This is a genomic window from Cellulomonas sp. URHD0024 (genome assembly GCF_000426185.1).
GTDB lineage: Bacteria > Actinomycetota > Actinomycetes > Actinomycetales > Cellulomonadaceae > Cellulomonas.
This window is the reverse complement of record NZ_AUEW01000010.1, coordinates 1-57,671: the sequence shown is the minus strand read 5'-3', so window position 1 is coordinate 57,671 and position 57,671 is coordinate 1. Positions and strand designations below refer to the sequence as shown.

Annotated in this window: 55 protein-coding genes (1 of these 55 running past the window's edge); 47 read left to right on the top strand and 8 right to left on the bottom strand. The window is 72.3% G+C overall.

Annotated elements, in window-relative coordinates; translation table 11 throughout:
• The 15 genes from ftsW to I847_RS0111605 form a co-directional block, all read left to right on the top strand.
• Positions 1-169 carry the 3' end of a putative lipid II flippase FtsW gene (gene ftsW, locus I847_RS0111680; protein WP_081680821.1) on the top strand. Its footprint begins 1,091 nt before the window's first position, so the window shows 169 of its 1,260 coding nt (coding positions 1,092-1,260); the start codon falls outside the window, past its left edge; the stop codon is at positions 167-169.
• Positions 162-2,726, top strand: a complete 2,565-nt coding sequence (murC, locus tag I847_RS27700) for a UDP-N-acetylmuramate--L-alanine ligase (RefSeq protein ID WP_028049828.1) — start codon at positions 162-164, stop codon at positions 2,724-2,726. Before ftsW ends, murC begins: the two co-directional genes overlap by 8 nt.
• A gap of 104 nt (positions 2,727-2,830) precedes the next feature.
• On the top strand, positions 2,831-3,703 hold the full coding sequence (locus I847_RS0111670) for a cell division protein FtsQ/DivIB (RefSeq protein WP_231384198.1): 873 nt from the start codon (positions 2,831-2,833) through the stop codon (positions 3,701-3,703).
• Positions 3,704-3,924: 221 nt separating this feature from the next.
• A complete protein-coding gene (gene ftsZ, locus I847_RS0111665; protein WP_028049826.1) occupies positions 3,925-5,190 on the top strand; it encodes a cell division protein FtsZ in 1,266 nt (421 codons plus the stop codon).
• Positions 5,191-5,195: 5 nt separating this feature from the next.
• Positions 5,196-5,921, top strand: a complete 726-nt coding sequence (pgeF, locus tag I847_RS0111660) for a peptidoglycan editing factor PgeF (RefSeq protein ID WP_028049825.1) — start codon at positions 5,196-5,198, stop codon at positions 5,919-5,921.
• A 153-nt stretch (positions 5,922-6,074) separates the two neighbouring features.
• Positions 6,075-6,563, top strand: a complete 489-nt coding sequence (locus I847_RS0111655; protein WP_028049824.1) for a cell division protein SepF — start codon at positions 6,075-6,077, stop codon at positions 6,561-6,563.
• Positions 6,564-6,566: 3 nt separating this feature from the next.
• On the top strand, positions 6,567-6,842 hold the full coding sequence (locus tag I847_RS0111650) for a YggT family protein (protein ID WP_028049823.1): 276 nt from the start codon (positions 6,567-6,569) through the stop codon (positions 6,840-6,842).
• Between the two features lie 141 nt (positions 6,843-6,983).
• Positions 6,984-7,667, top strand: coding sequence for a DivIVA domain-containing protein (locus I847_RS0111645; RefSeq protein ID WP_028049822.1), 684 nt, complete (start codon positions 6,984-6,986; stop codon positions 7,665-7,667).
• Between the two features lie 189 nt (positions 7,668-7,856).
• On the top strand, positions 7,857-8,318 hold the full coding sequence (locus I847_RS0111640; RefSeq protein ID WP_034610067.1) for a TraR/DksA family transcriptional regulator: 462 nt from the start codon (positions 7,857-7,859) through the stop codon (positions 8,316-8,318).
• Positions 8,319-8,338: 20 nt separating this feature from the next.
• Positions 8,339-9,016, top strand: a complete 678-nt coding sequence (locus I847_RS23405) for a signal peptidase II (protein WP_051274829.1) — start codon at positions 8,339-8,341, stop codon at positions 9,014-9,016.
• Complete coding sequence (locus tag I847_RS0111630; RefSeq protein WP_028049820.1) at positions 9,009-9,947, top strand: RluA family pseudouridine synthase; 939 nt, start codon at positions 9,009-9,011, stop codon at positions 9,945-9,947. The genes I847_RS23405 and I847_RS0111630 overlap by 8 nt, the downstream gene beginning before the upstream one ends.
• Before the next feature lie 100 nt (positions 9,948-10,047).
• Positions 10,048-10,536 carry a GNAT family N-acetyltransferase gene (locus I847_RS23400; RefSeq protein WP_231384197.1) on the top strand — a complete coding sequence of 163 codons (489 nt, stop codon included), beginning with the start codon at positions 10,048-10,050 and terminating at the stop codon, positions 10,534-10,536.
• A gap of 10 nt (positions 10,537-10,546) precedes the next feature.
• Positions 10,547-14,086 carry a DNA polymerase III subunit alpha gene (dnaE, locus tag I847_RS0111615; protein ID WP_028049819.1) on the top strand — a complete coding sequence of 1,180 codons (3,540 nt, stop codon included), beginning with the start codon at positions 10,547-10,549 and terminating at the stop codon, positions 14,084-14,086.
• Between the two features lie 55 nt (positions 14,087-14,141).
• A complete protein-coding gene (locus I847_RS0111610; RefSeq protein WP_231384196.1) occupies positions 14,142-14,486 on the top strand; it encodes a helix-turn-helix transcriptional regulator in 345 nt (114 codons plus the stop codon).
• Complete coding sequence (locus tag I847_RS0111605; RefSeq protein WP_028049817.1) at positions 14,479-14,973, top strand: SRPBCC family protein; 495 nt, start codon at positions 14,479-14,481, stop codon at positions 14,971-14,973. The genes I847_RS0111610 and I847_RS0111605 overlap by 8 nt, the downstream gene beginning before the upstream one ends.
• Positions 14,974-15,232: 259 nt before the next feature.
• Here the strand turns inward: I847_RS0111605 and I847_RS0111600 are convergent, their stop codons facing one another.
• The gene (locus tag I847_RS0111600) at positions 15,233-15,451 is read right to left on the bottom strand and encodes an RNA-binding S4 domain-containing protein (protein WP_028049816.1); all 219 of its coding nucleotides are present in this window, start codon (positions 15,449-15,451) and stop codon (positions 15,233-15,235) included.
• Between the two features lie 80 nt (positions 15,452-15,531).
• On the opposite strand from I847_RS0111600, the gene hisD reads away from it, so the two are divergent.
• The 11 genes from hisD to I847_RS0111545 all read left to right on the top strand — a co-directional run bounded on the left by hisD (position 15,532) and on the right by I847_RS0111545 (position 27,705).
• A complete protein-coding gene (gene hisD, locus I847_RS0111595) occupies positions 15,532-16,854 on the top strand; it encodes a histidinol dehydrogenase (RefSeq protein WP_028049815.1) in 1,323 nt (440 codons plus the stop codon).
• A 67-nt stretch (positions 16,855-16,921) separates the two neighbouring features.
• Complete coding sequence (locus tag I847_RS0111590) at positions 16,922-17,944, top strand: 3-oxoacyl-ACP synthase III (RefSeq protein ID WP_028049814.1); 1,023 nt, start codon at positions 16,922-16,924, stop codon at positions 17,942-17,944.
• Entirely contained in the window at positions 17,941-20,547 is a 2,607-nt protein-coding gene (locus I847_RS0111585; protein WP_369751725.1) for an alpha/beta fold hydrolase, read from the top strand. The genes I847_RS0111590 and I847_RS0111585 overlap by 4 nt, the downstream gene beginning before the upstream one ends.
• Complete coding sequence (locus tag I847_RS0111580; RefSeq protein ID WP_028049812.1) at positions 20,544-21,533, top strand: NAD(P)-dependent oxidoreductase; 990 nt, start codon at positions 20,544-20,546, stop codon at positions 21,531-21,533. Before I847_RS0111585 ends, I847_RS0111580 begins: the two co-directional genes overlap by 4 nt.
• A gap of 9 nt (positions 21,534-21,542) precedes the next feature.
• Positions 21,543-22,673: a histidinol-phosphate transaminase gene (locus tag I847_RS0111575; RefSeq protein WP_028049811.1), complete on the top strand. Its 1,131-nt coding sequence runs from the start codon at positions 21,543-21,545 to the stop codon at positions 22,671-22,673.
• The gene (hisB, locus tag I847_RS0111570; RefSeq protein WP_028049810.1) at positions 22,670-23,293 is read left to right on the top strand and encodes an imidazoleglycerol-phosphate dehydratase HisB; all 624 of its coding nucleotides are present in this window, start codon (positions 22,670-22,672) and stop codon (positions 23,291-23,293) included. The genes I847_RS0111575 and hisB overlap by 4 nt, the downstream gene beginning before the upstream one ends.
• Positions 23,290-23,784, top strand: a complete 495-nt coding sequence (locus I847_RS0111565; RefSeq protein ID WP_028049809.1) for a hypothetical protein — start codon at positions 23,290-23,292, stop codon at positions 23,782-23,784. The genes hisB and I847_RS0111565 overlap by 4 nt, the downstream gene beginning before the upstream one ends.
• Before the next feature lie 8 nt (positions 23,785-23,792).
• Entirely contained in the window at positions 23,793-25,508 is a 1,716-nt protein-coding gene (locus I847_RS0111560) for a sodium:proton antiporter (protein ID WP_028049808.1), read from the top strand.
• Between the two features lie 90 nt (positions 25,509-25,598).
• Positions 25,599-26,231, top strand: coding sequence for a hypothetical protein (locus I847_RS0111555; RefSeq protein WP_028049807.1), 633 nt, complete (start codon positions 25,599-25,601; stop codon positions 26,229-26,231).
• The gene (gene priA / locus I847_RS0111550) at positions 26,228-26,971 is read left to right on the top strand and encodes a bifunctional 1-(5-phosphoribosyl)-5-((5-phosphoribosylamino)methylideneamino)imidazole-4-carboxamide isomerase/phosphoribosylanthranilate isomerase PriA (protein ID WP_028049806.1); all 744 of its coding nucleotides are present in this window, start codon (positions 26,228-26,230) and stop codon (positions 26,969-26,971) included. Before I847_RS0111555 ends, priA begins: the two co-directional genes overlap by 4 nt.
• A complete protein-coding gene (locus tag I847_RS0111545) occupies positions 26,968-27,705 on the top strand; it encodes an SseB family protein (protein WP_369751724.1) in 738 nt (245 codons plus the stop codon). Before priA ends, I847_RS0111545 begins: the two co-directional genes overlap by 4 nt.
• A 15-nt stretch (positions 27,706-27,720) precedes the next feature.
• Here I847_RS0111545 and I847_RS23395 read toward each other — a convergent pair whose 3' ends face one another.
• From I847_RS23395 to I847_RS26765, 3 genes are read right to left on the bottom strand one after another with little or no spacing between them, the layout of a single operon-like run.
• Positions 27,721-28,119 (bottom strand): hypothetical protein, encoded by a 399-nt coding sequence (locus I847_RS23395; protein ID WP_051274827.1) that lies wholly within the window; start codon positions 28,117-28,119, stop codon positions 27,721-27,723.
• An 18-nt stretch (positions 28,120-28,137) separates the two neighbouring features.
• Complete coding sequence (locus I847_RS23390; RefSeq protein ID WP_034610065.1) at positions 28,138-28,869, bottom strand: S1C family serine protease; 732 nt, start codon at positions 28,867-28,869, stop codon at positions 28,138-28,140.
• Positions 28,866-29,513 (bottom strand): hypothetical protein, encoded by a 648-nt coding sequence (locus I847_RS26765; protein ID WP_231384195.1) that lies wholly within the window; start codon positions 29,511-29,513, stop codon positions 28,866-28,868. The genes I847_RS23390 and I847_RS26765 overlap by 4 nt, the downstream gene beginning before the upstream one ends.
• Before the next feature lie 114 nt (positions 29,514-29,627).
• On the opposite strand from I847_RS26765, the gene I847_RS23385 reads away from it, so the two are divergent.
• Positions 29,628-30,968 carry an MFS transporter gene (locus tag I847_RS23385; protein ID WP_081680817.1) on the top strand — a complete coding sequence of 447 codons (1,341 nt, stop codon included), beginning with the start codon at positions 29,628-29,630 and terminating at the stop codon, positions 30,966-30,968.
• Here I847_RS23385 and I847_RS0111520 read toward each other — a convergent pair.
• Positions 30,949-31,308: a DUF1844 domain-containing protein gene (locus tag I847_RS0111520; RefSeq protein WP_028049803.1), complete on the bottom strand. Its 360-nt coding sequence runs from the start codon at positions 31,306-31,308 to the stop codon at positions 30,949-30,951. The genes I847_RS23385 and I847_RS0111520 overlap by 20 nt on opposite strands.
• A gap of 296 nt (positions 31,309-31,604) precedes the next feature.
• Between I847_RS0111520 and infC the strand changes: the two genes are divergently transcribed.
• The 9 genes from infC to I847_RS23370 all read left to right on the top strand — a co-directional run bounded on the left by infC (position 31,605) and on the right by I847_RS23370 (position 43,068).
• Entirely contained in the window at positions 31,605-32,795 is a 1,191-nt protein-coding gene (gene infC / locus I847_RS25690) for a translation initiation factor IF-3 (RefSeq protein WP_231384194.1), read from the top strand.
• 94 nt (positions 32,796-32,889) lie between these two features.
• Entirely contained in the window at positions 32,890-33,084 is a 195-nt protein-coding gene (gene rpmI, locus I847_RS0111510; protein WP_028049802.1) for a 50S ribosomal protein L35, read from the top strand.
• Positions 33,085-33,147: 63 nt separating this feature from the next.
• Positions 33,148-33,531 carry a 50S ribosomal protein L20 gene (gene rplT, locus I847_RS0111505; protein WP_028049801.1) on the top strand — a complete coding sequence of 128 codons (384 nt, stop codon included), beginning with the start codon at positions 33,148-33,150 and terminating at the stop codon, positions 33,529-33,531.
• 170 nt (positions 33,532-33,701) lie between these two features.
• The gene (locus I847_RS23375; protein WP_051274825.1) at positions 33,702-34,343 is read left to right on the top strand and encodes a hypothetical protein; all 642 of its coding nucleotides are present in this window, start codon (positions 33,702-33,704) and stop codon (positions 34,341-34,343) included.
• 194 nt (positions 34,344-34,537) lie between these two features.
• A complete protein-coding gene (locus I847_RS0111490; protein WP_231384193.1) occupies positions 34,538-35,359 on the top strand; it encodes an RNA methyltransferase in 822 nt (273 codons plus the stop codon).
• Positions 35,356-35,997, top strand: coding sequence for an RNA 2',3'-cyclic phosphodiesterase (gene thpR / locus I847_RS0111485; protein ID WP_028049799.1), 642 nt, complete (start codon positions 35,356-35,358; stop codon positions 35,995-35,997). The genes I847_RS0111490 and thpR overlap by 4 nt, the downstream gene beginning before the upstream one ends.
• Before the next feature lie 214 nt (positions 35,998-36,211).
• The gene (locus I847_RS0111480; protein ID WP_028049798.1) at positions 36,212-37,255 is read left to right on the top strand and encodes a phenylalanine--tRNA ligase subunit alpha; all 1,044 of its coding nucleotides are present in this window, start codon (positions 36,212-36,214) and stop codon (positions 37,253-37,255) included.
• Positions 37,255-39,813 carry a phenylalanine--tRNA ligase subunit beta gene (gene pheT, locus I847_RS0111475; protein ID WP_028049797.1) on the top strand — a complete coding sequence of 853 codons (2,559 nt, stop codon included), beginning with the start codon at positions 37,255-37,257 and terminating at the stop codon, positions 39,811-39,813. Before I847_RS0111480 ends, pheT begins: the two co-directional genes overlap by 1 nt.
• 219 nt (positions 39,814-40,032) lie before the next feature.
• A complete protein-coding gene (locus tag I847_RS23370; RefSeq protein ID WP_081680849.1) occupies positions 40,033-43,068 on the top strand; it encodes an ExeM/NucH family extracellular endonuclease in 3,036 nt (1,011 codons plus the stop codon).
• Positions 43,069-43,231: 163 nt separating this feature from the next.
• On the opposite strand, the gene I847_RS0111465 is transcribed toward I847_RS23370, so the two are convergent.
• Genes I847_RS0111465 through I847_RS0111455 form a run of 3 tightly spaced genes read right to left on the bottom strand, consistent with a single transcriptional unit; the run spans position 43,232 to position 45,559 of the window.
• Positions 43,232-43,801, bottom strand: a complete 570-nt coding sequence (locus tag I847_RS0111465; RefSeq protein ID WP_028049796.1) for a dienelactone hydrolase family protein — start codon at positions 43,799-43,801, stop codon at positions 43,232-43,234.
• A 34-nt stretch (positions 43,802-43,835) separates the two neighbouring features.
• The gene (locus I847_RS0111460; protein ID WP_028049795.1) at positions 43,836-44,579 is read right to left on the bottom strand and encodes a DsbA family oxidoreductase; all 744 of its coding nucleotides are present in this window, start codon (positions 44,577-44,579) and stop codon (positions 43,836-43,838) included.
• Entirely contained in the window at positions 44,576-45,559 is a 984-nt protein-coding gene (locus tag I847_RS0111455) for a quinone oxidoreductase (RefSeq protein WP_028049794.1), read from the bottom strand. Before I847_RS0111455 ends, I847_RS0111460 begins: the two co-directional genes overlap by 4 nt.
• A gap of 82 nt (positions 45,560-45,641) precedes the next feature.
• Between I847_RS0111455 and argC the strand changes: the two genes are divergently transcribed.
• The 11 genes from argC (at position 45,642) to tyrS (ending at position 56,984) form a co-directional block, all read left to right on the top strand.
• Positions 45,642-46,706, top strand: coding sequence for an N-acetyl-gamma-glutamyl-phosphate reductase (gene argC / locus I847_RS0111450; protein WP_196804547.1), 1,065 nt, complete (start codon positions 45,642-45,644; stop codon positions 46,704-46,706).
• Complete coding sequence (gene argJ / locus I847_RS0111445; protein WP_028049792.1) at positions 46,703-47,917, top strand: bifunctional glutamate N-acetyltransferase/amino-acid acetyltransferase ArgJ; 1,215 nt, start codon at positions 46,703-46,705, stop codon at positions 47,915-47,917. Before argC ends, argJ begins: the two co-directional genes overlap by 4 nt.
• A complete protein-coding gene (gene argB, locus I847_RS0111440; RefSeq protein WP_028049791.1) occupies positions 47,914-48,888 on the top strand; it encodes an acetylglutamate kinase in 975 nt (324 codons plus the stop codon). The genes argJ and argB overlap by 4 nt, the downstream gene beginning before the upstream one ends.
• The gene (locus I847_RS0111435; RefSeq protein WP_034610063.1) at positions 48,888-50,156 is read left to right on the top strand and encodes an acetylornithine transaminase; all 1,269 of its coding nucleotides are present in this window, start codon (positions 48,888-48,890) and stop codon (positions 50,154-50,156) included. The genes argB and I847_RS0111435 overlap by 1 nt, the downstream gene beginning before the upstream one ends.
• Positions 50,153-51,085, top strand: a complete 933-nt coding sequence (gene argF, locus I847_RS0111430) for an ornithine carbamoyltransferase (RefSeq protein ID WP_028049789.1) — start codon at positions 50,153-50,155, stop codon at positions 51,083-51,085. Before I847_RS0111435 ends, argF begins: the two co-directional genes overlap by 4 nt.
• The gene (locus I847_RS0111425) at positions 51,082-51,633 is read left to right on the top strand and encodes an arginine repressor (protein WP_028049788.1); all 552 of its coding nucleotides are present in this window, start codon (positions 51,082-51,084) and stop codon (positions 51,631-51,633) included. Before argF ends, I847_RS0111425 begins: the two co-directional genes overlap by 4 nt.
• Before the next feature lie 32 nt (positions 51,634-51,665).
• Positions 51,666-52,904, top strand: a complete 1,239-nt coding sequence (locus I847_RS0111420) for an argininosuccinate synthase (RefSeq protein ID WP_028049787.1) — start codon at positions 51,666-51,668, stop codon at positions 52,902-52,904.
• Positions 52,897-54,345 carry an argininosuccinate lyase gene (gene argH, locus I847_RS0111415; RefSeq protein ID WP_028049786.1) on the top strand — a complete coding sequence of 483 codons (1,449 nt, stop codon included), beginning with the start codon at positions 52,897-52,899 and terminating at the stop codon, positions 54,343-54,345. The genes I847_RS0111420 and argH overlap by 8 nt, the downstream gene beginning before the upstream one ends.
• 7 nt (positions 54,346-54,352) lie before the next feature.
• Positions 54,353-54,952, top strand: a complete 600-nt coding sequence (locus I847_RS0111410; protein WP_028049785.1) for a uridine kinase — start codon at positions 54,353-54,355, stop codon at positions 54,950-54,952.
• A gap of 5 nt (positions 54,953-54,957) precedes the next feature.
• The gene (locus I847_RS0111405; protein ID WP_051274846.1) at positions 54,958-55,656 is read left to right on the top strand and encodes a DNA-3-methyladenine glycosylase; all 699 of its coding nucleotides are present in this window, start codon (positions 54,958-54,960) and stop codon (positions 55,654-55,656) included.
• Positions 55,657-55,721: 65 nt separating this feature from the next.
• Complete coding sequence (tyrS, locus tag I847_RS0111400) at positions 55,722-56,984, top strand: tyrosine--tRNA ligase (RefSeq protein ID WP_028049783.1); 1,263 nt, start codon at positions 55,722-55,724, stop codon at positions 56,982-56,984.
• The last annotated feature ends 687 nt before the right edge of the window (positions 56,985-57,671 follow it).

The window sequence follows — 57,671 nt, the reverse complement described above, 5'->3', positions numbered from 1 at the left end:
GCCACTGCCGTTGGTGTCTGCGGGGGGGTCCGCCCTGATCATGACCATGGCAGCGCTCGGCGTGCTGATCTCTTTCGCGCGCTCGGAGCCCGGTGCCGCGGAGGCGCTCGCCGCACGGCCGAGCGTCGTCCGCCGCTCGCTCGCCGTCGTCGGGCGGTCCCGTGGCTGACGACCGCCGGCCTCCGTCGGTCCTCCTTGCCGGCGGCGGGACGGCCGGACACGTCAACCCCCTGCTCGCGGTGGCCGACGAGCTGCGCCGGCGCCACCCGAACGCGCGCCTGACGGTCCTGGGCACAGCCGAGGGCCTCGAGGCGCGACTCGTGCCCGAGCACGGGCTCGACCTCGCCGTCGTCCCGCGGGTACCGCTGCCGCGACGCCCCACCCTCGACTGGTTCCGGCTGCCCGGCCGGCTGCGCGCGGCGATCCGGGCCGCCGGGACGGCGATCGACGAGTCCGGGGCGCAGGTCGTCGTCGGCTTCGGCGGCTACGTCTCGACGCCGGCCTACCTCGCGGCCCGTCGTCGCAGGATCCCCGTCGTGATCCACGAGGCGAACGCGCGTCCGGGGTTGGCCAACCGGCTCGGCGCCCGCTGGGCGACGTCCGTCGCCGTGACGTTCCCCGGTACCGCGCTGCCCGACGCGCAGGTCACGGGTCTTCCGCTGCGCGCGCCCATCGCCCGGCTGCTCGCCGAACGCTCCGCGGACGCGTCCGCCGCGCGAGCCGCCGCCGCCGCCGCTCTGGGCCTCGACCCGAGCCTGCCGACGCTCCTCGTCTCCGGTGGTTCGCTCGGCGCCGTCAGCGTCAACGCGGCGGTCGCCGGTGCCGCGCCCGAGCTCCTGGCGGCAGGCGTGCAGGTCCTGCACCTGACCGGCGCAGGCAAGGCCGACGTCGTGCGGGCCGCGCTCGAGGGCGTGCCGGGTGCCGAGCACTACCAGGTCCGCGAGTACCTGACCGACATGCACCTCGCCCTGGCCGTGGCCGACGTCGTGGTCGGGCGATCCGGCGCCGGCACGGTCTGCGAGCTCGCCGCGCTCGGTATCCCTGCCGTGTACGTCCCGCTGCCCGTGGGCAACGGTGAGCAGCGGCTCAACGCCGCCGGCGTCGTCGCCGCGGGCGGTGGACTGCTCGTCGAGGACGACGACCTCGATCCCGCCTGGTTGCTCGCGCACCTTCCTGTCCTGCTGGTCGGGGACACGGCCGCCGAGACGCGGGCACGCATGGGTCGCGCTGCCGCGAGCGTCGGCGTGCGGGACGCCGCGGCCAGGGTCGCCCGGCTCGTCGAGATCGAGCTCCCCGCGCCGTCCCGGGCGCCCAGGCCGCTCGCAGCCGGAAAGCTCGGGCGGGTGCACCTCGTCGGGGTCGGGGGTGCCGGGATGTCGGCGATCGCTGCGCTGCTCGCCGCGCGCGGTCTGCCCGTGAGCGGCTCCGACGCAGCCGACGGTCCCGCCCTGCCCGCCCTGCGCGAGGCCGGTGTCACGGTTCACGTCGGCCACGACGCGGCGCTCGTCGACGGCATCGACACGCTGGTCGTCTCCTCGGCCGTGCGCGACACGAACCCCGAGCTCGTCCGCGCCCGGGAGCGGGGGATCCGGGTGCTGCACCGCTCGGAGGCGCTCGCCGCGCTCATGGTCGGGAAGGACGCGGTGGCGGTCGCCGGGGCGCACGGCAAGACGACGACGTCGGCGATGGTCGCGACCGCGCTGCTCGACGCCGGGGCCGACCCGTCCTTCGCGATCGGCGGCACCGTCTACACCGCCGACGGATCCCTCGGTGGCAGCCGGGACGGGTCCGGCCGGGCGTTCGTCGCCGAGGCCGACGAGTCCGACGGGTCGTTCCTGGCGTACGCGCCGCTCGTCGCGGTCGTGACGAACGTCGAGCCGGACCATCTCGACCACTACGGTTCCGCGGACGCGTTCGAGGACGCGTTCGTCGCGTTCGCCGAGCGCATCCGGCCCGGCGGCGCGCTCGTCGCGTGCGCCGACGACGCGGGCGCGGTCCGACTCGTGGACCGGGCGCGGGCCCAGCTGGCCGCCCGCGACGTCGAGGTCGTCACGTACGGCACCTCGCCGACCGCGGACGTCGTCGTCGGCGACCTACGCCCGGACGGCTCGGCCTGGAGCGTCGACCTGACGACGCCCGACGGTGTGCTCACCGTCCGGCTCGCGGTACCCGGCGTCCACAACGCGCTGAACGCGGGCGGCGCCTGGGCGGCCGCGCGGCGGCTCGGCACCGATCCGGTCGCCGTTGCCACCGGTCTCGGGGCCTTCCGGGGGACGGGCCGCCGGTTCGAGGACCGGGGGACGGCCGGCGGCGTGCGGGTCGTCGACGACTACGCACACCACCCGACCGAGGTCGCCGCCCTGCTCCGGCAGGCCCGTTCGGTGGCCGGCACCGGGCGGGTGGTCGTCCTCTTCCAGCCACATCTCTTCTCACGCACCCGGACGTTCGCCGCCGAGTTCGGCGCCGCACTCGACCTCGCCGACGTGGTCGTCGTGACGGACGTGTACGCCGCCCGTGAGGACCTCGACCCCCTGGTCACCGGCGCGATGATCGTCGACCGCGTCCCGACCGCGGGCAAGGCGGCGTTCGTTCCGGATCGACTCGATGCTGCACGGGCCGTCGCGCGGGCAGCGCGTCCGGGCGACCTGGTCCTCACGGTCGGCGCCGGTGACGTCACGCTCCTCGCGCCCGTCGTCCTCGACGAGCTCACCGGTGGGGCCGAATGAGCCCGTCGCGACCCCCGGCCCCGCGTGGAGCCGCACCGAGCCGCCCCGCCAGGCCCGTCGCGCGACCGACGCCCGCGGCCGTCGCGGAACCGGTGACGAAGCCCGTGCCGAAGCGCACGGAGCCCACCGCCGTCGCCGAGCAGCTCGGGTCGTCCGGCCCAGGCCCCGGTCGGTCGGTGACCACGTACTCCGCGGGCCGAGCGCGCGCCTACGGCGGCCCCGTCGCGCCCCCCGTCGTCTCGACGAGCTCCATCGCCCGGTTCGCGGAGCGGGCCCGCGCGCGCCGGAACCTCGCGCGCCGGCAACTGATCATCGCGGTCGCGGTCGTCCTGGGGGTCGTCGGGCTCGCTTGGCTGCTCTTCGCCTCGCCCGTGCTCGCGCTCGATCCGGACGGGGTCGTGGTCGAGGGCGCGGGGACGGTCGTCGCGGTCGGGCAGGTCCAGGGCGTCGTGGCGGCGCACGCCGGAACGCCGCTGCCTCGTCTCGACACGGTCGCGCTGCGCGACGAGCTGCTCGACGTGCCCGGCGTCCGCGAGGCGCGCGTGACCCGCGCCTGGCCGACCGGGCTGTCGGTGACGATCGTCGCGCGCGAACCGGTGGCGGCGGTGCCCGACCGGGATTCCGGGGGGAGCTTCGCGCTCCTCGACCAGGACGGTGTCCAGGTCGGCCGCGTCGACGCCGCGCCGGCCGGGCTGCCGGTCGTCGAGGTCCCGGTGGGCGACAAGCGGACGTTGGCGGCGGTGCTCGGTGTGCTGGAACAGCTGCCGGCGGACCTCCTGGCAGAGGTCCGAGGTGTCTCGGCCCACACGCAGGACACCGTGACGATGCGGCTGCGTGACGGCGTCCGGGTCGACTGGGGCAGCGCGCGCGAGACGCCGTTGAAGATGGCCGTGCTCAAGGTGCTGCGCGCGTCGCCGGCTGCGGCGGGTGCGACGGTCATCGACGTGTCCGCCCCCCGGCTCCCCATCACGAAGTAGCGGGCGAGATTCGTCGGCAAGTCACGACACGCGCGGCGCGGTCGTTGATAGTGCCGGATGCGCGACCTAGCGTCACGCCTGTCGACAGAACGTGACATAACTATAACCCTCAACTAGAGGGTGAAGGTTTGAACCTGGCCGGGCGTGTCGCTCGGGCGGACCCCGCGGCCCGTGCCGCACACCGGCACCAGACGCAACGCGCAGAACGAGAGGCACCCACCGTGGCAGCTCCGCAGAACTACCTGGCGGTCATCAAGGTCGTCGGCATCGGCGGCGGCGGCGTCAACGCCGTGAACCGCATGATCGAGGTCGGCCTCAAGGGTGTCGAGTTCATCGCCGTGAACACGGACGCCCAGGCGCTGCTGATGTCGGACGCGGACGTGAAGCTCGACATCGGCCGCGAGCTGACGCGCGGCCTCGGCGCAGGCGCGGACCCCGAGGTCGGCAAGAAGGCCGCCGAGGACCACAAGGACGAGATCGAGGACGTCCTGCGCGGTGCGGACATGGTCTTCGTCACCGCGGGCGAGGGTGGCGGCACCGGCACCGGTGGGGCCCCGGTCGTCGCACGGATCGCACGCTCGCTCGGCGCGCTGACCATCGGTGTCGTCACGCGACCGTTCACCTTCGAGGGTCGCCGCCGCTCGGTCCAGGCAGACTCGGGCATCGAGGCCCTGCGCGCCGAGGTCGACACGCTCATCGTGATCCCGAACGACCGCCTGCTCCAGATCTCGGACCGGTCCGTGTCGGTGCTCGACGCGTTCCACTCGGCGGACCAGGTGCTGCTCTCGGGCGTGCAGGGCATCACGGACCTCATCACGACTCCCGGCCTGATCAACCTCGACTTCGCCGACGTGAAGTCGGTCATGCAGGGTGCGGGTTCCGCGCTCATGGGCATCGGCTTCGCCCGGGGCGACGACCGTGCGGTCCAGGCGGCCGAGATGGCGATCTCGTCGCCGCTGCTCGAGGCCAGCATCGACGGCGCGCACGGCGTCCTGCTGTCCATCCAGGGCGGCTCGGACCTCGGCCTGTTCGAGATCAACGAGGCCGCGCGACTGGTCCAGGAGGCCGCCCACCCCGAGGCCAACATCATCTTCGGCGCGGTCATCGACGACGCTCTCGGCGACGAGGTCCGGGTCACGGTCATCGCGGCCGGGTTCGACAGCGGCTCGCCCACCGTCCGCCGTGACGCGCGTGCGCTCGGCCAGGTCTCGGGCAACTCCGCCGGTGCGGTCCGCACGGCGCCGGCTCCCGCGAGCGTCCCGGCGCAGGTGCCCGCACAGCGGCCGGTCGCCGAGCGCGAGGATGTCCGGGTCCCGGTCGGCGCGTACGCCGGTGCGACGCAGCCCGACGTCCCCGCGTTCCTGTCGACGGAGGCGGAGCCCACGCCGATCACCGGAGCGCTCGAGGTGCCGCGCATCTTCACCGAGGACGCGCCGCGCCGCGACCGTGAGCGCGACGAGCTCGACGTGCCGGACTTCCTCAAGTAGGTCCGGTGCTCGTCGACGGCGTCGATCTCGGGGCCGGGGTGCGCGCGGGCTTCAGCACGCGACGCGGTGGGTCCAGTCTCGCGCCGTACGACTCGCTGAACCTCGGGCTCGCCGTCGGCGACGACCCGGCGACGGTCGCGCGCAACCGCGCGGTGCTCGACGACTGGGTCGGCGTGCCGGTGGTCTACGCCACCCAGGTGCACGGGACCGGTGTGGTGGTCCTGGCCGGCCCGTCAGGCGCGCCGGCGGGCGAGGCTGACGCGCTCGTCGCGACCTCGCCGGACGTGGCGGTCGGGGTGCTGGTGGCGGACTGCGTCCCGGTACTGCTCGCCGACGCGTCGGCTGGTGTCGTCGCCGCGGTGCACGCCGGGCGCCGGGGACTGGTGTCCGGTGTGCTGCAGACCGCGGTGTCCGCCATGGTCCATGCGGGCGCGGGCGTCGACCGCATCCGCGCGGCGACCGGACCGGCGATCTCGGGTCGCTCCTACGAGGTACCCGCCGAGCTGCGCGACGAGGTCGCCGGGGTCGTCCCGGAGACGTTCGCGACCACCTCCTGGGGAACCCCGTCGCTCGACCTGCCAGCCGGCGTAGTTGCGGTGCTGCGAGGACTGGGCGTGCTGGACGTCACGGTCTCCGAGCGGGACACCTTCACAGACGGCGACCTGTTCTCGTTCCGGCGCTCGGCGCGCACGGGCCGATCGGCCGGCGTCGTGAGGCCGCCCGCTGCATGAACGCACCGGTGCGCGGGCGTGTCGCGACGTCGTGCGCGGGCGCCCGTTGCTAGCGTGACCGGCAGAGGGAGCCCATCAGCGTCTTCGTGACCCGGCAGGGTCCGGCGCGGGCTCCGGGGTGGTCCGCAGAAATGCGGGGAGGGAGCCAAGGCGATGGCCGGAGCGCTGCGCAAGACGATGCTGTACCTCGGCCTGGCCGACGACAGGGCCGAGCACGAGGACTACCTCGAGGACTATGACGACGGGGAGGTCGCTGTGCCGACCGAGTACGAGGCCCAGGTCACGCCGCTGCACCGCCCGACCCGTTCGGCCGTGCCGACGCAGGCGGTCCCGGCGCCCGCTCCAGCGGGCGAGCTGCGGCGGATCACGACGATCCACCCGAGGTCGTACAACGACGCCCGCAAGATCGGCGAGGCGTTCCGCGAGGGCACGCCGGTGATCATGAACCTGACGGACATGGACGACGCGGACGCCAAGCGTCTCGTCGACTTCTCCGCGGGCCTGATCTTCGGGCTGCACGGCGCGATCGAGCGCGTGACCAGCAAGGTCTTCCTGCTGTCGCCGGCGCACGTCGAGGTGGCGGGCGAGGCCCCCACCCCGGCCGAGCAGCCGACGCGCGCAGGCTTCTACAACCAGAGCTGACGCGTGCAACTCGTCCTGTCGGTCCTGTACTTCATCGTCCTGGTCTTCTTCCTGATCCTGCTGGTTCGACTCGTTCTGGACTGGGTGCAGTTCTTCGCGCGTGAGTGGCGTCCGTCCGGTGTCGCCCTCGTGATCGCCGAGGTGACCTACTCCGTGACGGACCCGCCGCTGAAGGCCCTGAGGCGGATCCTGCCTCCGGTGAGGATCGGCTCGGTCAGCCTGGATCTGGCATTCACGGTCCTCTTCATCGCGTGCGTGATCCTTCTCCAGGTGCTCTGAGGGCACCGAACCACCCGTCCGTGGGCGTGTCGTAGGGACGTGCACCGAGGACTTTCTCCGATACCGTGGCCCGTGGCGGTCGGTGGACTGCCGCCGGACCGGCTAGCCAGCCGACAAGCTCTACCGACAGAGGTGACGACGATGGCCCTGCTGACCGCAGACGAGGTCCTGAACAAGAAGTTCCAGGCCACGAAGTTCCGCGAGGGATACGACCAGGACGAGGTCGACGACTTCCTCGACGAGGTCGTCAACACCCTCCGCGACCTTCAGGGGGAGAACGACGACCTCAAGACCAAGCTTGCGGCCGCCGAGCGCCGCATCGCCGAGCTGAGCCGCGCGGGAGCCCAGCAGCCGGCCCCGCTCGCCAAGCCCGAGCCTGCCCCCGAGCCCGTTCCGGCACCGGCGCCGGTCGTCGCGGCCCCGATCGCGGCGCCGGCCCCGGTCGTCGCTCCTGTCGCCGATGCGCCCCGCGCCAGCGAGCCTGAGTCGGCCACCGGGATGCTCGCTCTGGCCCAGAAGCTGCACGACGACTACGTGCGCAGCGGCCAGGAGGAGTCGGACCGACTCGTCGGCGAGGCCAAGAGCCAGGCGAACCGCATCGTGCGGGAGGCTGAGGAGACGTCGCAGCGCACGCTCGGACAGCTCGAGCAGGAGCGCTCGCTCCTCGAGCGCAAGATCGACGAGCTCCGGGTGTTCGAGCGGGACTACCGCACGCGCCTCAAGAGCTACCTCGAGAACCTGCTCGGCGACCTGGACAACCGGGGCAACGCGCTGCCGCCGCGTTCCGGACAGCCGCAGACGGTCGGAGACGCGCAGAACCTCTGACGGCCACCCGTCCGGCTCTGCGTCACAGCATCACCACAGGTCAGGTCGGGTTCGTCGCAACACACCACGCCGGGTGCAACCCCGCGTCCGCTCTGAGCGGAGTGCCGGGTTTCACCCGGCGTGTTGTGTTGTGTCCGGTCCGACACCCGCATACAGTCACGTGACTTCGAGGACAGGGGGGCCATCCAAGTGGCCATCAACGATGCACTGAGCGCGATCGACGTCAGCACCGACACCAAGGAGCTGGCCAAGGTCGTTCGCGGGCTGCCCGTCCGTGACGGGGAGAAGGCCTGGACCGCACGCGAGGTCAAGGACATCGCCGAAGAGCTCACGGGCGACATCGACCGCTTGACCAGCGAGCTCGCCGCGGCCGACGCCGAGCTCTCGGACCTGCTGCGCAACTCGGGCGACGGTGCGGGCGACGACCAGGCGGACTCCGGCTCGTCCGCGCTCGAGCGCGAGCAGGAGCTGACGCTCGTCAACAACACACGCGACCTGCTCTCGCAGACGCAGCGTGCTCTCGCACGGATCTCCAACGGCACGTTCGCCGCCTGCGAGTCCTGCGGCCGCGCGATCGGCAAGGCGCGCCTGCAGGCGTTCCCGCGGGCCGGCCTGTGCGTCGAGTGCAAGCAGCGCGAAGAACGTCGCTGACGCGCACGTAGACTCCTGCGGTGCCCATCACCTCGGACGATCCTGCCGTCGCGTCCACGGCGAATCAGCGCCGGCGCCGGCTGCTGGTCCTGTTCTCGTCGATCACGGTCGTCGTGCTGGTCCTCGACCAGCTGACGAAGGTGTGGGCGCTGAACAACCTGACGCCCTACGTCAGGCGTGACCTGGTCGGTGTCCTGCTGGGTCTGGAGCTGGTGCGCAATCCTGGCGCGGCCCTGTCGATCGCCACGGGGATGACCTGGCTGCTGACGCTCGTCGCGGTCGCGGTGATCGTCTTCATCGTCCGGGCCAGCCGCAGGATGGGATCGCGCGGCTGGGCGATCGCCCTCGGGCTCCTGCTCGGCGGCGCGCTCGGGAACCTGGGCGACCGTCTGTTCCGCGTCACCGACACAGGCTTCGCGCGCGGCAAGGTGGTCGACTTCATCGCGTACTGGGACTTCTTCGTCGGCAATGTCGCCGACATCGCGATCGTGGTCGCTGCCCTCATGATCGTGGTTCTCGCCGCCACCGGCGTGCACATCGACGGGTCGCGTGACGTGCGGGCCGGTGACGGGGCCACGAACGAGACCGCGTCCTCGACCGGCCTCGACGACCCGGGCGCGGAGGACGAGTCCGTCGTCCGCACGGCCGAGCCCCAGCCCGCCGACGGCTCGACCGACGCGTCCGAGCAGAATGCCTGAGACCCGCGCGATGCCCGTGCCCGACGGGCTCGTGGGCGAACGCGTCGACGCGGCCCTGTCGCGCCTCTTGGGCCTGTCCCGTACCCGTGCGGCGGAGATCGCGGAGGCCGGCGGCGTGCACGTGGACGGCAAGGAGCTCGGCAAGTCGGACCGGTTGCTCGCGGGCGGCTGGCTCGAGGTCGAGATCCCCGACGTCGTGCCCGCGGCAGGCGTCGAGATCGTCGCCGAGCCCGTTCCGGGCATGACGATCGTGTACGACGACGACGACGTCGTCGTCATCGACAAGCCCGTCGGTGTCGCTGCGCACCCGTCGCCGGGATGGGTCGGTCCGACGGTCGTCGGCGCACTGCTGGCTACCGGCTACCGCATCTCGACCTCGGGGGCGGCGGAGCGACAAGGGATCGTGCACCGGCTCGACGTCGGCACGTCCGGCCTCATGGTGGTCGCGAAGAGCGAGCACGCCTACACGGTGCTCAAGCGGGCGTTCAAGGAGCGCACGGTCGAGAAGGTCTACCACGCGCTGGTGCAGGGTCATCCGGAGCCGACGACCGGAACCATCGACGCACCCATCGGCCGGCACCCCAGCTCGGACTGGAAGTTCGCGGTGGTCGCGGACGGCAAGCCCTCGGTCACGCACTACGAGGTCCTCGAGATGCTTCCGGCGGCGTCGCTGGTGGAGGTGCACCTGGAGACGGGTCGCACGCACCAGATCCGCGTGCACTTCGCGGCGCTGCGGCATCCGTGCGTCGGAGACCTCACCTACGGTGCGGATCCCACGCTGGCGGCGCGGGTGCACCTGACACGGCAGTGGCTGCACGCCAAGCGGCTGGGCTTCCACCACCCGAGCACCGGCGACTGGCTCGAGCTGACGAGCGAGTACCCGCAGGACCTGGCGCGTGCGCTGGCGACCCTGCAGGACGGCTACGCGTGACCCTGGAGCGCCGGACCCGGGGCGCGCGGGCGCCGTGGACCGGCACCGCCGCCGTGCACCTGACGCTGCGGGGCGCGTCCGCGTGATCCGGGTCGTGCCGGTGGACACCGACGAGCTCCGTGCGGCCATGAACGCGATCCGCATGACGGTGTTCGTGAACGAGCAGGGCGTCGACCCGCTCGCGGAGATCGACGCCCGCGACCAGGACCCGAGAACGTTGCACGTCGTGGCGCTCGACGACGACGGCACCGCCCTCGGCACGGCCAGGCTGCTGCCGCCACACCACGCGGGCGAGCCGGCTCACATCGGCAGGGTCGCGGTCGAGGCTGCGGCGCGCGGGAGGGGCGTCGGAGCGCTCCTCATGACCGCGCTGGAGGCGTCGGCGCTCGAGCGCTACGGAGTCGACGGGCGCGTGTCCGTGGAGCTCAGCGCGCAGGAGCAGGCGCTCGGTTTCTACGCCCGGCTGGGCTACGTCGCGCGGCCCGAGCGGTACCTCGACGAGGCCATCTGGCACCGGGATGCGGTGAAGGTGATCACCGGCACCGACACGGCGGACGACGCGCCGGAGGGTGTCGGCCCCGCCACGTAGGATCGCCCGCATGGCATCTGCTGGAGGCTCCGACTTCGTCCACCTCCACGTGCACACCGAGTACTCGATGCTCGACGGAGCGGCGCGGCTGGGCGACCTGTTCGCGGAGGTCGAGCGGCTCGGCCAGACGGCCATCGCGACGACGGACCACGGCTATCTCTTCGGCGCCTTCGACTTCTGGTCCAAGGCGACGGCGGCCGGGATCAAGCCGATCATCGGGGTCGAGGCCTACGTCACCCCGGGCACCAGCCGGTTCGACCAGACGAGGGTGCGGTTCGGTCAGCAGGGCCAGGAGGCGGACGACGTCTCGGCGCGCGGTTCCTACACCCACATGACGTTGCTGGCCCGGAACAACGAGGGTCTGCACAACCTCATGCGCGCCAGCTCGCTGGCCTCGCTCGAGGGGCAGATGGGCAAGTGGCCCCGCATGGACCGTGACCTGCTGCAGCGGTACGGCAGCGGACTGATCGCCACCAGCGGGTGCCCGTCCGGGGAGATCCAGACCCGGCTGCGCCTGGGCCAGTGGGACGAGGCCGTACGCGTGGCCGGGGAGCTGCAGGACATCTTCGGCAAGGAGTACTTCTACGTCGAGCTGATGGACCACGGGATCGACATCGAGACCCGGGTGCTCAAGGACCTGCTGCGGGTCGCGGAGACGATCGGTGCGCCGCTGCTCGCCACCAACGACCTGCACTACGTCAAGCAGGAGGACCGCGGCTCCCAGGACGCGCTGCTCGCGATCAACTCCGGGTCGACGCTCACGGACCCGGACCGGTTCAAGTTCGACGGTGACGGCTTCTACGTGAAGTCGGCCGAGGAGATGCGCCGCATCTGGGCCGAGCTGCCGGAGGCGTGCGACAACACCCTGCGCGTGGCGGAGCAGTGCGAGGTCACGTTCAACACGTCGGCCAACTACATGCCGAACTACCCGGTCCCGCCGGGCGAGGACGAGACCAGCTGGTTCATCAAGGAGGTCGAGACCGGCCTGCACGTGCGCTACCCGGACGGCATCCCCGACGAGGTGCGCACGCAGGCCGAGTTCGAGACCGAGGTCATCACCGGCATGGGCTTCCCGGGGTACTTCCTCGTGGTCGCCGACTTCATCAACTGGGCCAAGAACAACGGCATCCGCGTCGGACCAGGCCGTGGTTCGGGTGCCGGCTCCATGGCGGCGTACGCCATGCGGATCACCGACCTCGACCCCCTCCAGCACGGCCTGATCTTCGAGCGGTTCCTGAACCCGGACCGCGTCTCGATGCCCGACTTCGACGTCGACTTCGACGAGCGTCGTCGCGGCGAGGTCATCCGGTACGTGACGGACAAGTACGGCGAGGACCGCGTCGCGCAGATCGTCACCTACGGCACCATCAAGGCCAAGCAGGCGCTCAAGGACTCCGCGCGGCTGCTCGGCATGCCGTACGCCATGGGGGAGAAGCTCACCAAGGCGATGCCGCCCGCGATCATGGGCAAGGATATCTCGCTCACGGGCATCTTCGACCCGGCCGACAAGCGGTACAACGAGGCCGAGGAGTTCCGGCAGATCCACGCCGCGGACCCCGAGGCGCAGCGCGTGGTCGAGCTGGCCAAGGGCATCGAGGGGCTGAAGCGGCAGTGGGGCGTGCACGCCGCCGGTGTGATCATGTCGAGCGACCCGCTGATCGACATCATCCCGATCATGCGCCGCCCGCAGGACGGCGCCGTCATCACGCAGTTCGACTACCCGACGTCCGAGGGCCTCGGCCTGATCAAGATGGACTTCCTCGGGCTCCGGAACCTGACGATCCTCGACGACGCGCTCGAGAACATCGTGATGAACGGCAAGGACCCGGTGGTCCTGGAGGATCTCGCGCTCGACGACCGGGCGACCTACGAGCTCCTGGGTCGCGGCGACACCCTCGGGGTGTTCCAGCTCGACGGCGGCGGCATGCGGTCGCTGCTGCGGCTCATGCGCCCGGACAACTTCGAGGACATCTCGGCCGTCGGCGCGCTCTACCGGCCGGGGCCGATGGGTGCCAACTCGCACACCAACTACGCGCTGCGCAAGACGGGCGCCCAGCCGGTCACCCCGATCCACCCGGAGCTCGAGGAGCCGCTGGCGGAGATCCTCGGCACCACGTACGGCCTGATCGTGTACCAGGAGCAGGTGATGGCGATCGCCCAGCGCGTCGCCGGGTACTCCCTCGGGCAGGCCGACATCCTGCGCCGCGCGATGGGCAAGAAGAAGAAGTCCGAGCTGGACAAGCAGTTCGAGGGCTTCTCCGCCGGCATGATCGAGCGCGGATTCTCCATGGGCGCGGTCCAGACGCTGTGGGACATCCTGCTGCCGTTCTCGGACTACGCCTTCAACAAGGCGCACTCGGCGGCGTACGGGGTCATCTCCTACTGGACCGCGTACCTGAAGGCGAACTACTCGACGGAGTACATGGCCGCGCTGCTCACCAGCGTGCGGGACGACAAGGACAAGTCGGCCCTGTACCTCGGCGAAGCGCGGCACATGGGGATCACGGTCCTGCCGCCCGACGTCAACTCCTCGTCGGCCAACTTCACCGCCGTCGGCAAGGACATCCGCTTCGGCCTGACGGCCGTCCGTAACGTGGGCGCCAACGTGGTCGACGCCATCGTGCGGTCGCGCGAGGAGAAGGGCGAGTTCACCTCGTTCACCGACTTCCTCGACAAGGTGCCGGCCGTCGTCTGCAACAAGCGGACCATCGAGTCGCTGATCAAGGCGGGGGCGTTCGACTCGCTGGGCCACCCGCGCCGCGCCCTGCTGCTCGTCCACGAGCAGGCCGTCGACTCCGTCATCGGGGTCAAGCGCAAGGAGGCGGAGGGTCAGTTCGACCTCTTCGCCGACCTCATGGGCGGCGACGACGCCACGCAGGGTTTCGCGGTCGTCGTGCCGGACCTGCCGGACTGGGACAAGAAGCAGCGGCTCGCGTTCGAGCGGGAGATGCTCGGGCTCTACGTCTCGGACCACCCGCTGTCGGGCCTCGAGCATGTGCTCGCGGCCGCAGCGGACGTCTCGATCGCCACGCTGCTCGCCGACGAGGCCCGCCCGGACGGCTCGACGGTCGTCGTCGCCGGTCTGATCACGTCGTTGCAGCGCAAGATGTCGAAACAGGGCAACCCGTGGGCGGCGGTCACGATCGAGGACATGGAGGGCTCGGTCGAGATCATGTTCTTCGGCGAGACCTACCTGGCGTACTCCACCGCGCTGGCCGAGGACGCGGTCGTCGTCATCCGCGGCCGCGTGCGGCGTCGCGACGAGACGATGCAGCTCCAGGCCATGGAGGTCTCGCTGCCGGACGTCAGCCAGGCCGCCGACGCCCCGGTGGTCGTCTCGATGTCGGTCGCGCGGTGCACGGCCCCCGTCGTCGAGCGCCTGCGCGAGGTGCTCGCCACGCACCCCGGAGTCACGGAGGTCCACCTCCGGCTCACGAGCCCCGGCCGGGCGACGGTCATGCGCCTCGACCACGGTCTGCGCGTCCAGCGCTCGCCGTCCCTCTTCGGTGACCTGAAGGCGCTGCTCGGACCGAGCTGTCTGGCATCGTGACGATACTTCAGGGTTGCGTTATATAACTGCGAGTGGAAACATCCACTGCGTGCACATGTTGGACGCTCTGGGGGATCCGGTGCGGCGGCGGCTCGTCGAGCTGTTGTCGGGCGGTGAACGGACGGCCGGTGATCTGGCCGCCGCGGTCGGCAGCGAGTTCGGCATCAGCCAGCCCGCCACGTCCCGGCACCTGCGTGTGCTGAGGGAGGCCGGCATCCTCGAGTCGATGCCCCGAGGGCAGCAGCGGCTGTACGCCGTCCGTCCGGAGCCGTTCGACGAGGTCGAGCACTGGGCGCGCAGCGTCCGGCAGTTCTGGGAGGGCCGGCTCCTGGCCCTCGACACGGAGGTCGCGCGTGGCGTCCGAGGACGCCCCGCCGGGGAAGGGGACGACGATGTCTGAGCTGCGCGGCGCGCTGCTGCCGGCGGCCGACGGCACGACCGTGCGGTTCGAGCGCCGGTACGGGACGTCACCGGAAGACCTGTGGTCCGCGGTCACCGAGCCGGGGCGGCTGGCGCGGTGGTTGGGACCGGTCTATGGAGACCTGCGGGAGGGTGGTCGATACGAGCTCCGGATGGGCGAGGACGTGGCTGGCGCCGCCGAGAACGCGACGGGTCGGATCCGCGAGTGCGTACCGCCGCAGCGGTTGGTCATCGAGTGGGAGTTCCCCGGCGAGTCGACGACGCTGGTGGAGGCCGTGATCAGACCGGACGGTGACGGGGCGGTCCTCGTCCTGGAGCACCACCGCCTCGAGGAGTCCAACGCCCGCAGCTATGGCGCCGGGTGGCATGCGTCGCTCGGCCAGCTCGCTGACCACGTCTCAGGCGACCCGGTCCGGGCCTGGGCGGAGCTGTACAGGGTGGCCCTGCCCCTGTACGTCACGGACTGAGCGCTGTGCCGGGCCAGTGCGACGGCGCGGCGTGCACCCGCGAGCGCCGGGGATCTGGTCCCAGCCGTCGGGCACCTCGCCGTCGGCCGCCGGTGCGCGGGTAGGCGTAGATCGCGTGCGCGCGACGGGCAGGGCGGCGAGGTCGACCTGGTGCCCGTCCGTCGGCGGCGGCGACACGGGTGGCAGGTGCACACCGGTCAGGTGGTCGGCCGCCCCGTCGTCGACCGGGACGGGCAGCCGCGTCAGGTCGCGTGCACCCTCAGCCGACCGTCGCTTCCTTGTACCCGGTGGGCAGGTCCACCTCCACCACGTCGCCCTTGACGAGCTGGCGCCCGCGCCGCGTCTCGTCCTCACCGTTCACGGTGACGGCCCCGTCCTCGAGCAGCGCCCGGGCGTGCGCCCCGGAGTCGGCGAGGTCGGCGAGCTTGAGGAACTGGCCGAGCCGGATGGAGTCGTCGGAGATGGGGACGCTGGTCATGGCGACCAGTGTGGCGCAGCGCACGCTCGCCCGTTGCGCGTGGTCAGGCCCCGGATCCGGGACGGTCATAGACTCGGCTCGTGATCACCCGCATCGACCTGCGCGGTCGCACCCTGTCGCGCCGTGAGCTCCTCGACGAGCTTCCCCGTGCCGAGGTCGACGTCGAGCACGCCACCGAGGTCGTCGCCCCCATCCTCGCCGACGTGCGTAAGCGCGGAGCTTCGGAGCTGCGCGACCTGGCCGAGCGGTTCGACGGCGTCCGTCCGGTTCACCTTCGAGTCCCCGCGGGCGTCATCGCGGCTTCGGTCGACGCGCTCGACCCGGACGTCCGGGCAGCGCTCGACGAGACGATCCGTCGGGTCCGCCTCGTGCACGCGGCACAGCGGCCCGCCGACTTCACGGTCGAGCTGGTCCCCGGCGCGCAGGTCCGCCAGCGCTGGGTCCCGGTACGCCGGGTCGGTCTGTACGTCCCCGGCGGACTCGCGGTCTACCCCTCGTCCGTCGTCATGAACGTGGTCGCGGCGCAGGAGGCCGGTGTCGGCTCGCTCGCCGTGGCGTCCCCGCCGCAGAAGGACGAGGGCGGCCTGCCCGACCCGGTGGTGCTGGCGACGTGTGCGCTGCTCGGTGTCGACGAGGTCTACGCCGTCGGGGGCGCGCAGGCGGTCGCGATGTTCGCTTACGGTTCGGACGGGTCCGACGACGTGGACGGTGCGATCCTCTGCGAGCCGGTCGACGTCATCACCGGTCCCGGCAACGTCTACGTGGCGGCTGCCAAGCGGCTGGTCCGCGGCGTCGTAGGGATCGATGCCGAGGCGGGCCCCACCGAGATCGCGATCCTTGCCGACGGTACGGCGGACGCCACGCACGTGGCGGCCGACCTCGTGTCGCAGGCCGAGCACGACCCGCTCGCCGCGGCCGTCCTGGTGACGCCCTCCGTCGAGCTCGCCGGGTCGGTCGAGGCCAAGCTGGTCGACCGGGTGGAGGCGACGAAGCACCGCAGCCGCGTCACGACGGCGCTCAGCGGCAAGCAGTCCGCGATCGTCCTCGTCGACGACCTCGAGCAGGGCCTGGAGGTGGTGAACGCCTACGGCGCGGAGCACCTCGAGATCCAGACGGTCGGTGCGGCGGACCTTGCGGAGCGCGTCACGAGTGCCGGGGCGATCTTCGTCGGCCCGTACTCGCCCGTCTCGCTGGGCGACTACATGGCGGGCTCGAACCACGTCCTGCCGACGGGCGGTTGCGCGCACTTCACCAGTGGCCTGGGCGTGCACTCCTTCCTGCGCGCCGTCCAGGTGATCGAGTACGACGCGGACGCCCTCGCCGAGGTCGCCGACCGCATCGTCGCCCTGGCGGACGCCGAAGGGCTGCCGGCGCACGGCGAGGCGGTGCGAGCCCGATTCTGACGTCCCGACGCCGCGCAGAGCGCGCCCCTGCACGAACTCTGTTCCCCTGCCGAAACGAGGACCGCCTGTGACGGGCAACGCGACGTTCCACCACCGTGACGTCGCGCTCCTGGCCGTCGTCGGCATCGAGGCCCCGGTCGTCGTGCCGTCCAGCACGTTCGACGAGCGCCTGGCGGCGACGCTCAAACGCCTCCACCTGCCCAGGGGCCTGCTGTCCAGGGTTGCGGGGGTGCACGAGCGCCGCTGGTGGGACGGCAAGATGACGTTCGACGACGCCGCCACCGCCGCGGGTGCGAAGGCGCTCGCCGAAGCCGGGATCGACGCCGGGGATGTCGGCCTGCTGATCAACACGTCGGTGACGCGGACCTTCCTCGAGCCCTCGGTCGCGTCCCGCATCCACTCCGGTCTGGGGCTGCCGTCCAGCGCGCTCGGCTTCGACCTGACCAACGCGTGCCTCGGCTTCGTCAACGGCATGACGCTCGCCGCCCAGCTGATCGACTCCGGCCAGGTGCGGTACGCCGTCATCGTCAACGGTGAGGACCCGCGCCCGACGCAGGAGGCCACGATCGAGCGCCTGGCCCGTCCGGACAGCACGCGCGAGCAGTTCCTGGAGGAGTTCGCGACGTTGACTCTGGGTGCAGGCGCCGCGGCCGCGGTCCTGGGCCCGGCGTCGCTGCACCCCGGTGCGCACCGGCTGCTCGGCGGGGTCGCGCGGTCGGCGACTCAGCACCACGAGCTGTGCGTCGGCGGGATCGACGGGATGAAGACCGACCCGGGCGGGCTGCTCGCCGGCGGGATGGAGCTGGTCGTCGACGCCTGGAACGAGGCGCAGGAGGACTGGGACTGGTCCGGTGTCGACCGCGTGGTCACGCACCAGGTGTCGTCGATCCACACGCGGTCGATCATCGAGGCGATCGACCTCGACCCGGAGAAGGTGCCGACGACGTTCCCCCGCTGGGGCAACGTCGGGCCCGCCGCCCTGCCGATGACGCTCGCCGAGCAGGCCGACTCTCTGCGGTCCGGCGACCGGGTGCTCTGCCTGGGCGTCGGGTCCGGCCTGCACACGGCCATGGCCGAGATCGTCTGGTGACGGTCCGGACCATCCCGACGGTCGCGTCCTCGCCTCCCCAGGCACTGCTCGACGCGGGTGGCATCGACGCGCGCTGGTCACGCGTCGTCGAGGTGCCCGCCGGCGGTCCCGGCACGACGACACGCAGCTGGCACCTTCTCGACAACGCCGCCACGCTGACCGGCGAACCCGTGGGCACGCTGCTGTGCGTGCACGGCAACCCGACGTGGTCGTACCTGTGGCGCAGGCTCGTGGCCGCCGGCGCCCGCGAGGACCGGCCCTGGCGTGTGGTCGCCGTCGACCAGCTCGAGATGGGCTTCTCCGAGCGCACGGGCGACACCCACCGGCTCGCCGACCGGGTCCGGGATCTCGGCGCACTCACCGACGTGCTCGGGCTCACCGGTCCGGTCGTCACGGTCGGGCACGACTGGGGTGGGCTGATCAGCCTCGGCTGGGCGATCGACCACCCGGACCAGCTCGCGGGTGTCGTGCTCACCAACACGGCCGTGCACCAGCCCGTCGACGAACGCGTGCCGCCGGTCCTGCGACTCGCGATGGCCCCGGCCGTCCGCCCGCTCGGCACGGTGACGACGTCGGCGTTCCTCGAGACCACCCTCGCGATCGCGCACCCGAGACTGGACCCGCTGACTGCCGACGGCTTCCGAGCGCCCTACCGCTCGGCCGACCGGCGCGGCGGGATCGGCGGGTTCGTCGCCGACATCCCGGCCACGCACGACCACCCGAGCAGGCCGGAGCTGGAGCGGATCGCGGACGGCGCGAGCCGGCTGGACGTGCCTGCCCTGCTCCTCTGGGGACCACGCGACCCGGTGTTCACTGCGCGGTACCTGCGCGACCTTCGCGAACGGCTGCCGCACGCCGACGTGCACCGGTTCGAGGGTGCGGGGCACCTCGTCGTCGAGGACCGCGACGTCGCCGGGGGTGTCCTGCGCTGGCTCGATGCCCGCGACGTCGGCGGTTCTCCGGGGGAGCGGACACCGGCTCCCGCGGACGCCCCGTACCGCCCGCTCGGCGCGGCACTGGACGAGCGGTCCGACGACGAGGGGACGGCGATCGTCGAGCTGGGAGCCGGCGCGCGTCGCGCGAGCTGGCGAACCCTCGCGGCTCGGACCGACGAGCTGGCACGCGGCCTGGCCGCGTACGAGGTCAAGGCCGGCGACCGGGTCGCCCTGCTGGTCCCACCCGGCGTCGACCTGACGTCGATCCTCTACGCGTGCCTGCGTCTGGGCGCCGTCGTCGTCGTCGCGGATGCGGGCCTCGGGGTACAGGGGCTGACCCGTGCGGTGCGTGCCGCCGAGCCGAAGGTCGTGATCGGCATCGAGCGTGCGCTGGTCGCGGCGCGCTGGCTGCGCTGGGCGCCCACCCTGATCAGTGCGGGGCCGCTGCGGCCCGGCGTGCGACGGGCGCTCGGCGTCGCCGCGTCCCTCGACGAGGTTGCCGCGCTCGGCCGGTCCTGGGAGGAGGAGCTTCCCTGGCCGGCGCCCGACGAGGACGCGGCGATCCTGTTCACCTCCGGCTCGACGGGACCGGCCAAGGGCGTCGCGTACACGCACCGGCGGCTCGGAGCGATCCGCGACGTGGTCGCTGCGACCTATGGCATCGGTCCCGGCAGCCCCCTGGTCGCCGCGTTCGCGCCGTTCGTGCTCCTCGGGCCGGCGCTCGGCGCCACGAGCGCGAGCCCGGACATGGACGTCACCGCGCCGGGCACGCTCACGGCCACGGCGCTCGCCGAGGCCGTCCGGGCGATCGACGGGGCGGTCGTGTTCGCCTCGCCCGCCGCCCTGGCGAACGCCGTCCGTACCGCCGACGACCTGGCCGACGCCGACCGAGCGGCGTTGGGGGGCGTCCGGCTGTTCCTGTCGGCCGGGGCACCGGTACAGCCGGACCTGCTGGAGGCCGCCGTCGCACTCATGCCTGCCGCCGACGCGCACACCCCGTACGGGATGACCGAGTCGTTGCTGGTCACGGACGTGTCCCTCGACGAGTTGCGCGCAGCGGGCGCCGGCAACGGCGTCTGTGTCGGTCGGCCCGTCGCGGGTGCCCGGATCGCGATCAGCGCGCTCGCTGCCGACGGTGCGGCCACCGGCGAGCCGGCGACCACACCGGGAGCCACCGGCGAGGTCCTCGTCTCGGCGCCCCACGTGAAGGAGCGCTACGACGGCCTCTGGCTGACGCAGGACGCGTCCGCGCGCGACGCCGGCTGGCATCGGACCGGGGACGTCGGGCACCTCGATGCGGACGGTCGGCTGTGGATCGAGGGTCGCCTCGCGCACGTGCTCGTCACCGATGCCGGCGTGGTGACCCCCGTGGGCCTCGAGCTCCGGGCGCGGGCGGTGCACGGGGTGCGCGCGGCGGCGGTCGTGGGCGTCGGTCCGCGCGGCACGCAGCAGGTCGTGGTCGTCGTCGAGTCGGAGTCGCAGGCGCCACTGGTCGCCGATGCCGTGCTGGCGGCGAACGTCCGGGAGGCCCTGGAACCGGTGTCCGTCGCCGCTGTCCTCGTCGCGACGCGGCTGCCCACGGACGTCCGGCACAACTCGAAGGTCGACCGAATCCGCGTCGCCGCCTGGGCAGAGAAGGTGCTGGCGGGGGAGCGGGCGCGACTGTGACGCGGGTCCTGGTCACGGGCGCCAGCGGGATGTTCGGGCGTGCCGTGGCAGCACGGCTCGTCGCTGACGGTCACGACGTGCGCACCCTGCAGCGTGGCCCGTCGGGTGTGGCGGCCGACGTCCGTGGCTCGGTGGCCGACCCGGCAACCGTCGCCGAGGCGGTCCGCGACCGGGAGGCCGTCATCCACCTCGCGGCGAAGGCCGGGATCGTCGGGTCGTACGACGAGTACGAGGACGTGAACGTCCGCGGCACCGCGAACCTGCTCGCCGCGGCACGTGAGGCCGGTGTCGCGCGGTTCGTGCACGTCTCGTCGCCGTCCGTCGCCCACCTCGGGACCTCGCTGGCGGGTGCGGGTGCGGGTGCGGCCGACCCCGACCGGGCGCGGGGGAACTACGCCCGGACGAAGGCCGCCGCGGAGCTGCTCGCGCTCGCGGCCGACGACGCCGATGGCCTGCGCGTCATCGCCGTGCGTCCGCACGTCGTCTGGGGACCCGGAGACACGCAGCTCGTCGGGCGCGTCCTCGAGCGCGCGCGCAAGGGGCGGCTCCCCGTGCTGGGCGACGGGGCGGCGCTCATCGACACGACCTACGTCGACAACGCGGTCGATGCGCTCGTCGCAGCGCTGGTGGCGGACGAGGCGGCCTACGGGCACGCGTACGTCGTGACCAACGGCGAGCCGCGGCCGGTCCTCGAGCTGCTGCGGGGGATCTGCGCGGCCTGCGGCGTCCCCGCACCGCGCAGGCACGTCCCTGCCGCGGTCGCCCGCAGCGTCGGCGGAGTGCTGGACACCGCCTGGGCCCGGTTGCCGCTGCCGGGGGAGCCGCCGCTGACGCGGTTCGCCGCGGAGCAGCTGTCGACGGCGCACTGGTTCGACCAGCGACGCACGCGCGAGGCGCTCGGCTGGTCGCCGGTGGTGAGCCTCGACGAGGGCCTCGAACGGCTCGCGTCCTGGACCGCTGCGGAACGTGCCCGAACGGTTCCCTAGACTCGGCACGTGACAGCACAAGCCCGTCCCGCGCCGGCCCTCGGCGCCCAGCTCCCGCTGCGCCCCGAGCTCGAGGGGATCGCGCCGTACGGCGCACCGCACCCGGACGTGCCGGTCGTCCTGAACGTCAACGAGAACCCGTACGGTCCGTCGGAGCAGGTCGTCGCGGACATCGCGGCCGCTGTGGCAGAGGCCGCCGCCGGCCTGAACCGCTATCCGGACCGCGACTTCACAGCGTTGCGCGCCGACCTGGCCGACTACCTGCTGGTCGAGTCGGGCGTCGCCGTGGCGCCGGAGCAGATCTGGGCCGCCAACGGCTCCAACGAGGTCATGCTGCACCTCCTGCAGGCGTTCGGGGGGCCGGGGCGGACGGCGCTGTCGTTCGCCCCGACGTACTCGATGTACCCGGAGTACGCCCGCGACACGTCGACCGCCTGGCTGACCGGCCGCCGCGAGGAGGACTTCGGGCTCGACCCGGACGTCGCCGTCGCCGCGATCGCCCAGCACGCGCCGTCGGTCGTCCTTGTCGCCAGCCCGAACAACCCCACGGGCACCGCGCTGCCGGCGAGCACCGTCCTGGCGGTCCTGGACGCCGCGGCCCGCGTGCCGGGCGGCTGCGTCGTCGTCGTCGACGAGGCCTACGGCGAGTTCCGGCGCGCGGGCACGCCGTCGGCGCTCGAGCTCCTCGCCGACAACCCGCACCTCGCCGTCAGCCGGACCATGTCCAAGGCCTTCGGGCTCGCCGGTGCGCGCGTCGGCTACCTCGCCGCCTCGACGACGTTCGTCGACGCGCTCACCGTGGTGCGCCTGCCCTACCACCTGTCCGCGGTGACCCAGGCGACCGCGCGCGCCGCGCTGCGCCACGCCCCCGAGCTGATGGCGCAGGTCGGGTCGCTCCGCGACGAGCGCGACGCGCTCGTGGTGTGGCTGCGGGCGCAGGGGTGGACGGTCGCCGACTCCGACGCGAACTTCGTGCTCTTCGGGGTGTTCGACGACCGGCACGCGATCTGGCAGGGTCTGCTCGACCGAGGCGTCCTGATCCGTGAGGTCGGCCCGGACGGATGGCTGCGGGTGTCGGTCGGCACACCGCAGGAGATGCAGGCGTTCAAGGACGCCCTGGTGGAGGTGGCCTCGCTGTGAGCCCGAGCCCGAAGAACACGTCCTCGCGGACCGCGCGGATCGAGCGCGCGACGAGCGAGTCGAGCGTGCTCGTGGAGCTGGACCTGGACGGCACCGGTCGCACGGACATCTCGACGACCGTGCCGTTCTACGACCACATGCTCACGGCGCTGGGCAAGCACTCGCTCATCGACCTGACCGTCAAGGCGACCGGCGACACGCACATCGACGCGCACCACACGGTCGAGGACGTAGCGATCACCATCGGCCAGGCGCTGCGTCAGGCTCTGGGCGACAAGCGCGGCATCTCGCGGTTCGGCGACGCCACCGTGCCGCTGGACGAAGCGCTGGCACAGGCCGTCGTCGACGTGTCCGGCCGGCCGTACCTCGTGCACACCGGCGAGCCGCCCGGGCAGGAGTTCCACCTGATCGGCGGGCACTTCACCGGGTCCCTGACGCGGCACGTCCTCGAGTCGATCGCGCACCACGCGGCATTCAGCATCCACGTCCGGGTGCTCGCCGGTCGGGACCCGCACCACATCGTGGAGGCCCAGTTCAAGGCGCTCGCGCGCGCCCTCAGGTTCGCGGTCGAGCTGGACCCGCGGGTGGACGGCATCCCGTCGACGAAGGGTGCGCTGTGAGCGACGAGATCCCGGACGACTTCGAGATCCCCGACGACCTGTCGTCGCTGCTCGAGGGCGGGGCCGAGGAGCCGTCGGTGGCGCTCGTGCTGACTCCCGTGGCGCAGGCGGCCCCGCTCGCGGCGACGTGCGTGATCGCCAAGGTCGAGGCCGATGTCGTCCTGTCGGAGGTGGGCGCGATCGCCGTGCTCCGCGAGCCCGGGACGAGCCGGGGGTCGGCGGCGACCGTGTCGCAGCTGCTGCGGCAGGTGCCGATCGTGCTGCTCGAGCGGCGCGAGGGACAGATCACGGCGAGCCGGTGGGTGGGCGGCGCCCAGCAGGGGGACAACCTGCCGCCCGGGCTGGTGCTCTCCGACGCCCCGGCCGTCCTCGAGGACCTGCTGCTGGGCTCCGTGGAGGTCGGCACGCTCGACGGCGTCGTGTCGACCGTCGGCCTGTCGCGCTGGAAGGCCCTGCGCATGATCACGGGAGCGGGCAAGCCCAAGAAGTAGGGGGCCTCATGGAGGGCGCGCCTGTCCTGGTCGTGGCGGTCATCGGCATCGTCGCCGCCACGCGGCTGGCACCGAAGGTCGGCATCGCCGGTCCGTTGCTGCTCGTGGTGCTCGGCGTCCTGGCGAGCTTCGTGCCGGGTGCCCCGACGTTGCACGTCGAGCCCGAGCTGATCCTCGCGGGCGTCCTGCCGCCGCTGCTGTACTCGTCGGCGGTGTCGATGCCGGGCATGGACTTCCGACGGGACTTCGGGGCGATCGGCGGGCTGTCGGTGGTGCTCGTCGTGCTGTCCGCGGTCGTGCTCGGGTGGTTCTTCGCCTGGGCGCTCGACATCCGCGTCGCCTGGGGCATCGCCCTCGGTGCGGTGGTCAGCCCGACGGACGCGGTCGCGACCTCGATCACGAAGCGGCTGGGCGTCTCGTCGCGGCTGGTGACGGTGCTCGAGGGCGAGAGCCTGCTCAACGACGCCTCCGCGCTGGTTCTTCTGCGGTCCGCGATCGCGGCGACCGCGGTGACGGTCTCGTTGTGGAGCGTGCTCGGGCAGTTCGTCTACGCGGTCGTCGTCGCCGCGGTGATCGGGGCGGTCGTCGGCGTGCTCAACCTGCGCGTCCGTTCCGCCCTCCCCGACGCCGCCGCGAGCACTGCGGTCTCGTTCGTCGCACCGTTCGTCGCGTTCCTGCCCGCAGAGCGGCTGCAGGCGTCGGGCCTCGTCGCGGCCGTCGTCGCCGGCCTGGTGACCGGGCAGGGTGCGCCGCGGTTCCTGCGCCCGCAGGACCGGCTCGCGGAGGAGTCGAACTGGCGGACCATCGAGCTGCTGCTCGAGGGTGCGGTGTTCCTGGTCATGGGCTACGAGCTCCAGCAGCTCGTCGCGGCGGCGCGGGACGACGACGGGACGGCTCTGCCCGCGGTCGGGCTCGGGATCGCGGCGATCGCCCTGACGCTCGCGGTGCGTGCCCTCTACGTGTCGCCGCTGGTCTGGTGGCTCTCGAAGCAGGCGGCGGCGAGCGACCGCATGAAGGCGCGCTACGCCCAGGTCACCCAGACCCTCGCCGACGACGAGTCCGAGGGGCCCCGGATCGAACGGCGTCGCGCGAGGTGGACCCAGCGCGTGACTCGGGGGCTCGCCGACATCGACTATCTCGTCGCGAAGCCGCTGGGGGCTCGGGAGGGCACCGTGCTCGTCTGGGCGGGCATGCGGGGTGCGGTGACGCTGGCCGCAGCCCAGACGCTCCCCGAGGACACCCCGCGGCGTTCGCTGCTCATCCTCATCGCCTTCGTCGTCGCGGCGGGCAGCCTGCTGCTGCAGGGCGGGACGCTCCCGTGGGTGGTGCGGACGCTGGGTGTCGGCTCGTCCGGGGCGTCCGACGACGACCCGGAACGGGCCGAGCTGCTGCAGACCCTGTCGCAGGCGGCGGTCGGGCTCCTCGACGACCCGACCCTCGTGCGTCGCGACGGGTCGCGCTACGACCAGCGACTGCTGGACGGCATGAAGTCGGTGTCCCTGCGCCGGGCAGCCGACTTCGCGGCCGACGAGCCCCGCTCCATCACCGACCAGCTGCTCGAGCTGCAGCTGGCCGTCATCGATGCCCAGCGCGAGGCGCTGCTGCAGGCGCGGTCCGACGGCACGTTCAGCTCGGCCGCGCTCAGCAGCGCGCTCGCGATCCTCGACGCGGACCAGATCAGCGCCGAGCTCAAGGGCGGTCCGACCACGACGTCGGAGGACTGAGCCGAAGCGCCGGCTCGGGCCGACGAGTGAACCCGTCTCGCAGACCGGCGCCGGCAAGGATCGTTCGAAGGACGCAGGTACCGTTGCCGGGTGCCCGCTCCCACCGTCGTCGTGCTCGACCACGGCACGGGCGATGCCACCGAGTTCGTCGCCGCGCTGGAACGTGCGGGCGCCTCGGTCGTCGTCACCGCGGACAAACGCGCCGGGTTGGACGCGGACGGGCTGGTCGTCGTCGGCGAGGGTGACCTGGCCGACCTGATGGCCGAGCTGCGCGCGGTCGGCGCCGACCAGGTGATCGACCGCAGGCTCGCGGGCGGCCGTGCGGTCCTGGCGGTCGACGTCGGGCTGCACGCGATGTTCACGGGGCCCGGCGTCTCCGGCCTCGAGGAGTGGCCGGGCACCGTCGACGCGCACGTGCACGACGGCTGGTCGACGGTCGACGTCCCTGAGGGATCGGCGCTCTTCGTCGGCCTGCAGGACGTCCCGTTCCGGTTCGCGCACTCCTACGCCGCCCTCCGGTTCCCGCTGCTCGAGACGTGGCCCGCGGACACCCGGCTGAACGCACCTGTCGTCGTGTGGGCGCAGCACGACGAGCCGTTCGTCGCCGCCGTCGAGAACGGCCCCCTGACCGCCTTGCAGCTGCGCCCCGAGCTCTCGGGTGATGCGGGCGCCACAGTCCTGACCCGTTGGGTCGCGTCCTTGAAGAGGGAGAACCACCCATGACCGAGCGCCGCCTCGAGCTGCTGCCCGCCGTCGACGTCGCCGACGGGCAGGCCGTCCGGCTGACCCAAGGTGCCGCCGGTACCGAGACCGGCTACGGCGACCCGTTGTCGGCCGCCCTCGACTGGTACGCGGGCGGCGCGGAGTGGATCCACCTCGTGGACCTCGACGCCGCGTTCGGCCGGGGGTCCAACGCGGCACTGCTCGCCGAGGTCACCGCCGAGCTGTCCGGCAAGGGCGTCAAGGTCGAGCTGTCCGGCGGGATCCGCGACGAGGCGTCGGTCGAGTGGGCACTGTCCACGGGCGCGACCCGGATGAACCTCGGCACGGCGGCGCTGGAGAACCCGTCGTGGACGGCGCGGATGATCGGGCAGTACGGCGACAAGATCGCGGTCGGCCTGGACGTGCGCGGCACCACGCTGGCGGCCCGCGGCTGGACGCAGGACGGGGGAGACCTCTGGGAGGTGCTCTCCCGCCTCGAGGACGTCGGCTGCGAGCGCTACGTGGTCACCGACGTGACCAAGGACGGCATGCTCAACGGCCCGAACGTCGAGCTCCTCAAGCAGATGTGCGCCAAGACCGACGCGCCCGTCGTGGCCTCCGGCGGTGTCTCGAGCCTCGAGGACATCCGCGTGCTGCGCACCCTCGTGCCGCTCGGTGTCGAGGGCTCGATCGTCGGCAAGGCGCTGTACGCGGGCGCGTTCACGCTTCCTGAGGCCCTGGACGTCGCCGGCAGGCCGTGACCGTGGCCGGCCGTGAGCTGCCGCCGTCGTCGCCGTTCGCCGGCGACGACGGTACGGCCGATGCCGGTGTCGCATCGGCTCTGCGGGCTCTGGAGGAGGGCACGGGTTCGGTGGCGGCGGTGGTCGACGCCCTGCACGGCACGCGCGTGCTGGTCCCGGTGCTCGCCGAGCTCGAGGTCGAGGACGTCGTCGTGCACGACGGCCACGCGCACACCGTCGACAAGGAGGCCTCGGCCGGCATCGTCGCGCTGCAGGCGCCCGACGGTCGTACAGCCCTGCCGGTCTTCACGTCCGTGGCCACCATGACGGCGTGGCGGCCGGACGCCCGGCCGGTTCCGTCCGACGTCGCGCGCGCCGCGCTGTCGGCCGTGACCGAAGGCTGGGAGGTGCTGGTGGTCGACCCGGGCGGTCCGACGACCGTCCTCCTGCCGCGGCCGGCGGTCTGGGCGCTGGCGCAGCAGCAGGCTTGGGAACCGGCCGTCGGCCCGGACGGGGTCGACCCGGCGGTCCGGGTCGCGATCGTCGAGGCGGTGTCCGCGGTGCGTGGGGTGGTCGCCGTCGATGCCGTCGTCGGGACGCGCGCGGAGGTGGCGGTCGTCGTGGACCTGGTGGCCGGACTGGACCGGGCGGGGCTGGACGCCGTGCTCGGCTCCGTCAACCAGGCGCTCGGCACCGTGGAGCTCGTCGCCGCGCGGGTCGACTCGCTCGAGCTGCGGCCCCGCTCGGCGCGTTGACCGGACGCGCCGTGATCAGCGGCGCTTGACCGCCCAGGCGAGTGCGAAGACCGTGAGGACGGCGGCTGCCACGAGCTGACCGCCCAGGATCACCCGGTTCACGTCGAGGGTCGGCTGCCAGTGCGTGCCGCTGTCGTCCACGACGAACACGCCGACCGCCTTGACGTGCGTCGCGTACCCGCCTCCGCCGCCGTGGCCCTCGCTGGCGCTCTTCTCGGCCGCACCCTCCTCGCCATGGTGCGGCAGCCCCATCTCACCGCCGCCGGAGCCGGACCCGGTCGCGCCCCAGACGCGTGCCACCGGGATGACCAGGGCGCCGGCCCGCTCGTAGGCGTCCCCGAACACCCGCCGCACCGCGAAGGACTCGTTCGCGGCGTTCGTCAGTGTCGAGGGGTCGAATCGCGGTGCAGCCATGGTCGTCCTCCGGGTCGGTCAGCTGGTGCAGGGAGTCAGCGGCGCGAACGCCGTGTCGTCGTCCAGCATGGCCCGCAACGTGCTCACAGGCACCACGAAGCTGTGCCCGTTCTGGTCCTTCGCGTAGACCACCCCGACCACGCGGCCGTCGGAGTCCAGCACGGCCGAACCGGAGCTGCCGGGCTCGACGGGGGCATCGGTCATGAGGACCTCGCCGAGGGTCGCGTTCAGGGGGTCCGTCTGTCGCGCGACCACGTGCCCCGGCGTGACGGTCAGGGTCCGTCCCAGGGGATAGCCGACGACGGTCACGGCGTCGCCGAGCTGCGCGTCGGCGTCGGCGAGCTGGGGTGCGGTGGGGAGCGTGTCGCGTGTGCGGACGATCGCGAGGTCGGCCAGCCCGGCCGTGTCCGCCTCCGTCGCCGTCAGGTCGCGCCCGTCGTACGTGCTCACCTCGAGCGTCGACGTGTCCGCCACCACGTGCTTGTTGGTGATGACGGTGTGGTCGTCGATCGCGAAGCCGGACCCGGTCGACAACGCCCCGCACCCGATGTTGCGGATGCGCACGGCGATCCGCTGCGCCGTGTCGAAGCCGTCGGGGGAGAGGTTTCCCGACGAGGTCGGAGCGGGAACCGGCCCGATGCTCGGTTCGAGTCGGGACGGCACGGGGCCGGGCGGCGTGGGCAGCATGCCGCACCCACCGAGAAGGGCCGCGATCCCCACCACGGCGGCCGCGACCCGTCGTCGGATCATCGCTTCAGCTCGGCCTGCAGCGCGGTGTTCGCGTCCGTTGCCTGACCGCACAGCGTCTGGACGTCCTGCCCGAACTGGGTCAGCTGCCCGGCGTCGTACTGGTCCGCCTCCTTGAGGTACCCGATGAGCTGCTGCTGGCTGTCGATGCAGGCGGTCAGCGCGGTCGCCACCTCGCCGGCCGCCGACGAGACCCGGGACTGGTAGTCGGCCAGCTGCTGCTGCGTCGCGCTCGTGTCACCGAGCTGCGCCTTCTCGTTGGCGAGCTCGGTGATGCGCGCCTGCGCCGTGGCGAGCTGCGAGGTCGTCGTGTCGAGCGACGCCTGGGCCGCGGCCAGGTCGCTCTGCGTGGTGGCCAGGTCGGTCGCGGCCTTGTTGGCGAGCCGCTCCCATCCCGCGCTCGAGTCCTCCCACGCCTGCGTCGTCGTGACCATGCGCGCGAGAAGGAGGCCCGCGACCACGAGGACGAGCACGAGGACCGCCGACAGGACCAGGACCGCCACCAGCGGGCGTCGCGACGCGGTGGGAGCCGGCTGCCACACGGGCTCGACCGCCGGCGGCCGGGGTGCCCACGGTTCTGCCGCAGCGGGCTGCGCAGCCGTGAAGGTCGGCTGCTCCTCGCGCGGCGGAGGCTCTTCGGGCGCCATCGGCCCAGGATAGGAGGCCGGGCTGTGTGGGCTTGGCCACAGGGCGCGTGCGGATGTCGGGGTCCTCCCGAAATCACGCCGAGCGCGCAGCGCCCACCCCGCACAATCGTCGTCATGCCCACCACGACGTACGGAGCTGTGCTGCGCCTTCCCGGCGTCGCGCGTCTCTTCGTCGTGTCCTTCGTGGCTCGGATCCCAGCCGCGATGATCGGGGTCGTCCTCACGCTGCACGTGGTCACGGGCCTCGGTCGGGGCTATGCGGAGGCGGGCGCCGTCGTCGGTGCCGCGACCGGCGGCATGGCGCTCGGCGCACCGTGGCGGGGTCGGCTCGTCGACAGGTTCGGCCTGCGGCGCGCGATCGCACCGTCGGTCGTCGTCGAGTCGGCGGTCTGGTTCACTGCCCCGCACCTCTCGTACGAGGCACTGATCGCGGCGGTCTTCCTCGGCGGGCTCTTCCTCGTGCCGGTGTTCTCGGTGTCGCGACAGTCCCTGTCGGTCCTGGTGCCGATCCAGCACCAGCGCCCCGCGTTCGCGCTCGACTCGGTCGCTGTCGAGCTGACCTTCATGCTCTCGCCCGTCGTCGGGGTGCTCTTGGCCACGCAGGCGTCGACGCAGACGGCGCTGACCGTGGTGGGATCGCTGACCGTCCTGGCGGGGCTCCTGCTCATGTGGGCCGACCCGCCGACCAGGTCCGGGGTGAGCCTGCCTGTCGTCGACGACCGCGCGCCGAGCCGCCTGCTGACCCCGGCACTCGTCGTCGTCCTGCTCGCTGGCGTCGCCGCCGCGTTCGTCCTCGTCGGCACCGACGTCTCGCTCGTGGCCACCCTCAACGACGCCGGTCGTCCGCAGGACGTGGGCTGGATGATCGCGCTGTGGGCGGGCGGCTCGGTGATCGGTGGCCTGGTCCACGGGACCGCTCGCCGCTCACCGTCCCCGCTGGTCCTCGTCGCGGTCCTCGCTCTCGCGACGGCGCCTGCCGCGTTCGCGCACGGTCAGGTCTGGCTCGCGGTCGCGGTCGTGGTCGCGGGGCTGCCGTGCGCGCCTGCGCTGTCGTCGATCAACGCCACGCTCGTGCGACTGGTGCCGGAGGGCCGGCGGGGCGAGGTCATGGGCTGGAGCGGCACCATGTCGACCGTCGGCAACGCGCTCGGTGCGCCGCTGTGCGGTGCCGTCATCGACCGCGCTGCGTCCGGTGCAGGGTTCCTGACCGCGGCCGTCGTCGGAGGCGGGATCGCGGTCTCCGGCCTGGTCGTGCTCAGGGCGGGACGTCGGCGCCTGCCGGCCGCACCGCCCGCAGCGGTCGAGGTCCGTCCCACCGAGCCGCCGCCCCTCCCGCGGTCCCTCTCGGCGGACCCTCGTCGGCACTCGGTCCGGCACGGCCTACGCGTCCGGGCGGCCCGTCGACGGACGCGCGACTCGACGCGCGCGATGGCGGTCAGACGACCGGGCCGGTGAACTTCTCGCCGGGCCCGTCGCCGGGCGCGTCGGGGAACGGCGACGCCTCGCGAAACGCGAGCTGGAGCGAGCGCAGGCCGTCCCGCAGCGAGCGGGCGTGCTGGTTGCCGATGTCCGGTGCGGCTGCGGTCACGAGCGCCGCGAGCGCCGTGATGAGCTTGCGGGCCTCGTCGAGGTCCAGGTAGTCGGCACCGGCGCCGGTGGGGCCGTCCTCCGCGAGCCCGCACTTCACGGCCGCTGCGCTCATGAGATGGACTGCGGCCGTGGTGATGACCTCGACCGCGGCCACGTCGGCGATGTCCCGGGTGGCGTCGGCGGTGGGGTCGGTGCTCTGTGACATGGACAGATCGTCTCATCCGGTGTCCGTGCCGACGTGGGCGCGTCGGCCTGATTCGGTCGGAGCGCCGGGCTCTGGTATTCTTGACCGCTGACTGACCTGGGCTGTCGATCGCTGGCTACCCAGGCGCACAAGTGGAGTCCTCTCCCACCTTGGTCTCGACAGCTCGATGCGACGTCACACTCGCTTCGACGACAGAGTCCGGGTCACAGTCCGCACCGGACGGCACCAGCCGCTCCCGGTCGAGTGAGCATGGCTTCGGCTGTGCTGGCGTCGCGGACCTGTCGAGGCCTCCTCCTGTGACCAGGACGGGGGCCTTCCTCGTTCCTGGCGGTCCACACCACGAACCTGAGGAGCACCACATCAGCGAGCCCCGCATCAACGATCGGATCCGCGTAGCCGAGGTCCGCCTTGTCGGTCCCAACGGTGAGCAGGTCGGGATCGTCCGCGTGGAGGACGCCCTGCGCCTGGCCCAGGACGCCGACCTCGACCTCGTCGAGGTGGCCCCTGACGCTCGTCCGCCGGTCTGCAAGATCATGGACTACGGCAAGTTCAAGTACGAAGCAGACATGAAGGCCCGCGAGGCCCGGCGGAACCAGACCAACACGGTCCTCAAGGAGATCCGTTTCCGGCTGAAGATCGACCCGCACGACTACGGCACCAAGAAGGGCCACGTCGAGCGGTTCCTCACCGCCGGGGACAAGGTCAAGGTCATGATCATGTTCCGTGGCCGCGAGCAGTCGCGCCCGGAGATGGGCATCCGCCTGCTGCAGCGGCTTGCCGACGACGTCAGCGAGCTGGGCTTCGTCGAGAGCTCGCCGAAGCAGGACGGCCGCAACATGATCATGGTGCTCGGCCCGATGAAGAAGAAGGCCGACCAGAAGCTGGAGCAGCGTCGTGCGGCTCAGGCCGCTGCGCAGCGCGAGGCGAACGCGGCTGCTGCTGCGCAGAAGGCCGCGCCCGCAGCTGCTGAGGCTCCCGCCGAGGCTTCCGCCGCCGTCGAGGCCCCGGCCGTCGTCGAGGCTCCGGCCGTCGTCGAGGCTCCGGCCGTCGTCGAGACCGCAGTCGAGCCCTCTGCTCCGGCGGAGGTCCAGACCGTGGAGCCCGTCACGCCCGCCGTCGCGGAGACACCGGCCGCCCCGGCGCCGGCCCGGCCCGCGACGGCTCCTCGTCCGGCAGCGGCACCCCGGCCTGCCGCGGCGCCCCGCCCGGCTGCGTCGGCACCCCGCCCGGCCGCGTCCGCTGCACGCCCGGCTGCTGCACCGCGTCCCGCGGCCGCCGCACGTCCGAGCGCCACGTCGGCCCCGCGGCCGTCCCCGTCCGCCGCTTCGAAGCCTGCCACCCCGACTCCCGCCTCCGCGGGGTCGACGGCTGCTGCGAAGTCGGCCACGCCGAAGCCGACCGGTACGCCGCGCCCCGCGCCGCGTCCCGGACCGGCCGCCCCGGCACCGTCACAGACCAGCACGAATGCCTCGGAAGAGGCCAGCTGAACCCGAACGAACGGACGGCCTGACCCACCGGTCGGACCGCACCAGACGAGTCGCACGATCCCGTGCGATGTAACGACAAGGAGACACGGCAGCCATGCCGAAGAACAAGACGCACTCCGGTGCCAAGAAGCGCTTCCGGGTCACCGGGACAGGCAAGGTCATGCGCGAGCAGGCCGGCGGTCGCCACCTGCTCGAGCACAAGTCGAGCCGCCGCACCCGCCGCATCGCCGGCGACCTCGTCCTCTCTCCTGCCGACGCCCCCCGCATCAAGAAGCTGCTCGGTAAGTGACCGTGGGGGCGCACCAGCGCCCCGGTCGCCCATCCCGAGCCCGAGACCAGCAAGGAGCATCACGTGGCACGCGTGAAGCGGGCAGTAAACGCCCAGAAGAAGCGCCGGACAACCCTCGAGCGCGCCGCCGGTTACCGCGGACAGCGTTCGCGCCTCTACCGGAAGGCGAAGGAGCAGGTCACCCACTCCCTCGTCTACTCCTACCGTGACCGCAAGGTCCGCAAGCAGGACTTCCGCAAGCTGTGGATCCAGCGGATCAACGCTGCGGCGCGTGAGCAGGGCCTGACCTACAACCGACTCATCCAGGGCCTGAAGCTCGCGGGTATCGAGGTGGACCGCCGTGTGCTGGCCGACCTCGCCGTGAACGACGCCGCGACGTTCAACACGCTCGTCGCCGCCGCCAAGGCTGCCCTGCCCGAGGACGTCAACGCGCCGAAGGCTGCGTGACCCTCGTTCGCTGAACCCGACCGCCCCGCGCTCCCACGCCGGAGCCGGGCGGCGGGTCGGTGTACCCGGAGCCCCCGAGGTCCGCTCACCCGAGCGGCGCCTACCGGGGGCTTCGTCGTCCCCGCTATGCTCCGGTCTCGTGCGGTCGTCCACGGTCTCTGCCTGACCCGGTGGACTCTGCGCGTCGCCCGAACGGCGAGCCGATCGTCGGCCCACGGCGTGCGTGGGACGTCGCCGTCGAGGCCCACGAGATGCTCGGGCACAGCGGCGAGCCGACGGGCCGCGGCCTCACCGGGGACGAGGTGGAGCGGGTCGAGCAGCGGTTCGGCTTTCGCTTCGCACCGGTGCACCGCGCGTTCCTCAGCTTGGGACTGCCCCGCGGTCCGCACTGGCCCAACTGGCGCTCGGGCTCGGTCCGTGACCTGCGCGCTCGCGTGACGGCCCCCGTCGACGGTGTGGTCGCCGACGTCCTCGAGCACGACTTCTGGCCGGCCCGCTGGGGCGCGCGACCGATCGACCTCGAAGAGCGCGCGGCGATGGCACGTGCCGAGCTCGCCCGCGTTCCCGCCCTTGTCCCGCTGTTCGCCGACTGCTATCTCCCGGCGGCGCACCCGCGGCCGGAATGCCCGGTGCTCAGCGTGGAGCGGACACTCGTCGCCGTCGAGGGCCACGATCTCTCGCACTACATCTGGCGCGTGTTCTTGCGGCACGACCTCGCCCCGAACGGACGCCCAGTGCGGGTGGCGTTCTGGTCGGAGCTGGCGGAGCTGTTCGACCCCGAGCGTGAGGGCCCGGGAATCATGGCGCCGTGAGGGAGGTGCTCCTGCTCGCCGCCGCTGTCCTGCTCGTCGCGCGATCCTGGTCTCCGTACCGGTCGGCCACCGCGTCTCCCGACAGCAGGGGCGGTCTCGCTGGGTGAGTGTTCGGCGTGGAGCGACGGCGCCGCTCCGGTTCCTCCTCGACTGGTTCTGAGGGACGCGCCGGTCCGGCACGCGATGATGTCCCCGTGAGCACTCCAACCCTGAGCAACCCCCGGGCCGAGCGGGTCAAGGCCGTGCGGTCGCTGAGCAGCCGGTCGGTGCGGCAGCGGGCCGGTCGGTTCGTCGTCGAGGGACCGCAGGCGGTCCGGGAGGCCGTGCTGGTCGGGGCCGAGGTGCACGACGTCTACGTCACGGCCGAGTCGGCGCAGCGCTACCCGGAGATCGTGGTCGGGGCGCAGGACCGCGGCATCCGGGTGTCCGTGGGGTCGGTCGAGGTGCTCGACGCCATGAGCCCGGACGGCCAGCAGGTCGTCGCGGTCGCGGCCCTGACGGCGCACACGATCGACGAGCTCGTCGCACCACGGCTCGTCGCGCTCATGGCGAACGTGCGGGACCCCGGCAACGCGGGGACCGTGATCCGTGCGGCGGATGCGGCGGGCGCGGACGCCGTCGTGCTCACGGGCGAGAGTGTCGACGTGCACAACCCGAAGGTCGTCCGGTCGACGGCCGGGTCGCTGTTCCACCTGCCCGTGGTCACGGGCGCGGACCTCGCCACGACGATCGACGCGCTGCGCTCGGCAGGCCTTCTCGTGCTTGCCGCGGACGGCGTCGGACCGTTCGACCTGGACGACCTGCTCGACATCGCGGGATCGGTCGAGGACGGCGTCCCCGACCTGAGCCGCCCGACGGCCTGGGTGTTCGGCAACGAGGCGTGGGGGCTTCGCGACGAGGACCGGGCGCTGGCCGACGCCGTCGTGCGCGTGCCGATCCGGGGGCGCGCCGAGTCGCTCAACCTGGCCACCGCCGCGACGGTCTGCCTGTACGCGAGCTCGCGGGCGCAGCGGTGAGGCTGTTCGCGGCCGTCTGGCCGCCTGAGCACGTGCTCGACCACCTCGACGTCGCGCTCGGTGCCGTGCGGGGCGCACCGTCGGGTCTCTCGCAGGCCATCCGCTGGTCGGCGCGCGAGACGTGGCACCTCACCACCGCGTTCTACGGTGACCAGCCGGACGGCGTGGTGACCAGCCTGGCAGCGGGCCTCGCCGAGCTCTCCGCGGTCACCGAGCCGTACGAGCTGGCGCTGCGCGGCGCGGGCGTCTTCTCGCACCGCACCCTCTGGGTCGGTGTCGGGGGTGACGTCGAGAGCCAACGCGCCGTGGCGGCGGGCTGCGTCGAGGCGGGAGGCGTCCCCGACCGCCACCCGCGGACGCGGGCTCACCTGACCGTCGGCCGGGTGCGACCAGGCAGTCGACCGCCGCGGCGGGGATCGTCGACGAACGAACGCGGGCGCCCGGGGCCGGAGCCGGACCGCGAGGTCGAGGTCGCTGCGGGCATCGTGCGGGCGCTCGCCGTGTACGAGGGTCCGCGCTGGGAGGTCGGCGAGCTGGTGCTCGTGTCGTCGGAACCCGGTGCCGGGCGTGGCGGCGGCCCGCTGTACGAGATCGTCGAGCGGTTCGCCCTCGGCGCGCGTGGCAGGATGTCGCCATGACAGCGCGTGCGCAGGCGGCCGGTGGTCGCCGATTTCCCAGGCCCGTTCCCGGGCCGCGCCGCTGACGCGCACCTGAGCGGGCCGTCCATCGCCGGACTGGCTGCTCGTCCCCGGATCGGGCGCCTCTAGACTTGTCCGCCGGCCCGGGCGCGCTCGTGTCCGGCCGACAGCCGTGCCGAACACCGGCTGCCGCAGAACACTTTGGAAGGTCAGGATGTCCGACGACACCGCCCTGTCCCCGCTCGACGCCGCAGGCATCGACGCCGCCGTGGAGGCCGCCGTCAAGGCCCTCGATGCCGCGTCGGACCTGGACGCCCTGAAGACCGCCCGGCTCGAGCACGTGGGGGAGCGCAGCCCCATCGCGTTGGCCAACCGTGCCATCGGCGGCCTGGAGCCGGCCGACAAGGCCACCGCCGGCAAGCTGCTCGGCCAGGCGAAGGCGCGTCTCGCGGCGGCGCTCGCCGACCGCCAGGCCCAGCTCGAGGCCGAGCGTGACGCACGCGTCCTCGTCGAGGAGACCGTCGACGTCACCCTTCCCACGGACCGGCACCCGCGCGGCGCCCGACACCCGTTGGAGGCACTCTCGGAGCGGATCGCGGACATCTTCGTCGCGATGGGCTGGGAGATTGCCGAGGGACCCGAGCTCGAGGCCGAGTGGTTCAACTTCGACGCGCTGAACTTCGGCGTCGACCACCCGGCTCGGCAGATGCAGGACACGTTCTTCGTCGACACGCCCGGGCTGGTGCTGCGCACCCACACGTCACCGGTCCAGGCGCGCACGCTGCTGGAGCGGGACCTGCCCGTCTACATCGCGTGCCCGGGCAAGGTGTTCCGCACGGACGAGCTCGACGCCACGCACACGCCGGTCTTCCACCAGGTCGAGGGCCTCGCCGTGGACAAGGGCCTGACGATGGCCAACCTCAAGGGCACGCTCGACCACTTCGCGCAGGCGATCTTCGGGCCGCAGGCCCGCACCCGGCTGCGGCCGTCGTTCTTCCCCTTCACCGAGCCCAGCGCGGAGATGGACCTCTGGTTCCCGCAGAAGAAGGGTGGCGCCGGCTGGATCGAGTGGGGCGGCTGCGGGATGGTCAACCCGAACGTGCTGCGCGCCTGTGGCATCGACCCCGAGGTCTACTCGGGATTCGCGTTCGGGATGGGCATCGAGCGGACGCTCATGCTGCGGCACGGGATCGCAGACATGCACGACATGGTGGAGGGCGACATCCGCTTCTCCACCCAGTTCGGGACGGAGATCTGATGCCGCGCATCCCTCTGACGTGGCTCGCGGAGCACGTCGAGATCCCGGCGGACCTCACCGCCGAGAAGCTGGCCGCGGACCTCGTGCGCGTGGGGCTGGAGGAGGAGGCGATCCTGCCTGCCGCCGTGACCGGTCCGCTGGTGGTCGGCCTCGTGCTCGAGCGCACGCCCGAGGTGCAGAAGAACGGCAAGACGATCAACTGGTGCCGCGTCGAGGTCGGGCCGGAGCACAACGAGCCCGGCGGGGCGCCTCGAGGCATCGTCTGCGGTGCGCACAACTTCGACGTCGGCGACTCGGTCGTCGTCGCGCTGCCCGGTGCCGTGCTGCCCGGACCGTTCGCGATCGCGTCGCGCAAGACGTACGGGCACGTCTCCGACGGGATGATCTGCTCCCAGCGTGAGCTCGGTCTCGGGGAGGACCACGACGGGATCATCGTGCTCTCGCGTCTCGGCATCGAGGCCGCACCCGGCACCGACGCGCGCGAGCTCCTCGGGCTCGGTGAGGAGGTGCTCGAGATCAACGTGACGCCGGATCGTGGGTACTGCTTCTCGATGCGTGGCGTCGCCCGGGAGTACAGCCTGTCGACCGGTGCGCCCTTCACGGACCACGGCCTGCCGACGAGCGCCCTCCCCGCTGCCGGTGGTGGCTTCGCCGTCGAGATCGACGATGCCGCTCCGATCGACGGGGTGCCCGGCGCCGACCGGTTCGTCGCGCAGGTGCTGCGCGGCGTACGGGCAGACGACCCGGCGCCACTGTGGATGCAACGCCGGCTGCAGCAGGCGGGCATGCGTCCGATCAGCCTCGCGGTCGACGTCACCAACTACGTCATGCTCGACCTCGGGCAGCCTCTGCACGCCTACGACCTGGCGAAGGTCGCCGCTCCGATCGTCGTGCGCCGGGCGGTGACCGGAGAGAAGATCCGCACGCTCGACGACGTCGAGCGCGTGCTCGACCCCGAGGACCTGCTCATCACCGACAGCCCGGGCGGGGTCCGCGCGTCGCGGCCGATCGGCCTGGCCGCGGTCATGGGCGGGGGTGACAGCGAGGTCGGTCCGGACACCACCGACCTGCTGATCGAGGCGGCGCACTTCGACCCGATCTCTGTGGCGCGCACCGCGCGTCGGCACAAGCTGCCGAGCGAGGCTGCGAAGCGCTTCGAGCGCGGCGTCGACCCGCAGCTGCCGCGGGTCGCCGTCGCGCGCGCGGTGGACCTGCTCGTGCAGTACGGCGGCGGCGTCGCCGACGCCGAGGTGACCGACGTGAACGACGTGGTGCCCCGAGAGTCGTTCGTTCTCCCGCTCGACCTTCCCGCGCGGTTGGTCGGCGTGGAGTACTCGCCCGACGAGGTGCGCGACGTGCTGACGTCGATCGGGTGTCTCGTGGACGACGCGGGTCCCGACGCCGTCCGGGTCACGGCACCGTCGTGGCGACCCGATCTCGTGGTCCCGGTGGACCTCGTCGAGGAGGTCGCGCGGCTGCACGGCTACGACCGGATCCCGTCGATCCTGCCCGCGGCGCCCGGTGGTCGTGGTCTGACCGAGAACCAGCGTTCCCGGCGGTCGGTGGCGCGCGCGCTCGCCGAGTCGGGCCTCGTGGAGGTTCTGACGTACCCGTTCGTCGGCACCGACCAGCTCGACGCCCTCGGGCTGCCCGCCGACGACGACCGCCGACACGCGGTGCGCCTGGTCAACCCGCTGTCCGACGAGCAGGCGTTCATGCGGACGAACCTGCTGGTCACACTCCTCGAGGCCGCGCGGCGCAACGTCGGCCGCGGGGCGACGGACGTGGCGATCTTCGAGATCGGTCTGGTCACGCGGCCACATGCCGACGCTCCCGCGGCTCCGCAGCTGCCCGGTGGCGTCCGCCCGTCCGACGCCGACCTCGCCGCGATCGAGGCGGCCGTCCCGCCGCAGCCCCGCCGGGTCGCCGGTGTGCTCGCCGGAACCCGCGAGCCCGCCGGCTGGTGGGGCACCGGGCGTCGGGTCGACCACACCGACGCGATCGCCGCCGCGCGTCTCGTCGCGGACGTGCTGGCTGTCGAGCTCACCGTCACCGCCGACGCGGACCACGCGCCGTGGCACCCCGGACGGTGCGCACGCCTGTCGGTGGACGGGGTGCTCGTCGGCCATGCCGGAGAGCTGCACCCGAACGTCGTCGCCGCGTACGGGCTACCCGCCCGTGCGGTCGCGTTCGAGCTCGACCTCGACGCGCTGCTCGCCGCCGCGCCGACGGAGCCGTACCAGGCCCGGCCCGTCTCGACGTTCCCGGTGGCCAAGGAGGACATCGCCCTCGTGGTCTCGGCGCAGGTGCCGGCATCCGATGTGCTCGAGGCGGTCCGGGTCGGGGCTGTCGCGTCCTCGGCGGGCGACGTGGTCGAGGAGATCCGGCTGTTCGACGTCTACGAGGGTGAGCAGGTGGGGTCCGGCAACCGGTCGCTCGCGTTCGCGCTGCGGCTTCGCGCCGACGACCGCACGTTGACGGCCCAGGAGACCGCTGCCGTGCGCGAGGCCGTGGTCGCCGAGGCGAACCGGAGGTTCGGCGCGACGCTTCGAGCCTGAGACGAGAGCGTCCGCAGTGTGAACGGACCCCGGAGCGTCGCATCGGTCGCTTCGGGGTCCGGTTGCGCATCCGGGCTGGTCACGCACCGTAGAGACGAAGTCATCGCAGGAGTTCACCCGATGGCTACTCGGCAGTAGTTGCGACGTTCCGGACATTCCCCCAGTGTGGGGCGCGGTCGGCGTGGAGCCGCCGAGGTCCCGACGAAGGAGACGTCCGACGTGCGCCCACCGCTCAAGTCACTCACAGGGGGCGCCGCCGCCCTCGCCCTCGTTCTTGTCGGTTCGGTGCTCGGGACCGGGACCGCGCAGGCGGCCGTCTCGGCGTCCGCGCCGGTCGTCATCAACGAGGTCTACGGGGGCGGCGGCAACTCGGGCGCACCGTTCGACCGCGACTTCGTCGAGCTGTACAACCCTGGCGCTGCCGCCGTCGACGTCAGCGCGTGGTCGGTGCAGTACGCCTCGGCGGCCGGGGTGACCTGGCAGGTGACGTCGCTCGCCGGCACGTCGATCGCCGCGGGCGGGTACCTGCTCGTGGCCGAGGCGCAGGGCGCGAACACTGCGGCCCCCGCGGTGACGGGCGATGTCGTCGGCGCCATCCCGATGGGCGCCACGAGCGGCAAGGTGGCGCTGGTGAGCTCGGGCGGAGCGCTGACCTGCGGTGGCACCTGCGCCGCCGACCCGGCGGTCGTCGACCTCGTCGCGTTCGGCGCGGTCACGACCGGGTTCGCCGGCACCGGTCCGACGCCCGCGCCCGCCAGCGCGACCTCGGTGGCGCGCAACGCGACGCACTCGAACACGGCCGACAACGCGGCAGACTTCGTGGTCGGTGTGCCGACGCCGCAGAGCTCGACCACGGCCCCCGGCGGCCCGGGCGGGACCGTCGACGCGACGATCGCCACGATCCAAGGCACCGGCGCGGCCTCCACGATGGCCGGGCAGACGGTCCGCACCGACGGCATCGTGACTGCGGCCTACCCGACCGGCGGCTTCAACGGCTACGTGATCCAGACGCCCGGGACCGGGGGAGCGATCGACGCGTCGCACACGGCGTCGGACGCGATCTTCGTGTTCTCGTCGGCGACGGTGGGCTCGGTGACGATCGGCGACCACGTGCAGGTGACGGGGAAGGTCAGCGAGTTCAACGGCCTGACGGAGCTCACCGTCGCCGCGGGCGGCGTGACGCCGTTGCCGGCCGCCCCGGCGGTGACACCCGTCTCGGCCGTATGGCCCGCAACAGATGCCGCACGCGAGTCGCTCGAGTCGATGCTCTTCCAGCCGACCGGCGACCTGACGGTCACCAACACCTTCTCGACGAACCAGTTCGGCGAGGTCGGCCTCGCCGTGGGGACGACGCCTCTGCTGCAGACGACCGAGGTGGCCCGCCCGGGCACTGCGCAGGCCGCGGCCGTCGCGGCGGACGACGCGGCCCGTCTGGTCACGCTCGACGACGGCTCGTCGACGAACTTCCTGTCGGCCGCCGGCTCCAGCCTCACACCGCCGTACATCTCGCTGACCAACCCGCTGCGGGTCGGCGCGGCGGCGACCCTGACCGCGCCGGTCGTCGTCGACTGGCGGAACACCCTGTGGAAGCTCAACCCGACAACACCGGGACCGGCGGCGGTCACGTTCGAGAACACCCGGACCACCGCACCCGAGCCGGTCGGGGGTGACCTCAAGGTCGCGTCGTTCAACGTGCTCAACTACTTCACGACCCTCGGTCGGTCGGACTCCACCTGCGTGCCGTACACCGACCGCGTCGGCGACCCGGTGACCGTCCAGAAGGACTGTGACCTCCGCGGCGCGTGGGACCCCGACGACCTGCAGCGTCAGCAGGACAAGATCGTCACCGCGATCAACGCGCTCGGTGCGGACGTCGTGGGGCTGATGGAGATCGAGAACTCCCTGGTCGTCGACGGTGTCCAGGACGAGGCCGTGAGCACCCTGGTGGCTGCGCTCAACACAGCCGCTGGCACCGACGTCTGGGCGTACGTCCGCTCGTCGGCGGACCTCCCGGTCGTCTCCGAGATGGACGTGATCAACAACGCGATCATCTACAAGACGGCCGCCGTCGAGCGCGTCGGCTCGTCGCACGCGCTCGGCACGGCGAGCGCGGACGACGAGGCGTTCGGGAACGCCCGTGAGCCGATCGCGCAGACGTTCCAGCGGGTGGGCGGAAGTGACCAGGTCCTCGTCGTCGTGAACCACTTCAAGTCCAAGGGGTCGGCCGGTCCGCTAGACGGCGACGCCGACACCGGCGACGGCCAGGGTGCGTCGAACGCGTCCCGCGTCGCCCAGGCCGAGGCGCTGCGCGACTGGGTGCCGACTATCCAGGGCGCCGCGGAGTCGGTCGCGCTCGTCGGCGACTTCAACTCCTACACGAAGGAGGACCCGCTCGAGGTCCTCTACGACGCCGGCTACACCGACGCGGCCTCGACGTTGGCACCCGGGCAGTACTCGTACTCGTTCGGCGGCACGTCAGGATCGCTCGACCACGTGCTGCTGAACGGTCCGGCACTGGCGCGGACCACAGGCGCGGACATCTGGGAGATCAACGCCGAGGAGTCCGTCGCCCTCGAGTACAGCCGGTACAACTACCACGGCACGCGCTTCTACGCCCCCGACGAGTACCGCTCCTCCGACCACGACCCGGTGATCGTCGGCCTGTCGGTCCCGAAGGCCGTTCCGTCCTCGACCGCGACCCTCACGGCGTCACCCGCCAGCCAGGTGTTCGGCGCCTCCACCCGGGTGCTGCTCACTGCCTCCGTCAGCTCCTCGGCTCCGGTGACCGGCAACGTGCAGTTCGTGACCGGGTCCACGGTGCTGGCTTCCGTCCCGCTCTCGGGCGGAACGGCGACCTACCGGCTGCCCGCCGGCACGCCGGCGGGCACGTACCCGGTCGTCGCCCGGTTCGCCGGCGACGCAGGCGTGACGGGTTCGCAGTCCGCACCCGTCCAGGTCGTCGTCCAGCAGGTCACGACGACGACGTCGCTCGCAGCGACGCCCGGCTTCCGGTTCGTCCCGTCGGTGCTGCTCGTCGACGTCGGGCAGGACAACGGGGCGCAGCCGTCCGGCAAGGTGCAGATCAAGGAGGGTGCCACCGTCATCCGGACGCTGGACGTGGTGCGCGGGGTCGCGATCGGCACGGTTCCGTCGGGCACGACGGGTCTGCACACCTACACGGCCACGTTCGTTCCGAACGACGCAGCGAACGTCAGGCCCAGCACGAGCGCGCCGGTGACGGTCCGCACCCGCTGACCGACCGCCGGGAACCGGATCCGTCGTCCGGGGGCCCCCTCCCGACGGCGGTGATGCTCAGACGACGTCGTGGTGCGCGAGTGCGTCTGCGCCTGACCGGCGGACAGACGTCGACGGGCCGTGGGACCGGCACCGTCGAGCGGCGGCGCAGTACCGGCCCCTGTCAGCGCTCCAGGAACGCGAGCACACGTGCGGTCAGCGCGGCGGTCGCCTCCGGGTCGTACGCGGGCAGGCTGTCGTCCAGGAACAGGTGCTCGTCGCCCGGGTACAGGAAGAGCTCGGCGTCCTCCGCCGTGGCGACGAGCTCCTTCGCGGCGTCGAGGTCGCCCTCGTCGACGAAGATCGGGTCGGCGCTCTTGGCGTGCACCTGCACCGGGACGCCTGCCGGCCAGCCACCGAACTCGGACACCGGCAGGCACGAGGCGACGAAGACGGCTCCGGCGGCGCCCGGCCGGGTCTGGGCGAGCTGCTGGGCCGCCATCACGCCGAGCGACAGCCCGATGTACACGGTGTCGGCGGGCAGACCCTCAGCGGCCGCGACGCCGCGCTGCCGCACCGTCTCGAAGCCGACCTCGTCCGCGTAGGCGATGCCGGAGGTGAGGTCGTCGAACGTGTGCCCGTCGTAGACGTCGGGCGCGCGGACGGTGTGGCCGGCGACGCGAAGGCCGTCGGCGAACGCGAGGACGCCGGGCGTCAGACCCTGGGCGTGGTGCAGGAGCAGGACGTTGGTCATGTCCCTGATCTTGGCGCGGGGGACCGACGCCCGCTCACAAGGCGCAGGAGTCGTCCACGCACGCCCCGGCCGAAGGGTCGGCGGCCGCAAGGCCGACCAGCGGGTTGACCGCCTTCCAGCCCTCGTCGAGCAGCTGGGTGAACACCTCTGCGGGCTGTGCGCCCGAGACGCCGAGGCGCCGGTCGACGACGAAGAACGGCACGCCGGTCACGCCGATCGTCCGCGCCTGCGCCTCGTCGCGACGCACTGCATCGGCGAAGTCGTTCCCGGCGAGGACGGCCCTGACCGCCTGCCGGTCGAGACCGGCCTCGGTCACGATGTGCACGAGCGTCTCGTCGTCGCCGAGGTCCTCGCCGTGCTCGAAGTGCGCGGAGTAGATCGCCTCCAGCACACGATCGCAGAGCGCCGACCCACCGGTCGCCGCAGCGAGATGCACGAGACGGTGCCCGTCGAACGTGTTGAAGGACAGCGTCCGGTCGAAGTCGTAGGAGAGCCCCTCACCGGCGGCCACGGCCGTCACCTGGGCGAACATGCGCTCCACCTGCGGACGCGGGATGCCCTTCATCTCGGCCAGGGCGTCGATCTCGGGCCGCCCGGGACCGCTCGGCGCATCCGGCGAGAGCTCGAACGCGCGCCACGTGACGTCGACCTGCTCGCGGAAGGGAAACTGCGCGAGGGCCGTCTCGAAACGCTTCTTCCCGATGTAGCACCACGGGCACGCGATGTCGGACCAGATCTCGACGGACAGGCGGGTCTGGTTCAGCGGGATGGTCGTCACGGGAGGAGCAGGACCTTTCCGGTCGTGGAGCGCGACTCGAGCGCGCGATGGGCGTCGGCCGCGTCCGCCAAGGGGAACGTGGCGCCGATCCGGACGTCCAGCGAGCCCGCGAGCACGGCGTCGAACAGCTCGTGCGAACGCCAGGTCAGCTCCTCGCGCGTCGCGGTGAAGTCGCCGAGCGTGGGGCGCGTCAGGTAGAGAGAGCCCGCGTGGTTGAGGCGCTGGGGATCGACGGGCGGCACAGGGCCGGACGAGGCACCGAACAGGACCAGGGTGCCGCGACGGCGCAGCGAGGTGAGCGAGGCGTCGAAGGTGTCCTTGCCGACCGAGTCGTACGCGACATGCACGCCGAGACCGTCGGTCAGCGCCCTCACCTGCGCCGGCAGGTCGTGCGTCAGATCGGTGAGCTCGCGGTACCGGATGACCTCCGCCGCGCCTGCCTCGCGTGCGAGGCGCTCCTTGTCCGCACTGCCGACCGTCGAGATCACGCGGGCGCCGCGCGCCGCGGCGAGCTGGGTGAGCAGGAGGCCCACGCCACCGGCGCCCGCGTGCACGAGGACGTCGTGGCCCTGGGCGAGCCGGAAGACGGACGTGACCAGGTAGTGCGCGGTCATGCCCTGCAGCGGGAGGGCCGCCGCGACCTGCAGGTCGACGCCGGCCGGTACGGGCAGCAGCTCACGCTCCGGGACGCGAACCAGCTCCGCGTACGAGCCGGGCGCCGACGCCCACGCGACCTGGTCCCCGACGGCGAACTCGGTCACCGCGGCGCCCACCGAGACGACCGTGCCCGCGCCTTCCGAGCCCACGACGTGCGGGAACGCCACCTTGTACACGCCCGAGCGGCGATACGTGTCGATGAAGTTGATACCTGCCGCGGCGACCCGCACCACGACCTCGTCGGGTCGGGCCGTCGGATCGGGCACCTCGACGAGCTCGAGGACGTCTGGACCGCCTGCGGCGGAGGCGTGGATTGCGCGCACGTTGGGCCAACGCGACGACCGCCGGCAATCTTCCCGACGGATGCCTTCGTATCTTCGTGCAACCCCGTGTATGTTCATGCACATGACGTTCACGGTCGCGGTCGCGGGTGCCAGCGGATACGCCGGTGGCGAGATGCTGCGTGTGCTGCTCGCCCATCCGGAGGCCCGGATCGGCACGCTGACGGCCCACTCCAACGCGGGCTCGCTGCTCGGCGCGCACCAGCCGCACCTGCGCTCGCTCGCCGACCGTCTGCTCGAGCCCACAGGGGTCGACGCGCTGCAGGGGCACGACGTCGTCGTCCTGGCGCTGCCGCACGGCGCGAGCGGGGCCGTCGCCGCGGAGCTGGCCGCCCGGGGCGACGGTGCGATCGTCGTGGATCTCGGTGCGGACCACCGGCTCGTGGACTCCTCCGACTGGGAGGCCTACTACGGCAGCGCGCACGCCGGCACGTGGCCGTACGGCCTGCCCGAGCTGCTGCACGCAGGCGAGCGGACGGCGTCCGCGCAGCGGGCGGCCCTGCGGGGCGCCACCCGGATCGCCGTGCCCGGATGCAACGTCACCGCCGTCTCGCTCGGTCTGCAGCCCGGAGTCGCGGCGGGCCTGATCGAGCCGACGGACCTGGTCGCGGTCCTGGCCAACGGCTACTCGGGCGCCGGCAAGTCCCTCAAGACGCACCTGCTCGCCGGCGAGGCCCTCGGCTCCGCGCAGCCCTACGCCGTCGGCGGCACGCACCGGCACATCCCGGAGATCGGCCAGAACCTGCGCTCGGCGGGCGCCTCGCAGGTGACCATCTCGTTCACCCCGACGCTCGTGCCGATGTCCCGCGGGATCCTTGCGACGGCCACGGCGCGACTCGTCCCGGGCACCGCCCCGTCGACGGTCCGCGCCGCGTGGCAGGACGCCTACGCGGACGAGCCGTTCGTGCGCCTGCTGCCCGAGGGGCACTGGCCGACGACGGCTGCGACGCTGGGCGCCAACACCGCCCTGGTGCAGGTCGCCGTGGACGAGCGCGCTGGGCGCGTGGTCACGGTGACCGCGATCGACAACCTGGTCAAGGGCACCGCCGGCGGCGCCCTGCAGTCGCTCAATCTCGCACTGGGGCTCGACGAGACCCTCGGTCTCCCACTGGACGGAGTTGCACCATGACGATCGAGACCCTCGACGCGCTCGCCGATCCCTCGCCGGGCGTCACCGCCGCCGCGGGCTTCCAGGCCTCGGGCGTGGTCGCCGGCCTGAAGTCCTCCGGTCGTCCCGACCTCGCCCTCGTCGTGAACGAGGGCCCGTCGCAGGTGGCGGCGGCGGTCTTCACGACGAACCGGGTGGTCGGAGCGCCCGTCGTCTGGTCGCGCCAGGCTGTCGCCGACGGCGTCGTGAGCGCGGTCGTCCTCAACTCCGGCGGCGCGAACGTGTGCACCGGTCCCGACGGCTTCCTCGACGTGCACCGCACGGCAGAGAAGGTCGGCGCGATCCTCGAGATCTCGCCCGGTGACGTGGTCGTCTGCTCGACCGGGCTGATCGGTGAGCCGCTGCCCATCGGCAAGGTTCTCGCGGGCGTCGACACCGCGGTGTCACACCTGTCCCGGACGGGCGGGTACGACGCGGCCGTCGCCATCATGACGACCGACTCCGTCCCCAAGACGGCACACCTCACCGTCCCCGGCGACCACGGGGAGTGGACCGTCGGCGGCATGGCGAAGGGCGCGGGCATGCTGGCGCCCGGCCTGGCGACCATGCTGTGCGTCATCACCACGGACGCCGTGGTCGACGCAGAGACGGCCGACGCCGCGCTGCGTACAGCGGTGAGCCAGACCTTCGACCGGATCGACTCCGACGGCTGCATGTCGACGTCGGACACGGTGACCCTGCTGGTCTCCGGTGCGAGCCGTGCGGTGCCGGACCCGGCGGGGTTCACGGCCGGGCTCACCCAGGTGTGCGCGCAGCTCGCCCGGGCGCTGATCGCCGATGCCGAAGGCGCGACCCACGACATCGCGGTGACCGTCATGGGTGCGTCGACGGAGGCGGCAGGTCTGGCCGTCGCCCGAGCTGTCGCCCGGTCGAACCTGTTCAAGGCCGCCATGTTCGGCAACGACCCCAACTGGGGTCGCGTCCTCGCGCAGGTGGGCACCGTCCCGGAGAGCGTCGCGCCCTACGACCCCGACCAGCTCGATGTCAGCATCAACGGCGTCCAGGTATGCAAGGCCGGCGTGGCGTACGCGCCTCGCTCCGAGGTCGACCTCGCCGCGAACCGCGAGGTGCACGTGCTCATCGACCTGCACGCCGGGGCCGAGGTCGTCACGGTGTGGACCAACGACCTGACGCACGACTACGTCCTCGAGAACAGCGCGTACTCGACATGACGGACTTCATCTTCAACACCCGCACCGACCTGCGGCCCGAGCAGAAGGCCGAGGTGCTCATCGAGGCGCTGCCGTGGCTGCAGAAGTTCGCGGGTGCGCTGGTCGTGGTGAAGTACGGCGGGAACGCGATGATCGACGACACCCTCAAGCGCGCGTTCGCGCAGGACATGGTGTTCCTGCGGCAGGTCGGGCTGCGGCCGGTCGTGGTGCACGGGGGCGGTCCGCAGATCAACACGATGCTCGACCGGCTCGGCATCCAGTCGGAGTTCCGCGGAGGGCTGCGGGTGACGACGCCCGAGGCCATGGACGTCGTGCGGATGGTGCTCACCGGCCAGGTCTCGCGCGAGCTCGTCGGGCTGCTCAACGCGCACGGCCCCCACGCGGTCGGCCTCTCCGGCGAGGACGGAGGCCTGTTCCAGGCACGTCGGCGCTCGGTGCTGGTGGACGGTGAGCCCGTGGACGTCGGCCTCGTCGGCGACGTCGTCCAGGTGAACCCGGGTGCCGTGCTCGACCTGCTCGACGCGGGCCGCATCCCGGTCGTCTCGACCGTGGCGCCCGACCTCGACGACCCGACCCAGGTGCTCAACGTCAACGCGGACACCGCGGCGGCGGCGCTCGCGGTGGCGCTCGGTGCCCGCAAGCTCATCGTGCTCACGGACGTCGAGGGGCTCTACACGAGCTGGCCGGACAAGGGTTCGCTCGTGCGTCGTCTCCGCGCGGCCGAGCTCGCGACCCTCCTGCCGAGCCTCGACGCCGGCATGCGGCCCAAGATGGAAGCCTGCTGGCGTGCCGTCGAGGGCGGTGTCGGCCGCGCGCACGTCATCGACGGCCGGGAACCGCACTCGATCCTCGTCGAGATCTTCACGTCGGAGGGCATCGGCACCATGGTCCTTCCCGACGAGGAGCCGGTCGACGCCCCCTTCACCGCGCCCGTCCCGGTCGTCCCGCACCACGAGCAGGAAGTCCACTGATGACCGATCTGCAGCGCGGCCGTCACCGGGCCGACGTGGTGCCCGACGCGAGCCTGCCCGTGCCCGCCGTCGACGGCTCGGTCGCCGACTGGGCCGACCGGTACACGCACGCGGTCATGGACACGTTCGGGGCACCGCAGCGGGTGCTGGTCCGCGGTGAGGGCCCGTACGTCTGGGACGCCGACGGAGTCCGCTACCTCGACCTGCTCGGCGGTATCGCGGTCAACTCGCTCGGGCACGCCCACCCGACGCTCACGGCGGCGATCAGCGCCCAGCTGGGCACGCTCGGGCACGTCTCCAACTTCTTCGGCAGCCCGACCCAGATCGCGTTCGCGGAGCGGCTGATCGGGCTCGCCGGCGCGCCGCAGGGTTCCCACGTCTTCCTCACCAACTCCGGAACCGAGGCCAACGAGGCCGCGTTCAAGCTGGCCCGCCGCACGGGGAGGCCGCGGATCCTCGCGCTCGAGGGGTCGTTCCACGGGCGGTCGATGGGCGCACTTGCCCTGACCCACAAGCCCGCGTACCGGGAGCCGTTCGAACCGCTGCCCGGCGGTGTCGAGTTCGTGCCGTTCGGGGACTCGCAGGCCCTCGAGGCTGCCTTCGCCGACGGTGGCGACCAGGTCGCCGCGCTCTTCGTCGAGCCCATCCAGGGAGAGGCCGGCGTCCTGCCCCTTCCGCCGGGGTATCTCGCGCTCGCGCGCAGCCTGACTGCCGAGCACGGTGCGCTGCTCATCCTGGACGAGGTGCAGACCGGTATGGGCCGCACCGGCGCGTGGATGGCCCACCATCACGCCCACATCGGCGGAGGCGTCGTGCCCGACGCGGTCACGGTGGCCAAGGGCCTCGGCGGCGGCTTCCCCGTCGGTGCCCTCATCGCGTACGGCCCGGAGACGTCGACCCTGCTCGGTCGCGGTCAGCACGGCTCCACGTTCGGCGGGAACCCGGTCGCGTCTGCGGCCGGGCTGGCGACGATCGCGGTCATCGAACGCGACGGGCTGCTGAACCACGTGCGCGGCCTCGGGGACCGGCTCCGTTCTCGGCTGGCCGAGACCGGCAACCCGCTCGTCGTCGGTGTTCGCGGTCAGGGCCTGCTCATCGGCATCCAGCTGAACGGGCCCGTGGCCTCCGAGGTCGCGAACAAGGCCCTCACCGCCGGCTTCATCGTCAACGCCGTCAACCCGACCACGATCCGGCTCGCGCCGCCGTTCGTCCTGACCGACGAGCAGGCCGGGCAGTTCGTGGACTTCCTCGCAGGGCTGGCGTCATGACTCGCTCCTTCCTGCGCGACGACGACCTGTCGCCCACCGAGCAGCGGGCCGTTCTCGAGCTCGCCCTGGAGTTCCGGGCCGATCACTTCCTGCGCACCCCGCTCGCGGGCCCGAAGCCCGTCGCGGTCATCTTCGACAAGCCGACGCTGCGGACGCAGGTCTCGTTCAGCGCGGGCATCGCCGAGCTCGGTGGGTTCCCCCTGATCGTCGACGGCAACCTGGCGAAGATCGGCCAGCGCGAGTCGATCGCTGACACGGCGCGCGTGCTCGGGCGTCAGGTGGCCGCGATCGTCTGGCGCACGCACGCGCAGGCGCGGCTCGACGAGATGGCGGCGCTGTCGGGCGTCCCGGTGGTCAACGCGCTCACCGACGAGTTCCACCCGTGCCAGATCCTCGCGGACCTCATGACGATCGCGCAGCACCGGGGCGGCGTCGACGCGCTGTCCGGCCAGACGCTGGCGTACGTCGGCGACGGCGCGAACAACATGGCGCACTCCTACCTGCTGGGGGGCGCGACCGCAGGCCTGCACGTGCGCGTCGGGACGCCGGAGGGCTTCGTCCCCGAGCCGGCGATCTTGGCTGCCGCGGCCGACGTCGCCGCGTCCACGGGCGGCTCGGTGACGGTCACGCACGATCTCGCCGAAGCCGTGACCGGCGCTGACGTCGTCGCGACGGACACCTGGGTGTCGATGGGGCAGGAGGACCAGGCCGCCGAGCGCGAGACACCGTTCGTCCGGTACCGCGTCGACTCGGCTGCGATGGCGCTGGCCGCGCCCGACGCGATCGTCCTGCACTGCCTGCCGGCCTACCGCGGCAAGGAGATCACCGCCGACGTCCTCGACGGTCCTCAGGCCGTGGTCTGGGACGAGGCGGAGAACCGTCTGCACGCCCAGAAGGCACTGCTGACGTGGCTGCTGGAGCAGTCGTGAGCGTGACGTCGAGCGTTCCGCACACCAAGGCGGCGCGGCACGCGCTCGTCACGTCGTTGCTGACCCGTGGCCTCGTGCACTCGCAGCAGCAGCTCGCCGAGCTCCTGGCCGCCGAGGGCGTCTCTGTCACGCAGGCGACGCTGAGCCGCGACCTCGTCGAGCTGCGCGCGGTCAAGATCCGCACGCCGTCGGGCGCCTTGGCCTACGCCGTCCCGGTGGAGGGTGGTGGCCGCAATGCACCGTCCACGGGTCCCGACGAAGAGATGCTCGCCTCTCGCCTCGCGCGCCTGTGCGCCGAGCTGCTGGTCACGGCGGAGGCGTCAGGGAACCTCGTCGTGCTGCGCACCCCGCCCGGCGCCGCCCAGTTCCTCGCTTCGGCGATCGACCACTCGATCCTGCCCGCGGTGCTCGGCACGATCGCGGGGGACGACACGGTCCTGGTGATCGCCCGTGAGGGCGAGACGGGCGCCACGCTTGCCGCTCGGTTCCTTGCCCTGGCCACAGATGCCCGACCGGACGTCGCCCCGCGCGCGCGACCGGCAGACTGATCCCACCTCACGAAGAAGAAGAGAGACCTTTCATGACTCAGCGCGTCGTCCTCGCCTACTCCGGCGGCCTGGACACCTCCGTCGGCATCGGCTGGATCGCCGAGGCGACCGGCGCCGAGGTGATCGCGGTCGCGGTCGACGTCGGTCAGGGTGGCGAGGACCTGAACGTCATCCGTCAGCGCGCACTGGACTGCGGAGCCGTCGAGGCCTACGTGGCCGACGCGCGCGACGAGTTCGCCGACGAGTACTGCATGCCCGCCCTCAAGGCGAACGCCCTCTACCTCGACCGGTACCCGCTGGTCTCGGCGCTGTCCCGCCCGGTGATCGTCAAGCACCTGGTCCGCGCCGCCCGCCAGTTCGGCGCGACGACCGTCGCCCACGGCTGCACCGGCAAGGGCAACGACCAGGTCCGCTTCGAGGTCGGCATCACGTCGCTGGCGCCCGACCTGACCTGCCTCGCACCCGTCCGCGACCTGGCCCTGACCCGCGACAAGGCCATCGAGTTCGCCACCCGCAACGCGCTGCCGATCGAGACGACCAAGCACAACCCGTTCTCGATCGACCAGAACGTCTGGGGCCGTGCGGTCGAGACGGGCTTCCTCGAGGACATCTGGAACGGTCCGACCAAGGACGTCTACACGTACACCGACGACCCGACGTTCCCGCCGGTCGCCGACGAGGTCATCATCACGTTCGAGGCCGGCGTGCCGGTCGCGCTGGACGGCGTCCCGGTGACCCCGCTGCAGGCGATCCAGGAGATGAACCGTCGCGCGGGTGCCCAGGGCATCGGTCGGATCGACATCGTCGAGGACCGCCTCGTCGGCATCAAGTCACGCGAGGTCTACGAGGCGCCCGGCGCCATCGCCCTCATCGCGGCGCACCAGGAGCTCGAGAACGTCACCGTCGAGCGCGAGCAGGCCCGGTTCAAGCGGGGCGTCGAGCAGCGCTGGACCGAGCTGGTCTACGACGGCCAGTGGTTCTCGCCGCTCAAGAAGTCCCTCGACGTGTTCGTCGACGACACCCAGCGCTACGTCTCGGGCGACGTGCGGATCGTGCTGCACGGTGGCCGCGCGACCGTCACGGGCCGCCGGTCGGACGCGAGCCTGTACGACTTCAACCTGGCCACCTACGACACCGGCGACACGTTCGACCAGGCCGCCGCCAAGGGCTTCATCGAGATCTACGGTCTCAGCTCGAAGCTCGCCGCTGCGCGCGACGTGCGCTTCGGCAACGGCGTGGACCTCGGCTCGCAGGGCGGGATCAGTGGCTGACGAGGTCAGCGCCGCGTCGACGGCACCGCCGACCGCGTCCGCGGCCCTCTGGGGCGGCCGGTTCGCCGGCGGCCCGTCCGAGGCGCTCCAGGCGCTGTCGCAGTCGACGCACTTCGACTGGCGGCTCGCCCGGCACGACATCGCGGGCTCGATCGCGCACGCCCGGGTCCTGCACGGTGCGGGTCTGCTCACGGACGACGAGCTGGCAGGGATGATCGACGCCCTGGAGCGCCTGCGCACGGACGTCGAGAGCGGTGCCTTCCTGCCCGTCCTCGCCGACGAGGACGTGCACACGGCGCTCGAGCGCGGCATGATCGACCGAGCCGGCGCGGACCTGGGCGGCAAGCTCCGGGCCGGCCGTTCGCGCAACGACCAGATCGCCACGCTCGTGCGCATGTACCTGCGGGAGCAGGCGCGACTGGTCGCGGCTCTGCTTCTCGACGTCGCCGACGCCCTGGCCGACCAGGCCGCCGCGGCGGGCGACGCACCGATGCCCGGCCGTACCCACCTGCAGCATGCGCAGCCGGTGCTGCTCGCCCACCACCTGCTCGCCCACGTCTGGCCGCTCCTGCGGGACGTCGAGCGGTGGCAGGACTGGGACGCCCGCGCAGCGCGCTCGCCGTACGGCTCCGGCGCGCTGGCGGGCTCCTCCCTGGGCCTCGACCCTGCCGCGGTCGCCGCCGAGCTCGGGTTCGACGGTCCCGTCGAGAACTCGATCGACGGCACCGCCGCGCGCGACGTGGTCGCCGAGTTCGCGTTCGTCTCCGCGATGGCCGCCGTGGACATCTCGCGGCTCGCCGAGGAGGTCATCCTCTGGGCGACGAAGGAGTTCGGCTTCGTCCGGCTGCACGACTCCTACTCCACGGGGTCGAGCATCATGCCGCAGAAGAAGAACCCCGACATCGCCGAGCTCGCTCGCGGCAAGGCCGGGCGTCTCGTCGGCGACCTGACCGGGCTGCTCACCACGCTCAAGGGCCTGCCGCTGGCGTACAACCGCGACCTGCAGGAGGACAAGGAGCCGGTGTTCGACCAGATCGACCAGCTCACCATCCTGCTGCCGGCGTTCGCAGGCATGGTCGCGACGCTGACCTTCGACCTGGGCAGGTTGGCGTCGCTGGCCCCGCAGGGGTTCTCGTTGGCGACGGACATCGCGGAGTGGCTCGTCCGCAACGGCGTGCCGTTCCGGGTGGCCCACGAGGTCGCGGGCGCCTGCGTCCGGGCGTGCGAGGAACACGAGCCGGCCATCGAGCTGTGGGACCTCACCGACGAGGAGCTGGCTGCGATCTCGCCTCACCTGACGCCGGAGGTGCGTTCGGTGCTGACTGTCGAGGGCTCGCTGGCGTCGCGCAGCGCCGTCGGCGGCACGGCTCCGGTGCGGGTGGCGGAGCAGCTGGTTCGCGCTCGGGCGCGCTCGGCGCAGCTGCGGACCTGGACGTCCTGAGCGGCCGATGAGCATCGCGGCGCGCGCGCTGGCCGCCCGGCCTCGCCTCGGTCGTGTGCGGCTGGTCGCTATCGATGGTCCGGCGGGCTCGGGCAAGACGACAGCTGCGGCCGTCGTCGCCCGGGACGCCGCCGAGCTGGGCGCTTCGGTACACGTCGTGCACCTCGACGACCTGTACGAGGGATGGTCAGGCCTCGAGGGCTCCCTCTGGCCGCGACTTTCCGCCCAGGTCCTCGAACCGTTGCGCCGCGGGCTGCCGGGCCGGTTCCAGAGGTACGACTGGTCCGTCGGAGCGTTCGCCGACTGGGTGGACGTCCCGGTCGTCGACCTGCTCGTGCTGGAAGGCTGCGGGTCCGCCCGGCGTGCCGTCGACGACCTCGCGGTCCTGCGCGTCTGGGTCGAGGCAACGCCTGACCTGCGACTCGAGCGCGGTCTCGCGCGCGACGGCGTCGAGGCTCGCCAGCACTGGGTGACCTGGATGGCCGACGAGGCCGTGCACTTCGCCCGGGAAGGCACGCGGGCCCGTGCCGATGTGCGGCTCGACGCGTTCGGCGCGGTGGTGTCCGGCGGCGGTGCCTCGATGTCGTACGGCAGGATGGGCCCGTGAGCACGCTGCCCGAGAGCCGCCCGGAGTCGCCGGACGTGGCCGACCCGCGTGGGTTCTTCGTCGTCCCGGCCCGGGTCTGGTTCTCGCGCGAGGTGCACGCCGTGGCGCGGGACCTGCTCGGCGCCTACCTCACGTCCCGCTCGCCCCAGGGAGACGTCACGCTCCGCATCACCGAGGTTGAGGCCTACGCCGGTGCCGACGACCCGGGCTCGCACGCCTTCCGTGGCCGCACCGCGCGCAACGCGGCGATGTTCGCGGAGCCGGGTCGGCTGTACGTCTACCGGCACCTCGGACTGCACCACTGCCTCAACATCGTCGCCGAACCCACGGGTACGCCCGCGGCGGTCCTGCTGCGCGCCGGCGAGATCGTGGAGGGCGCCGACCTGGCACGGAGGCGACGCGAGGCGGTCGGTGTCGTCGACTCCGAGCGCCAGCTCGCCCGCGGGCCCGCGCGCCTGGCCGTCGCGCTCGGGCTCGACATGCGCGCCAACGGCGCGGACGTCACGGAGGCGGGCGGGGACGTCGTGCTGCACCGCCAGCAGGTGCTGGCGCAGCCCACCCACAAGTCCGGCCCGCGGGTCGGCGTCGCAGGTTCCGGCGGCGAGGGCAGCCGGTTCCCGTGGCGCTACTGGCTCACCGACGAGCGGACGGTCTCTGCGTACCGGCCCGCGTATCGGCCGCCGACGTCGGTAGACGCTCCCTGACGAGCGACGACGTCGGCCTGCACCCGACCGCCGGCCCACCCTCTCCCTGATCCTGGAGCTTCCCCATGAACCATGTCCTCGACGACCTCGAGTGGCGCGGCCTGATCGCCCACGCGACCGACCTCGACGCCCTCCGGTCCGCGCTGTCCGCCGGGCCCGTGTCGCTGTACTGCGGCTTCGATCCGACCGCGCCGAGCCTGCACATCGGCAACCTCGTCCAGATCCTCACCATCCGACGGCTGCAGGACGCCGGCCACATCCCGTTCGCCCTCGTCGGCGGTGCCACAGGGCTGATCGGTGACCCGCGCATGGCGGGGGAGCGCACGCTCAACGACCCGTCGGTCGTGGCCGGGTGGGTCGAGCGCATCCGCAAGCAGATCGAGCCGCTCCTGCGTTTCGACGGTCCGAACGCCGCGACCATGGTGAACAACCTCGACTGGACGGCACCGCTGTCCGCGATCGACTTCCTGCGCGACGTCGGCAAGCACTACCGACTCGGCACGATGCTGGCCAAGGACACCGTCGCCCGCCGTCTCAGCAGCGAGGCGGGCATCAGCTTCACCGAGTTCGCCTACCAGATCCTGCAGGGCATGGACTACCTGGAGCTGTTCCGCCGGCACGGCGTCACGCTGCAGACCGGTGGCAGCGACCAGTGGGGCAACCTCCTGTCCGGGGTCGAGCTGATCCGCAAGACCGACGGAATCGGTGTCCACGTCCTCGCCACGCCGCTGATCACGAAGGCCGACGGGACCAAGTTCGGCAAGACCGAGTCGGGCGCCGTGTGGCTCGACGCCGAGATGACGTCGCCGTACGCCTTCTTCCAGTTCTGGCTGAACGCCGACGACGGCGACGTCGTGCGCTACCTCAAGGTGTTCACCTTCCTCTCCCGCGAGCAGATCGATGCGCTGGCCGACGCCGTGGCCACCGCGCCGGCGGCACGCGAGGCTCAGCGGACGTTGGCGTACGAGGTCACCGCGCTCGTCCACGGGCCAGCAACCGCCGACCAGGTGGTCGCGGCGAGCCAGGCGTTGTTCGGCCGCGGCTCGCTCGGAGACCTGACCCTGGCGACCTTGACGGCCGCGGTGGCCGAGCTGCCGTCGGCGCCGGGGAAGGCCGGCGACTCCGTCGCCGACCTGCTCGCAGCGACCGGTGTGGTGGCGAGCAAGGGCGCCGCCCGGCGGGCCATCGCCGAAGGCGGCGCCTCCGTCAACAACGTGCGCGTACCGACGGAGGACGCCGTCCTGACCGCCGACGACCTCCTGCACGGCCGCTTCGCGGTCCTGCGGCGCGGCAAGCGCACGCTCGCGGTGGTGGACGCCCAGGCCTGACGCTCGAGTGCGCACAGGGGCCCGCGAGGCGATCTCGCGGGCCCTTCGCGCGCCTGACCTGGGTCTTCGCCACGTTCGGCCGCCCTGGTGACCGGCGTCACCGCGCAGTGATTTGCCACCTGCCGCACGACGCGCGTACTGTTCTCGATGTCGCCCCGAGAGGGAGGAACGGACACCGCGGATCGAACCACGGTGGCTGGTCCCCAGGGGTGGCCACCCCTCGAACTGAATTTCAGGCGCTTCGTGCGCCCTGAAGCAGGGATGAGGGACGGGCTTCAGGCCCGCTGATGCAGCCCGAGAGGGTGGCGGAGAGCGGCCGAAAAGCCAGGTAGGCTTCAGAACGACAAAGCCTCTCGGACGGGTCGAAAGATCCGGAGGAGATGCGCGTCTGTTCCTTGAGAACTCAACAGTGTGCCAAATAGTCGATGCCATATGGCTCGTCTGCTGAGGTGTTTCTTGCCCGATGGGTGGGGGGTGCTGAGGTGGGTGGGTCTTGGTTGAGATGGGTGTCGTTCTTCTACCTCCGTGGAAGGCGATGCCGCATACAGCCGAATCTGATTGGCTTGCCGGGTTGAACCGGTGGAGCCGTTTCGTTTTGTCGGTTGCCTTGCTGCTTCGGTGGTGGGGTGCCAGTTGACATTTACGGAGAGTTTGATTCTGGCTCAGGACGAACGCTGGCGGCGTGCT

Coding starts and splice junctions, on each gene's coding strand:
- dnaE (WP_028049819.1), top strand. CDS start 10,547: ATGGCATCTGCTGGAGGCTCCGACTTCGTCCACCTCCACGTGCACACC.
- priA (WP_028049806.1), top strand. CDS start 26,228: ATGACCGAGCGCCGCCTCGAGCTGCTGCCCGCCGTCGACGTCGCCGAC.
- argJ (WP_028049792.1), top strand. CDS start 46,703: ATGACGATCGAGACCCTCGACGCGCTCGCCGATCCCTCGCCGGGCGTC.
- I847_RS0111480 (WP_028049798.1), top strand. CDS start 36,212: ATGTCCGACGACACCGCCCTGTCCCCGCTCGACGCCGCAGGCATCGAC.
- I847_RS0111520 (WP_028049803.1), bottom strand. CDS start 31,308: ATGTCACAGAGCACCGACCCCACCGCCGACGCCACCCGGGACATCGCC.
- I847_RS0111410 (WP_028049785.1), top strand. CDS start 54,353: ATGAGCATCGCGGCGCGCGCGCTGGCCGCCCGGCCTCGCCTCGGTCGT.
- tyrS (WP_028049783.1), top strand. CDS start 55,722: ATGAACCATGTCCTCGACGACCTCGAGTGGCGCGGCCTGATCGCCCAC.
- I847_RS26765 (WP_231384195.1), bottom strand. CDS start 29,513: ATGGCGCCCGAAGAGCCTCCGCCGCGCGAGGAGCAGCCGACCTTCACG.
- I847_RS0111655 (WP_028049824.1), top strand. CDS start 6,075: ATGGCCGGAGCGCTGCGCAAGACGATGCTGTACCTCGGCCTGGCCGAC.
- argB (WP_028049791.1), top strand. CDS start 47,914: ATGACGGACTTCATCTTCAACACCCGCACCGACCTGCGGCCCGAGCAG.
- I847_RS23385 (WP_081680817.1), top strand. CDS start 29,628: ATGCCCACCACGACGTACGGAGCTGTGCTGCGCCTTCCCGGCGTCGCG.
- rpmI (WP_028049802.1), top strand. CDS start 32,890: ATGCCGAAGAACAAGACGCACTCCGGTGCCAAGAAGCGCTTCCGGGTC.
- I847_RS0111465 (WP_028049796.1), bottom strand. CDS start 43,801: ATGACCAACGTCCTGCTCCTGCACCACGCCCAGGGTCTGACGCCCGGC.
- I847_RS0111630 (WP_028049820.1), top strand. CDS start 9,009: ATGCCTGAGACCCGCGCGATGCCCGTGCCCGACGGGCTCGTGGGCGAA.
- argF (WP_028049789.1), top strand. CDS start 50,153: ATGACTCGCTCCTTCCTGCGCGACGACGACCTGTCGCCCACCGAGCAG.
- I847_RS23390 (WP_034610065.1), bottom strand. CDS start 28,869: ATGATCCGACGACGGGTCGCGGCCGCCGTGGTGGGGATCGCGGCCCTT.
- I847_RS0111605 (WP_028049817.1), top strand. CDS start 14,479: ATGTCTGAGCTGCGCGGCGCGCTGCTGCCGGCGGCCGACGGCACGACC.
- I847_RS0111610 (WP_231384196.1), top strand. CDS start 14,142: ATGTTGGACGCTCTGGGGGATCCGGTGCGGCGGCGGCTCGTCGAGCTG.
- I847_RS0111420 (WP_028049787.1), top strand. CDS start 51,666: ATGACTCAGCGCGTCGTCCTCGCCTACTCCGGCGGCCTGGACACCTCC.
- pheT (WP_028049797.1), top strand. CDS start 37,255: ATGCCGCGCATCCCTCTGACGTGGCTCGCGGAGCACGTCGAGATCCCG.
- I847_RS23395 (WP_051274827.1), bottom strand. CDS start 28,119: ATGGCTGCACCGCGATTCGACCCCTCGACACTGACGAACGCCGCGAAC.
- I847_RS0111435 (WP_034610063.1), top strand. CDS start 48,888: ATGACCGATCTGCAGCGCGGCCGTCACCGGGCCGACGTGGTGCCCGAC.
- I847_RS0111560 (WP_028049808.1), top strand. CDS start 23,793: ATGGAGGGCGCGCCTGTCCTGGTCGTGGCGGTCATCGGCATCGTCGCC.
- argC (WP_196804547.1), top strand. CDS start 45,642: ATGACGTTCACGGTCGCGGTCGCGGGTGCCAGCGGATACGCCGGTGGC.
- I847_RS0111600 (WP_028049816.1), bottom strand. CDS start 15,451: ATGACCAGCGTCCCCATCTCCGACGACTCCATCCGGCTCGGCCAGTTC.
- I847_RS0111645 (WP_028049822.1), top strand. CDS start 6,984: ATGGCCCTGCTGACCGCAGACGAGGTCCTGAACAAGAAGTTCCAGGCC.